49 protein-coding genes and 1 tRNA gene (2 of these 50 cut by a window edge) are annotated in these 57,671 nt (G+C 59.4%); 20 read left to right on the top strand and 30 right to left on the bottom strand.

Annotation, left to right across the window (positions count from 1 at the left end; translation table 11 throughout):
• Positions 1-1,141, bottom strand: the 5' portion of a protein-coding gene (locus HCI85_RS18185; protein WP_167146818.1) for a malate synthase G. It extends 1,037 nt beyond the left edge of the window; 1,141 of the gene's 2,178 nt are visible here — the first part of the coding sequence; its start codon is at positions 1,139-1,141; the stop codon falls past the left edge of the window.
• Between the two features lie 298 nt (positions 1,142-1,439).
• On the opposite strand from HCI85_RS18185, the gene HCI85_RS18190 reads away from it, so the two are divergent.
• Together HCI85_RS18190 and HCI85_RS18195 are read left to right on the top strand one after the other, a co-directional pair.
• Positions 1,440-1,886 (top strand): GNAT family N-acetyltransferase, encoded by a 447-nt coding sequence (locus tag HCI85_RS18190; protein WP_167146821.1) that lies wholly within the window; start codon positions 1,440-1,442, stop codon positions 1,884-1,886.
• Between the two features lie 21 nt (positions 1,887-1,907).
• Positions 1,908-2,426 (top strand): glycine cleavage system protein R, encoded by a 519-nt coding sequence (locus HCI85_RS18195; protein WP_090255057.1) that lies wholly within the window; start codon positions 1,908-1,910, stop codon positions 2,424-2,426.
• Positions 2,427-2,823: 397 nt separating this feature from the next.
• Here HCI85_RS18195 and rarD read toward each other — a convergent pair whose 3' ends face one another.
• The 3 genes from rarD to HCI85_RS18210 form a co-directional block, all read right to left on the bottom strand.
• Positions 2,824-3,717, bottom strand: a complete 894-nt coding sequence (gene rarD, locus HCI85_RS18200) for an EamA family transporter RarD (RefSeq protein WP_167146824.1) — start codon at positions 3,715-3,717, stop codon at positions 2,824-2,826.
• Between the two features lie 183 nt (positions 3,718-3,900).
• Positions 3,901-4,875 (bottom strand): serine/threonine protein kinase, encoded by a 975-nt coding sequence (locus HCI85_RS18205; RefSeq protein ID WP_160089528.1) that lies wholly within the window; start codon positions 4,873-4,875, stop codon positions 3,901-3,903.
• Between the two features lie 222 nt (positions 4,876-5,097).
• Positions 5,098-5,832: a ComF family protein gene (locus tag HCI85_RS18210; protein ID WP_167146827.1), complete on the bottom strand. Its 735-nt coding sequence runs from the start codon at positions 5,830-5,832 to the stop codon at positions 5,098-5,100.
• A gap of 80 nt (positions 5,833-5,912) precedes the next feature.
• Here HCI85_RS18210 and bioB point away from each other — a divergent pair, with 80 nt between their 5' ends.
• From bioB to HCI85_RS18265, 11 genes are all read left to right on the top strand, one after another.
• The gene (gene bioB, locus HCI85_RS18215) at positions 5,913-6,971 is read left to right on the top strand and encodes a biotin synthase BioB (RefSeq protein WP_167146831.1); all 1,059 of its coding nucleotides are present in this window, start codon (positions 5,913-5,915) and stop codon (positions 6,969-6,971) included.
• A gap of 107 nt (positions 6,972-7,078) precedes the next feature.
• Entirely contained in the window at positions 7,079-8,260 is a 1,182-nt protein-coding gene (bioF, locus tag HCI85_RS18220; RefSeq protein ID WP_167146834.1) for an 8-amino-7-oxononanoate synthase, read from the top strand.
• Positions 8,253-8,984, top strand: a complete 732-nt coding sequence (locus HCI85_RS18225; RefSeq protein WP_167146837.1) for an alpha/beta fold hydrolase — start codon at positions 8,253-8,255, stop codon at positions 8,982-8,984. The genes bioF and HCI85_RS18225 overlap by 8 nt, the downstream gene beginning before the upstream one ends.
• The gene (gene bioC / locus HCI85_RS18230; protein ID WP_167146839.1) at positions 8,977-9,783 is read left to right on the top strand and encodes a malonyl-ACP O-methyltransferase BioC; all 807 of its coding nucleotides are present in this window, start codon (positions 8,977-8,979) and stop codon (positions 9,781-9,783) included. Before HCI85_RS18225 ends, bioC begins: the two co-directional genes overlap by 8 nt.
• Positions 9,784-9,846: 63 nt before the next feature.
• A complete protein-coding gene (gene bioD, locus HCI85_RS18235) occupies positions 9,847-10,536 on the top strand; it encodes a dethiobiotin synthase (RefSeq protein WP_167146842.1) in 690 nt (229 codons plus the stop codon).
• Between the two features lie 96 nt (positions 10,537-10,632).
• Entirely contained in the window at positions 10,633-10,932 is a 300-nt protein-coding gene (locus HCI85_RS18240) for a hypothetical protein (RefSeq protein WP_167146845.1), read from the top strand.
• A 66-nt stretch (positions 10,933-10,998) separates the two neighbouring features.
• Complete coding sequence (locus tag HCI85_RS18245; protein ID WP_167146848.1) at positions 10,999-11,778, top strand: putative metalloprotease CJM1_0395 family protein; 780 nt, start codon at positions 10,999-11,001, stop codon at positions 11,776-11,778.
• 165 nt (positions 11,779-11,943) lie between these two features.
• Positions 11,944-13,749: a phenylacyl-CoA dehydrogenase gene (locus tag HCI85_RS18250; protein WP_090255079.1), complete on the top strand. Its 1,806-nt coding sequence runs from the start codon at positions 11,944-11,946 to the stop codon at positions 13,747-13,749.
• A 172-nt stretch (positions 13,750-13,921) separates the two neighbouring features.
• The gene (locus HCI85_RS18255; RefSeq protein ID WP_167146850.1) at positions 13,922-15,211 is read left to right on the top strand and encodes a GGDEF domain-containing protein; all 1,290 of its coding nucleotides are present in this window, start codon (positions 13,922-13,924) and stop codon (positions 15,209-15,211) included.
• Positions 15,212-15,321: 110 nt separating this feature from the next.
• Positions 15,322-17,118 (top strand): acyl-CoA dehydrogenase C-terminal domain-containing protein, encoded by a 1,797-nt coding sequence (locus tag HCI85_RS18260; RefSeq protein WP_167146853.1) that lies wholly within the window; start codon positions 15,322-15,324, stop codon positions 17,116-17,118.
• A gap of 171 nt (positions 17,119-17,289) precedes the next feature.
• Positions 17,290-19,068 carry an acyl-CoA dehydrogenase C-terminal domain-containing protein gene (locus tag HCI85_RS18265; RefSeq protein WP_167146856.1) on the top strand — a complete coding sequence of 593 codons (1,779 nt, stop codon included), beginning with the start codon at positions 17,290-17,292 and terminating at the stop codon, positions 19,066-19,068.
• Positions 19,069-19,152: 84 nt separating this feature from the next.
• Here HCI85_RS18265 and HCI85_RS18270 read toward each other — a convergent pair whose 3' ends face one another.
• The 4 genes from HCI85_RS18270 to HCI85_RS18285 all read right to left on the bottom strand — a co-directional run bounded on the left by HCI85_RS18270 (position 19,153) and on the right by HCI85_RS18285 (position 22,078).
• Positions 19,153-19,809, bottom strand: a complete 657-nt coding sequence (locus HCI85_RS18270) for an endonuclease I family protein (protein ID WP_090255085.1) — start codon at positions 19,807-19,809, stop codon at positions 19,153-19,155.
• Positions 19,810-20,176: 367 nt separating this feature from the next.
• Positions 20,177-20,584, bottom strand: a complete 408-nt coding sequence (locus HCI85_RS18275; RefSeq protein WP_167146859.1) for a PaaI family thioesterase — start codon at positions 20,582-20,584, stop codon at positions 20,177-20,179.
• A 28-nt stretch (positions 20,585-20,612) separates the two neighbouring features.
• Complete coding sequence (locus HCI85_RS18280) at positions 20,613-21,491, bottom strand: alpha/beta hydrolase family protein (protein ID WP_167146862.1); 879 nt, start codon at positions 21,489-21,491, stop codon at positions 20,613-20,615.
• Positions 21,488-22,078, bottom strand: coding sequence for a TetR/AcrR family transcriptional regulator (locus HCI85_RS18285; protein ID WP_167146865.1), 591 nt, complete (start codon positions 22,076-22,078; stop codon positions 21,488-21,490). Before HCI85_RS18285 ends, HCI85_RS18280 begins: the two co-directional genes overlap by 4 nt.
• 194 nt (positions 22,079-22,272) lie before the next feature.
• On the opposite strand from HCI85_RS18285, the gene HCI85_RS18290 reads away from it, so the two are divergent.
• From HCI85_RS18290 to HCI85_RS18300, 3 genes are all read left to right on the top strand, one after another.
• Complete coding sequence (locus tag HCI85_RS18290; RefSeq protein ID WP_090255095.1) at positions 22,273-22,869, top strand: LemA family protein; 597 nt, start codon at positions 22,273-22,275, stop codon at positions 22,867-22,869.
• 12 nt (positions 22,870-22,881) lie between these two features.
• Entirely contained in the window at positions 22,882-24,819 is a 1,938-nt protein-coding gene (locus HCI85_RS18295; protein ID WP_167146868.1) for a M48 family metallopeptidase, read from the top strand.
• A 177-nt stretch (positions 24,820-24,996) separates the two neighbouring features.
• Entirely contained in the window at positions 24,997-25,200 is a 204-nt protein-coding gene (locus HCI85_RS18300) for a hypothetical protein (RefSeq protein WP_160089496.1), read from the top strand.
• Here the strand turns inward: HCI85_RS18300 and HCI85_RS18305 are convergent.
• Positions 25,197-26,111, bottom strand: coding sequence for a LysR family transcriptional regulator (locus HCI85_RS18305; RefSeq protein WP_167146871.1), 915 nt, complete (start codon positions 26,109-26,111; stop codon positions 25,197-25,199). The genes HCI85_RS18300 and HCI85_RS18305 overlap by 4 nt on opposite strands.
• 113 nt (positions 26,112-26,224) lie before the next feature.
• Here HCI85_RS18305 and HCI85_RS18310 point away from each other — a divergent pair, with 113 nt between their 5' ends.
• Together HCI85_RS18310 and speB are read left to right on the top strand one after the other, a co-directional pair.
• Complete coding sequence (locus tag HCI85_RS18310) at positions 26,225-27,304, top strand: polyamine ABC transporter substrate-binding protein (protein ID WP_167146874.1); 1,080 nt, start codon at positions 26,225-26,227, stop codon at positions 27,302-27,304.
• 10 nt (positions 27,305-27,314) lie between these two features.
• On the top strand, positions 27,315-28,286 hold the full coding sequence (speB, locus tag HCI85_RS18315; RefSeq protein WP_167146877.1) for an agmatinase: 972 nt from the start codon (positions 27,315-27,317) through the stop codon (positions 28,284-28,286).
• Between the two features lie 145 nt (positions 28,287-28,431).
• Here speB and HCI85_RS18320 read toward each other — a convergent pair whose 3' ends face one another.
• From HCI85_RS18320 to tyrS, 4 genes are all read right to left on the bottom strand, one after another.
• Positions 28,432-29,991 carry an acyl CoA:acetate/3-ketoacid CoA transferase gene (locus HCI85_RS18320; protein WP_167146880.1) on the bottom strand — a complete coding sequence of 520 codons (1,560 nt, stop codon included), beginning with the start codon at positions 29,989-29,991 and terminating at the stop codon, positions 28,432-28,434.
• A gap of 72 nt (positions 29,992-30,063) precedes the next feature.
• Positions 30,064-31,449, bottom strand: a complete 1,386-nt coding sequence (locus HCI85_RS18325) for a GntP family permease (protein WP_167146883.1) — start codon at positions 31,447-31,449, stop codon at positions 30,064-30,066.
• A gap of 399 nt (positions 31,450-31,848) precedes the next feature.
• On the bottom strand, positions 31,849-33,309 hold the full coding sequence (locus HCI85_RS18330; RefSeq protein ID WP_167146886.1) for a sigma-54 interaction domain-containing protein: 1,461 nt from the start codon (positions 33,307-33,309) through the stop codon (positions 31,849-31,851).
• Positions 33,310-33,438: 129 nt separating this feature from the next.
• Positions 33,439-34,680 (bottom strand): tyrosine--tRNA ligase, encoded by a 1,242-nt coding sequence (gene tyrS / locus HCI85_RS18335; protein ID WP_167146889.1) that lies wholly within the window; start codon positions 34,678-34,680, stop codon positions 33,439-33,441.
• 295 nt (positions 34,681-34,975) lie between these two features.
• Here tyrS and HCI85_RS18340 point away from each other — a divergent pair, with 295 nt between their 5' ends.
• Both HCI85_RS18340 and HCI85_RS18345 read left to right on the top strand, forming a co-directional pair.
• Entirely contained in the window at positions 34,976-36,055 is a 1,080-nt protein-coding gene (locus tag HCI85_RS18340) for a GGDEF domain-containing protein (protein WP_167146893.1), read from the top strand.
• A 135-nt stretch (positions 36,056-36,190) separates the two neighbouring features.
• Positions 36,191-37,552, top strand: coding sequence for a putative bifunctional diguanylate cyclase/phosphodiesterase (locus HCI85_RS18345; RefSeq protein ID WP_167146896.1), 1,362 nt, complete (start codon positions 36,191-36,193; stop codon positions 37,550-37,552).
• 339 nt (positions 37,553-37,891) lie between these two features.
• Here the strand turns inward: HCI85_RS18345 and HCI85_RS18350 are convergent, their stop codons facing one another.
• The 17 genes from HCI85_RS18350 to HCI85_RS18430 all read right to left on the bottom strand — a co-directional run.
• Positions 37,892-38,803, bottom strand: a complete 912-nt coding sequence (locus HCI85_RS18350) for a restriction endonuclease (protein WP_167146899.1) — start codon at positions 38,801-38,803, stop codon at positions 37,892-37,894.
• A gap of 18 nt (positions 38,804-38,821) precedes the next feature.
• A complete protein-coding gene (locus HCI85_RS18355) occupies positions 38,822-39,442 on the bottom strand; it encodes a hypothetical protein (RefSeq protein WP_167146902.1) in 621 nt (206 codons plus the stop codon).
• On the bottom strand, positions 39,439-40,143 hold the full coding sequence (locus HCI85_RS18360) for an F-box protein (RefSeq protein ID WP_167146905.1): 705 nt from the start codon (positions 40,141-40,143) through the stop codon (positions 39,439-39,441). Before HCI85_RS18360 ends, HCI85_RS18355 begins: the two co-directional genes overlap by 4 nt.
• A 14-nt stretch (positions 40,144-40,157) precedes the next feature.
• Entirely contained in the window at positions 40,158-40,400 is a 243-nt protein-coding gene (locus HCI85_RS18365; protein ID WP_167146908.1) for a hypothetical protein, read from the bottom strand.
• Between the two features lies 1 nt (position 40,401).
• A complete protein-coding gene (locus HCI85_RS18370) occupies positions 40,402-40,641 on the bottom strand; it encodes a hypothetical protein (protein ID WP_167146911.1) in 240 nt (79 codons plus the stop codon).
• Between the two features lie 100 nt (positions 40,642-40,741).
• On the bottom strand, positions 40,742-41,596 hold the full coding sequence (locus HCI85_RS18375; protein WP_167146914.1) for a hypothetical protein: 855 nt from the start codon (positions 41,594-41,596) through the stop codon (positions 40,742-40,744).
• Complete coding sequence (locus HCI85_RS18380; protein WP_167146917.1) at positions 41,593-43,161, bottom strand: AAA family ATPase; 1,569 nt, start codon at positions 43,159-43,161, stop codon at positions 41,593-41,595. The genes HCI85_RS18375 and HCI85_RS18380 overlap by 4 nt, the downstream gene beginning before the upstream one ends.
• Positions 43,151-44,716, bottom strand: coding sequence for a restriction endonuclease subunit S (locus HCI85_RS18385; RefSeq protein ID WP_167146920.1), 1,566 nt, complete (start codon positions 44,714-44,716; stop codon positions 43,151-43,153). The genes HCI85_RS18380 and HCI85_RS18385 overlap by 11 nt, the downstream gene beginning before the upstream one ends.
• Entirely contained in the window at positions 44,713-46,269 is a 1,557-nt protein-coding gene (locus tag HCI85_RS18390) for a class I SAM-dependent DNA methyltransferase (RefSeq protein WP_167146923.1), read from the bottom strand. Before HCI85_RS18390 ends, HCI85_RS18385 begins: the two co-directional genes overlap by 4 nt.
• A gap of 132 nt (positions 46,270-46,401) precedes the next feature.
• A complete protein-coding gene (locus HCI85_RS18395; RefSeq protein ID WP_241693810.1) occupies positions 46,402-46,935 on the bottom strand; it encodes a hypothetical protein in 534 nt (177 codons plus the stop codon).
• Positions 46,932-48,119, bottom strand: a complete 1,188-nt coding sequence (locus tag HCI85_RS18400) for an AAA family ATPase (protein ID WP_167146926.1) — start codon at positions 48,117-48,119, stop codon at positions 46,932-46,934. Before HCI85_RS18400 ends, HCI85_RS18395 begins: the two co-directional genes overlap by 4 nt.
• A 195-nt stretch (positions 48,120-48,314) precedes the next feature.
• Positions 48,315-51,791, bottom strand: a complete 3,477-nt coding sequence (gene hsdR / locus HCI85_RS18405; RefSeq protein ID WP_167146929.1) for a type I restriction-modification system endonuclease — start codon at positions 51,789-51,791, stop codon at positions 48,315-48,317.
• Positions 51,792-53,166: 1,375 nt separating this feature from the next.
• Complete coding sequence (locus HCI85_RS18410; RefSeq protein WP_167146932.1) at positions 53,167-54,000, bottom strand: hypothetical protein; 834 nt, start codon at positions 53,998-54,000, stop codon at positions 53,167-53,169.
• Positions 53,997-54,221: a DNA-binding protein gene (locus HCI85_RS18415; protein ID WP_167146936.1), complete on the bottom strand. Its 225-nt coding sequence runs from the start codon at positions 54,219-54,221 to the stop codon at positions 53,997-53,999. The genes HCI85_RS18410 and HCI85_RS18415 overlap by 4 nt, the downstream gene beginning before the upstream one ends.
• Positions 54,222-54,583: 362 nt before the next feature.
• A complete protein-coding gene (locus HCI85_RS18420; protein WP_167146939.1) occupies positions 54,584-55,654 on the bottom strand; it encodes a site-specific integrase in 1,071 nt (356 codons plus the stop codon).
• Positions 55,655-55,781: 127 nt separating this feature from the next.
• Positions 55,782-55,858 (bottom strand) — tRNA-Ile (locus HCI85_RS18425).
• A 15-nt stretch (positions 55,859-55,873) separates the two neighbouring features.
• Positions 55,874-57,671, bottom strand: the final stretch of a protein-coding gene (locus HCI85_RS18430) for a bifunctional diguanylate cyclase/phosphodiesterase (RefSeq protein ID WP_167146942.1). It continues 1,937 nt past the right edge of the window; the window shows 1,798 of its 3,735 coding nt (coding positions 1,938-3,735); its start codon lies off the right edge, out of view; it ends in the stop codon at positions 55,874-55,876.

Below are 57,671 nucleotides of genomic sequence, written 5' to 3' on the forward strand. Positions count from 1 at the left end.
TGTTGCCATTCAGGTTGTGGATGGCGATCAGGCTGGTGAACAGCGCATCCTGGATGCCTTCCGGAATCTCGTTGCCCTGGGCATCGAGAATCGCCGGGTTGGTCATCAGGTGGCCAACGTTACGCACGAACAGCAGGCTACGACCGTGCAGGGTCAGCTCGCTACCGTCGGTCTTGGTGTAGACGCGATCCGGGTTCATGGTGCGGGTGAAGGTCTGGCCGCCTTTGACCACTTCTTCCGCCAGGTCGCCCTTCATCAGGCCGAGCCAGTTCTTGTAGATCACCACTTTGTCGTCGGCATCGACGGCCGCTACGGAGTCTTCGCAGTCCATGATGGTGGTCAGTGCAGCTTCCATCAGCACGTCTTTAACGCCAGCGGCGTCGGTCTGACCGACCGGGGTGTTGGCGTCGATCTGAATTTCAAAATGCAGGCCGTTGTGCTTGAGCAGGACGGCGACAGGCGCGTCGCTTGCGCCCTGGAAACCAACCAGTTGTGCGTCGTCACGCAGGCCGCTGTTGCTGCCGCCTTTGAGGCTGACAACCAGTTTGCCGGCTTCGATGCGGTAACCGGTGGAATCAACGTGGGAGCCAGCAGCCAGTGGCGCGGCTTCGTCGAGGAAGGCGCGGGCGAAGGCAATCACCTTGTCGCCACGAACCTTGTTGTAACCACGGCCTTTCTCGGCGCCGCCTTCTTCGCTGATCACGTCGGTGCCGTACAGTGCGTCGTACAGCGAGCCCCAGCGGGCGTTGGAGGCGTTCAGGGCGAAACGCGCATTCATCACCGGTACGACCAGCTGCGGGCCGGCCAGGCGGGCGATTTCTTCGTCGACGTTCTGCGTGGTGGCCTGGAAGTCAGCCGGCTCTGGCAGCAGGTAACCGATTTCCTCAAGGAAGGCTTTGTAGGCAGCGGCGTCATGGGCCTGGCCTGCGCGGGCCTGGTGCCAGCCGTCGATCTGCGCCTGAATCGCATCGCGTTTGGCGAGCAGCGCACGGTTTTTCGGGGCCAGGTCATTGATGACCGCTTCGGCACCCGCCCAGAACTTGTCGGCAGCGATGCCGGTACCGGGGATGGCTTCGTTATTCACGAAGTCGAACAGCACTTTGGCAACCTGCAGGCTGCCTACTTGAACGCGTTCAGTCATCACTTGCCTCACTCTGCTCAGCTCTACTCAATAGCCGCGTCGGACATGGGAAATACGTCATGTAGTCCGAGGCGCGGCATACTACATCAAGATCCGGGGAAAATCAGTGGGTGCGCGTCGCTCTGCGACCAAGAAGTGCTTTGCAGTCACTGTGTGTGGCGTATTGTCGCGGTTAACCTTTAATATTGTTTCATAAAAATTAAAAAACAGTACACAGTTTATTGCGCGTGTTTCTCGATCTACTGCTATAGACGCGCCTGCCTATACTGCTGCTCCACCGTTCTGGAGAGTGATCACCATGCATATACAGGCAGCCACTGCTGCAGATCTGGACGAGCTGGCCGAGCTGTTTGGCGCGTATCTGCGCTTTTATGAGGTGGCCAAACCTCAGTCGCAGGTGCGGGATTTTCTCGCCGCGCGCCTGCGCAACAAGGATTCGACCATTCTGCTGGCCCGTGATGCACACGGTGCGGCGCAAGGCTTCGTCCAGCTCTATGCCTTTTTCTCTTCGCTGGCATTACAGCCAGCATGGCTACTGAGTGACCTGTACGTCAGCGAGCAGGTGCGCCGTCAGGGTGTTGGCGAAGCGCTGATGAACGCCGCTCGCGCCCATGCCGAGGCCACAGGCGCATGCGGTTTGCAGTTGGAGACGGCAAAGAGCAATCTGCCAGGACAAGCCCTCTACGAACGCCTGGGTTATGTGCGTGATGAGGTGTTTTTTACCTATTGGCTGGCGCTCAAATAAGCCTCGTATAAGGAGTTGTTCATGGACCATCTGGTATTGACGGTTATTGCCCAGGATCAGCCGGGGCTGGTCGAGCGCATCGCCCAGTGCATCAGCGAGCACGGCGGTAACTGGCTGGAAAGCCGCATGTCGCGCATGGCCGGGCAGTTCGCCGGGATCCTGCGGGTGGATGTGCCGCTGGACGCGCATTCCGGCCTGGTCACAGCGCTGGAGGAATTGCAGGCCCATGGCATCCGTGTGCAGATCGCCGCAGGCGGCACCGAGCCGGTAACGGTTTGGCAGGCCATTCGCCTGGAGCTAGTGGGCAATGATCGTCCGGGCATCGTGCGCGATATCACCCGCCTGCTCAGCAGTCATGGGGTCAACCTGGAAAGCCTGAACACCGAAGTGGTGCCTGCGCCCATGAGCGGCGAGCTGCTGTTCCAGGCCCAGGCTGTGCTGGGCGTGCCGCAGAGTCTGAGCCTGGAGCAGTTGCAGACGCATCTGGAAACCCTGGCGGATGATCTGATGGTGGAGCTAAAGCTGCAGGTTGAAGACTAGCAGGCCGTTGAAACTACCTGCGTTGGCAATCCGGCGTTTAAAACAGGCTCGGAATGCTCATTTGCACCAGCAAACTCGCGTGCGAGCTCAGTCCGCTTCCTCGCCGCTTTGACCAGCCGGAGGCTGTTACTGGCTAGCGCCTTGTCTTGCCTGCCTCGCCTACGTTTCAACAGCCAGCTAGAGCCGCTGTTTATCCACGATCGATGTGGATAACTCTGTGCGTAGCATGAGGAGCCCCGGAGCACTGCCTAGTGCCCCGGGGCTTTTTGCTAAGTGCTTATTTTTTAAGCACTTAGCAACTGGTTGTGCACAAAGGCCGGGGATGCTTCTGTGGATAAGCCGGGGGCAACTGGCTGCAGACCAGCGGCCTCGGGCGTTACAGGGTGCTGGTTGTTTTTTAGTCAGCCTGGCGTTTGCGCAGGCTCAGCCAGGCATCCACGCTGTAGATCGCCAAGCCCGCCCAGATGCAGATAAAGGCCAGCAGTTTGCTCGGGTCGAAATGTTCCCCGAACAGGAAGATCGCCTGCAGCAGCACCAGGGTTGGCGCCAGGTACTGCAGAAAGCCCAAGGTGGTGTAGGGCAGATGGCGGGCGGCGGCGTTGAAACACACCAGCGGCACCAAGGTAATAGGCCCGGCGGCGATCAGCCACAGCGCTTCCGGGGTGCTCCAGAAATCGGCCTGGGTGCTCATCGCCGCAGGGTGCATAAGCAGCCAACCGAGCGCTAGTGGCAGCAGCAGCCAGGTTTCCACCACCAGGCCGGGCAGGGCAGCCACCGGCGCCTGCTTGCGAATCAGCCCGTAGAAACCGAAGGTCAGCGCCAGCACCAGGGATACCCAGGGAATGCTGCCGACCTGCCACAGCTGCTGCAGCACACCCAGCGTGGCCAGGGCCACGGCCAGCCACTGCAGGCGGCGCAGACGCTCGCCAAGAATCAGCATGCCCAGCAGCACGTTGACCAGCGGGTTGATGTAGTAGCCCAGGCTGGCTTCGAGCATGCGCTCGTTATTTACCGCCCACACATACACCAGCCAGTTGCTGGCGATCAGCACACCGCTCAAGGCCAGTACGGCAAAGCGTTTGGGATTATTGAGCAGCTCGCGTAGCCAGCCGGGGTGCTTCCACACCAGTAGCAACAGCGCGCCGAACAGCGCGGACCAGAGTGCGCGATGGACGATGATTTCCAGCGCAGGCACGCTCTGGATAGCTTTGAAATAGAGCGGGAACAGGCCCCAGATGATGTAGGCGGTCAGGCCGAGAATATACCCGCGGCGCGGGTTGGCGGTGGCCATGCAGGGTCCTTGCTTAGGCTGCTAACGAGAGGCTTGCGATTCTAGTCGGCGCGGCGCGGGCTTGTCTGGATGGCCAGGATTTTCTTCGGCGCCCTAGGCCACTTGGCTGTAACAAAGACGTTACGGCGACAGGGCTAACTGTAGTGGTCAGCCCGGTAACTCGGGTTGCGTCCGGGCTAGGCGTCAAAACAGCTTTAGCGGCTCTTCATCCAACGCCGACAGCTGCTCACGCAGGATCAGGATCTGATCGCCCCAGTAACGCTCGCTGCCAAACCAGGGGAAGCTCATGGGGAAGGCCGGGTCGTCCCAGCGGCGTGCCAGCCAGGCGCTGTAATGCATCAGGCGCAGGGTGCGCAGGCCTTCGATCAGCGGCAGTTCACGCGGGTTGAAATCGTGAAACTCCTGATAGCCGTCCATCAACTCCGACAGCTGGCCGAGGCGTTCGTGGCGGTCGCCAGCCAACATCATCCACAAATCCTGCACTGCGGGGCCCATACGGCAGTCGTCGAGGTCGACCATATGGAAGGTCTCGTCGCGGCACAGCAGATTGCCCGGGTGGCAGTCGCCATGCAGACGAATCGCCTGGACTGGGTGAGCGGCGAACAGCGTATCCAGACGCTTGAGCAGATCCCGCGCCACCGATTCGTAGGCCGGCAGCAGGCTGCGTGGAATAAAGTTGCCATCGAGCAGGGTGGCCAGCGATGCATGGCCGAAGTTGCTCACCTGCAAGGCCTCACGGTGGGCAAACGGCTTGAGTGAGCCGACCGCATGCAGGCGTCCAAGCAGTTGGCCGAGACGATACAGTTGGTCGAGGTTGCCAGGTTCCGGCGCCCGGCCGCCACGGCGCGGAAACAGGGCGAAGCGAAAGCCCTGGTAACTGAACAGGGTTTCGCCGTCGCGCACCAGGGGAGCTACAACCGGTACTTCGCATTCGGCCAGCTCGAAGGTAAAGCTGTGCTCTTCGCGAATGGCTTCATCGGTCCAGCGATCCGGACGGTAGAACTTGGCGATCAGCGGTGTCTCGTCCTCGATGCCCACTTGGTAGACGCGATTTTCATAGCTGTTCAGCGCCAGTACGCGGGCGTCGCTGAGGTAGCCGATGCTCTCCACGGCATCCAGCACCAGGTCGGGTGTGAGTGCGGCAAATGGATGGGACATGGGTAACTCCAGCAGGTGGGCCGCAAAGTGTACCGCTTTGAGCCTGTCCAAAGTCTGCTGCGCGTCGGCCCTGCTGCGTTAAAAACAGGCTCGGAATGCTCATTTACACCAGTAAACTCCGCTTCCTCGCCGTTTTGACCAGCCGGAGGCTGTTACTACGTAGCGCCTTGCATGGCTCTAGCTCGCGAGCCTTTGAACAGGCTCTTTCCTGCAACTCATTACTCAGTCGCCTGGCTTCGGTGTGCGCGCCAAGCAGTACACATCAACCCGAGCCGCGCCGGCCTTCTTTAACAGTCGCGCCAGGCTTTCGGCGGTGGCGCCGGTGGTCAGTACATCATCGACCAGCGCCACATGCAGGCCGCTGACTGCACTGTTCGGCGCCAAGGCGAAGGCTTTACGCAGGTTGCGTTTACGGGTGGCCGCATCCAGCTGCTGTTGCGCCGGTGTGTCGACCACCCTCTGCAGCCAGTGTGCCTGTTGCGGCAGTTGTAGGCTGGCGCTCAGCCATTCAGCGAGCAGGCCGGCCTGGTTGAAGCCCCGTTGGCGTTGGCGTTTATTGGCCAGGGGCACAGGCAGCAGCAGGTCAGGCCTAGGCAGTCCTTCATCGAAGGCATGTTGCAGGTGATGTGACAAAAGCTCACCGAGCAGACGTCCCAATGGCCACTTGGCCTGATGCTTGAACCGGGTGATCAGGCTGTCGATGGGGAAGGCGTAGCGCCAGGGCACTTCGACTTTGCTAAAACTCGGCGGCTTCTTCAGGCAGGCCCCGCATACCAGGCCTTGGCTGGGCAGCGGCAGAGCGCAGACCTGGCAATGCCCGCCAAGCCAGGGCAGCTCGGCTTCGCAGCTGGTGCAGATGGCCAGCGCAGCGTCTGCGGCTTCATCGCAGAGCAGACAGGTTTGCTTGTTTTTTAACCAGTTGTAAACCGGGTGTTGTGAGTCGGGTTGACAGCGCATACGCCTTCCATAACTATGCCGAACATCCGTGTCGCGTCCGCTGAATCTAGCAAGACGCCGCCAACAATAAGGAATTACCGATGAGCGCCACTACCGCCGCTAACCTGCGTCACGACTGGACTCTGAATGAGGTCAAGGCGCTGTTCGAGCAACCGTTCAACGACCTGCTGTTCCAGGCGCAGACCGTGCACCGCGCGCATTTTGACCCGAACCGTGTGCAGGTCTCGACCCTGCTGTCGATCAAGACCGGCGCCTGCCCAGAAGACTGCAAGTACTGCCCGCAATCTGGCCACTACAACACCGGCCTGGAAAAGGAAAAGCTGCTGGAAGTGCAGAAAGTGCTGGAGGCCGCCGCCGAGGCCAAGGCCATCGGTTCCACCCGTTTCTGCATGGGCGCGGCGTGGAAGCACCCGTCGGCCAAGGACATGCCCTACGTGCTGAAAATGGTCGAGGGCGTTAAAGCCCTGGGCCTGGAAACCTGCATGACCCTGGGCAAGCTGGATAAAGAGCAGACCCTGGCCCTGGCCGCTGCCGGCCTGGACTACTACAACCACAACCTGGACACCTCGCCGGAGTTCTACGGCAACATCATCACCACCCGCACTTACGCCGATCGCCTGGAAACCCTGGCCTACGTGCGTGATTCGGGGATGAAGATCTGCTCCGGTGGCATCCTCGGCATGGGCGAGTCGCTGGACGACCGCGCTGGCCTGTTGATTCAGCTGGCCAACCTGCCGGAGCACCCGGAGTCGGTGCCGATCAACATGCTGGTGAAAGTCAAAGGCACGCCGCTGGCCGATGAGCAGGATGTCGATCCGTTCGACTTTATCCGCATGCTCGCCGTCGCGCGGATCATGATGCCGCAGTCGCATGTGCGCCTGTCCGCCGGTCGCGAGGCGATGAATGAGCAGATGCAGGCCTTGGCATTCTTCGCCGGCGCCAACTCGATCTTCTACGGCGAAAAACTGCTGACCACTGCCAACCCGCAAGCCAACCAGGACATGCAATTGTTCGCCCGCCTCGGCATCAAGCCGGAAGAGCGTGAAGAGCATGCCGATGAAGTGCATCAGGCGGCCATTGAGCAGGCGCTGGTCGAACAGCGTGATTCCAAGTTGTTTTATAACGCCGCTTCGGCCTAAACCGCTGTTTATGCAGACGCCCGTTTGCGGCGGTTCGGCCTCTCGGTGATCGCCGCACATCGCTAATGGATCGGGTTTTAGCAAACGAGTTTCTGCCAGGTCTGCCTATGCCTTTCGATCTATCCGCTCGCCTCGCTGAGCGCCGCGCTGCCAACCTCTATCGCCAACGCCCGCTGCTGGAATCACCGCAGGGGCCGCTGGTGCAGGTCGATGGTCGGCAGCTGCTGGCCTTCTGTTCCAACGACTACCTCGGCCTGGCCAATCATCCGCAGGTCATCGAAGCCTGGCGCGCCGGCGCGGAGAAATGGGGTGTGGGCGGAGGTGCCTCGCATCTGGTGATCGGCCATAGCACCCCACATCACCAGCTCGAAGAAGCGCTGGCCGAGTTCACCGGACGCCCTCGCGCGCTGCTGTTTTCCACCGGCTATATGGCCAACCTCGGTGCGGTCACCGCGCTGGTCGGGCAGGGCGATAGCGTGCTGGAGGATCGCCTTAACCACGCGTCCCTGCTGGATGCCGGCCTGCTCAGCGGCGCGCGGTTTTCCCGTTACCTGCATAACGATGGCGTCAGTCTGGCCAATCGCCTGCGCAAGGTCATCGGCAATACCCTGATCGTCACCGACGGCGTATTCAGCATGGACGGCGATCTGGCTGATCTGCCTTCACTGTGCGCTGAAGCGCGCCGTGCCAATGCCTGGGTGATGGTCGATGATGCCCACGGTTTTGGTCCACTGGGCGCCACCGGCGGCGGCATTGTCGAGCACTTCGGCCTGGGCCTGGATGATGTGCAGGTGCTGGTCGGCACCCTGGGCAAGGCCTTCGGTACGGCCGGTGCCTTTGTCGCCGGCAGTGACGACCTGATCGAAGCCTTGGTGCAGTTCGCCCGCCCCTATATCTACACCACCAGCCAGCCGCCGGCGCTGGCTTGCGCCACCCTGCAAAGCCTGGAATTGCTGCGCAGCGAGCACTGGCGGCGTGAGCACCTGAACGCCCTGATCAAGCGCTTCCGTGAAGGCGCACAGACCATCGGTCTTGAGCTGATGGACAGTGCCACGCCGATTCAGCCGATTCTAATCGGCGACAGTGGCCGTGCGATGCAGCTGTCACAGATGCTGCGCGATCGGGGTCTGCTGGTGACGGCGATTCGTCCGCCTACCGTACCGGCCGGCAGTGCACGTTTGCGCGTCACGTTATCCGCTGCGCACAGTCTGGAACAGCTGGAGCTGCTGCTGGAGGCTTTGGCTGAATGCTGGCCGCTGCTGGCTGGCGAGACGGCCGAGCATGCGTGATCGACTGGTTTTGCTGCCCGGCTGGGGGTTGGGCACTGCGCCCTTGCAGCCGCTGGCCGAGGCCCTGCGCGGCCTCGATCCGCGCTTGCAGGTGCAGGTCGAGCCGCTGCCTTTATTGGTTTCTAGCGACCCCGTCGACTGGCTGGACGAGCTCGACGCCAACCTGCCAGAGGACGCCTGGCTTGGCGGCTGGTCCCTCGGCGGCATGCTTGCCGCTGAGCTGGCAGCGCGTCGGGGTGAACGTTGCAGCGGTCTGCTGACCCTGGCCAGTAACCTGCGTTTTGTCGCCGAGCCAAGCTGGTCTGCGGCTATGCCCGCCGAGACGTTTAAGGCTTTCCGTCAGGGCTGCGCTGCTGATGCGTCCACTACCCTGAAGCGTTTCTCCCTGCTTTGCGCCCAAGGCGCTGCGGATGCCCGTGGCCTGTCGCGGCAGTTGCTCGGCGCAGCTCCGAAACCGCAGTCCGCCATTCTGTTGGCCGGGCTGGATCTGCTTGCCAATCTGGATACGCGGACCTCGTTACAGACCTTTGCCGGCCCACAGTTGCATCTGTTCGCCGGCGCCGATGCACTGGTTCCTGCAAGCACCGCGCAAGCCTTGCTGGAGTTGTTACCAGATGTCGAAGTCGGCCTGATTGATAACGCCAGCCACGCCTTTGCCCTGGAGCGCCCGCATGAAATTGCGGCGGCGATTCAGGCCTTTCTGCACGAGGCCGGTGATGACTGATCTGGCCAATGATCCTCTCGGCGGCCTGCCGGACAAGCGCCAGGTGGCGGCATCCTTCTCCCGCGCGGCGGAAAGCTACGACAGCGTGGCGGCTCTGCAGCGCAACGTGGGTCAGCAGTTGCTGGCGCAGTTACCGGCAGCGATCAGCCCGGTGCGTTGGCTCGACCTGGGTTGTGGCACCGGTTATTTCAGTCGTGCGCTGGGCGAGCGTTTTCCGGCCAGCCAGGGCGTGGCTGTGGATATCGCCGAGGGCATGCTGCAGCACGCTCGGCCGCTGGGCGGCGCGCAGCAGTTTATTGCCGGCGATGCCGAGCGCCTGCCGTTGCGCGATGCGTCCTGCGACCTGCTGTTTTCCAGCCTGGCACTGCAATGGTGTGCGGATTTTTCCGCTGTGCTCAGTGAGGCCGCACGGGTGCTGCGCCCTGATGGTGTGCTGGCGTTTAGCAGCTTGTGTGTCGGCACCCTGCAGGAGCTGCGCGACAGCTGGCAAGCGGTGGATGGCTTTGTCCACGTCAACCGCTTCCGCCGTTTCGAGGATTACCAGCGGCTGTGCGCTGGTAGCGGTTTGACCTGTGTAAACCTGCAAACCACCCCGGAAACCCTGTACTACCCGGATGTACGCAGCCTGACCCATGAACTGAAAGCCCTGGGCGCGCACAACCTCAACCCCGGTCGGCCCGGCGGTTTGACTGGGCGGGCGCGCATGCTAGCGCTGCTTAACGCCTATGAGCAGTTCCGTCAGCCACAAGGCCTGCCAGCGACCTATCAGGTGGTTTACGGCGTATTGCGCAAGGGTTGAGATAAACCCCGCTTGCCCAGAGTTACTTCAGAACGTAGCCAATACCCCTCGTCAGAGATCGCTATGAGCCAAGCATTTTTCGTTACAGGCACCGACACCGAAATCGGCAAAACCACCATCGCCGCCGGGCTGCTGCACGCGGCACGAATGGCGGGGCTGTCGACTGCTGCGGCCAAACCGGTGGCATCCGGCTGCGTGCGCACAGTGGATGGCCTGCGCAACGACGACGCCCTGGCATTGCTCGGCGAATGCACCCTGGCGCTGCGCTATGAAGAGGTCAATCCGCTGGCCTTCGAGCCGGCGATTGCCCCGCATCTGGCGGCGCGCGAGGTGAGTGTATTGCTGGATGTTGCCGCGTTGCAGGGGCCGGTACAGGCAATTCTGGACAAGCATGCGGACTTTACTTTGGTCGAAGGGGCGGGCGGTTGGCGGGTGCCGTTGGCCGGTCAGGAAGCCCTGTCGGACCTGGCGATTGCTTTGCGGTTGCCGGTGATTCTAGTGGTCGGCGTGCGCCTGGGCTGCATCAATCAGGCGCTGCTCACTGCCGAGGCCATCCTGCGTGACGGCCTTCTGCTGGCGGGCTGGGTGGCCAATCTGGTCGATCCTCAAACCTCCCGGCTTGAGGACAATCTGGCCACCCTGGCCGAACGGCTACCAGCTCCCTGTCTGGGCTATGTTCCGCGCCTGGCCGAAGCCACGCCGGCTGCGGTTTCTGGCTATCTCAACCTCGATGTATTGCACCGCGCGCTATAAGCAGGCCAAGTGCCATAGCTTTTTGCTTGTACGTTTTTCGAGCAACTTCTGCTTCAATTGAAGCTGTTAGTGTTTTGCCATAGCGGGAGCTTGGACATGGAAATTTCAGGAAGCGCCTTCAACTCGGGCATCAGCACCATTCAGTCCGGCCAGCGCCGGGTCGATCAGGCTGCGGCGGATATCGCCAGCAATGCGCTGGGTCCGCAACCGCAGCCAAGCTCTGCGCCGCCGGCTAATCAGGTTAACCCTTCGCCGAGTTCGGCCGAGCAAACGCGCCCTGATCTGGCGGAAAGCCTGGTCGCTTTGCGCCAAGGTCAGAATGAGGCGGAAGCCGGCGCCAAGGTGGTCAAAACCGCTGACGAAGTGCTCGGTACCCTGATCGATACAACGGCCTGAGTCGCCCGCCCCGAGCGTTCTCATGCCTGGTAATGAGGCTGCAACTGCGGGGCGAGGAGTCATTGCATGCAGATTGGCGGCGCATCGTCTTATCCTGCGCCTGCAGCCACGTTACTGCCGGCTCGCCTTCTTGCGTCCAATATTTCCCCTGATGTATCCCCGGACATTACCCGCGCCGCTCAGTCGCCGGTAACCGCTGCCCAGCCACTGGCCGATGAGCAGTCGGCTTCGGCGCGTGAAGAAGCGGATAAACCTGCTGACGCCTCGACCAATCCCGAAAACGCGAAAAGCCGCGAAGGCGAGCCCAGCCCTCAGCAGCAGCGTCTTGAGCAACTGGAAATCGCCAAGCTGGTCAGCCGTGATCAGGAAGTGCGCACCCACGAGCAGGCGCATGCCGCCGTCGGTGGCCGCTATGCCGGCGCGCCGAGCTACACCTATGAGCGCGGCCCGGATGGCAAGCGCTACGCTGTGGGTGGTGAGGTCGGTATTGACACCAGCCCCATTCCGAACGACCCGGAAGCCACCCTGCGCAAGATGGAAGTTGTCATCCGTGCTGCACTGGCGCCCGCAGAGCCCTCTGCGCAGGATCGTCAGGTGGCCGCGCAAGCTCAGTTACAGATGGCCGAGGCCCGTGTCGAGCTGGCACAACAGCAGCGCAGTGAGGTTGAGGCCGCCCGTGAGGCGCGTGCCGAGCAACGCAACAAAGAGGAAGAGCCGCAGTCGGACGAGGAGGAGAAATCCACCGCGCCCGCCCAGCAGGATGTGCCACCACCACCTAGTCTTGATCTGTACAAGCAGCTCAGTGGGTTGCAGACGCCGGCCCCGATTGTCGATCTGGTGGCCTGAACGGCACGTGGGGTGCTTGACATTAAATAGGCATAAACGTATGTTTCAAACGCTTGTTTGATTAGCTCGGTTGCCAAGGGGCAGGCGAGCGCCGGGATTGCTCCCGAAACCGACCGAATAACCGGTCACCTACACACTAAGAATCCACCGCAGAGGTTAACCGCTATGCCTGATTACAAGGCCCCCTTGCGTGATATCCGTTTCGTACGCGACGAACTGCTCGGCTACGAAGCGCATTATCAGAGCCTGCCTGGCTGCCAGGACGCTACTCCGGACATGGTCGACGCCATCCTTGAAGAAGGCGCCAAGTTCTGTGAGCAAGTGCTGTCGCCACTGAATCGTGTAGGTGACACCGAAGGTTGCACCTGGTCCCCGGAAGGCGTGAAAACCCCTACCGGCTTCAAAGAAGCCTATCAGCAGTATGTTGAAGGCGGCTGGCCGAGCCTGGCGCACGACGCTGACCATGGCGGCCAAGGCCTGCCTGAGTCGCTGGGTCTGGTGCTGAGCGAAATGGTGGGTTCGTCCAACTGGTCGTGGGGCATGTACCCAGGCCTGTCGCACGGTGCGATGAACACCATTGCCGAACACGGCACCGATGATCAGAAGCACACCTACCTGACCAAGCTGGTTTCCGGCGAGTGGACCGGCACTATGTGCCTGACCGAGCCGCACTGCGGCACCGACCTGGGCATGCTGCGCACCAAGGCTGAGCCGCAAGCTGACGGCACCTACAAAGTGTCCGGCACCAAAATCTTCATCTCCGCTGGCGAACACGACATGGCCGATAACATCGTCCACATCGTTCTGGCCCGCCTGCCCGACGCGCCGCAAGGCACCAAAGGTATTTCGCTGTTCATCGTGCCGAAATTCTCGGTCAACGCTGACGGCTCTGTTGGCGCACGCAATGCCGTTTCCTGTGGCTCGATCGAGCACAAGATGGGTATCCACGGTAACGCCACCTGCGTGATGAACTTTGACGGCGCCACCGGCTTCCTGATCGGCCCAGCCAACAAGGGTCTGAACTGCATGTTCACCTTTATGAACACGGCTCGCCTGGGTACTGCTCTGCAAGGTCTGGCTCACGCTGAAATCGGTTTCCAGGGTGGTCTGAAGTACGCTCGCGAGCGTCTGCAGATGCGTTCGTTGACTGGCCCGAAAGCGCCGGACAAAGCCGCTGACCCGATCATCGTCCACCCGGACGTGCGTCGTATGCTGCTGACCATGAAAGCCTTCGCCGAAGGCAACCGTGCGATGGTGTACTTCACTGCTAAGCAAGTGGACATCGTCAAATACAGCAAAGACGAAGCCGAGAAGAAAGCCGCAGACGAACTGCTGGCCTTCCTGACGCCAATCGCCAAAGCCTTCATGACCGAAGTCGGCTTCGAAGCTGCTAACCATGGCATGCAGATTTACGGTGGCCACGGCTTTATCGCCGAGTGGGGCATGGAGCAGAACGTTCGCGACTGCCGTATCTCCATGATGTACGAAGGCACCACCGGTATTCAGGCCCTCGACCTGCTGGGTCGTAAGATTCTGATGACCCAAGGCGGCGCGCTGAAGAACTTCACCAAGATCGTGCACAAGTTCTGCCAGACCAACGAAGCTAACGATGCCATCAAAGGCCTCGTCGAGCCGTTGGCCAAGCTGAACAAAGAGTGGGGCGACATCACCATGAAAGTGGGCATGGCCGCTATGAAAGACCGTGAAGAAGTCGGTGCCGCTTCGGTGGACTACCTGATGTACTCCGGTTATGCCTGCCTGGCTTACTTCTGGGCCGACATGGCTCGTCTGGCTGCTGAGAAGATTGCTGCCGGTGCTGAAGACGAGGCGTTCTACAAAGCCAAGCTGCAGACCGCCAACTTCTACTTCGCCCGTATTCTGCCGCGTACCCGTATGCACGTAGAGGCGATGCTGTCTGGCGCCAACAACCTGATGGACATGGCCGAAGAGAACTTCGCCCTGGGCTACTAAGCCTTCGTCCTTTAGGTCGAAAAAACCGCTGCCCTTGGGTGGCGGTTTTTTTATGGGGCAAATAAAACGCGCCAGCTCGCTTGTCGATTTGTCGTTAGGTTCCGTGCGCAACGCGCGCGTTACAGGCAAACTGCGCGACGTTATCCACTTTTATCGCGGTGTGGAGCCTGTCTTGTCGCGTCTTGCTGCTGTGCGCTTCAGTCATTTTCTGCCGTCGCTGCTGCTGCTGCTTGGCGGTGTGCTGTTGGCGCGGTTGGCTGTGCTGAGCGAGTTCTTCACCTCGCTGTTCAACGTGCTGCCCACCCTCCTGCTGTTACTCGGTGGCGCCTTTTGCCTGGTGTATGGCCGCCAACGCGAAGTGTTTCTGTTGCTGACGCTTTACCTCGCTTACTTTCTGCTGGATACCCAGGTTGATCATTTTCGTGCCACTGGGCAGGTGCGCAGTGATGCGGCGCTGATCTTCCATCTGTGCAGCCTGTTGTTGCCGCTGCTCTACAGCCTCTACGCGGCCTGGCAGGAACGTACCCATCTGCTGCAGGACCTGATTGCCCGTGCAGCGGTTCTGCTGGCTGTCGGCGCGGTGGCGGTGGGCCTGGCGCAGCGCTTCCCCGATGCGCTGCTGCATTGGTTATCGCGGGTGCGCTGGCCGGCGTTGCAGGTGGAGTGGTTGACGCTGGTGCAGCTGGCTTATCCGGTGTTTATCCTCGGCCTGATCCTCCTGGCAGTGCAGTACCTGCGGGCGCCAAGGCCGTTGCATGCGGCCCAGCTGCTTGGCTTGTGCGGCGTGCTGTGGATGTTGCCGAACACCTTTATCCAGCCCAATGCGCTGAATGTGATGAGCAGTCAGGTCATGCTGATACTGGTGGCAGCCTTGGCTCACGAGGCCTATCAGATGGCCTTCCGTGACGAGCTTACGGGCCTGCCGGGACGCCGCGCCTTGAATGAGCGCTTGCAGCGCTTGGGCCGCAGTTATGTGATCGCCATGGCCGACGTCGATCACTTCAAGAAATTCAACGACACCCATGGTCACGATGTCGGTGATCAGGTGCTGCGCCTGGTCGCCGCTCAGCTACGCAAGATCGGGGGCGGAGGCAAGGCCTACCGCTATGGCGGCGAGGAATTCACCCTGGTGTTCCCCGGCAAGACGCTTGAAGAGTGCCTACCCCACCTTGAAGTCGTGCGCCAGGCCATTGAGACCTACCGCATTCAGTTGCGCGACAAACAGCAGCGCCCGCAGGACGACAAACAAGGGCGGGCTCGGCGGGCTGGCAGCGCGGCCAACCAGGTGTCGGTGACAGTCAGCATGGGCGTGGCTGAACGCGGGGTGGAACAGCGTAATCCGGATGAGGTGCTCAAGGCCGCTGATCAGGCGTTGTATAACGCCAAGGGCGCCGGGCGTAACTGTGTACGCAGTTACGGCCAGCGTCGTGGTGCGGTCAAGCTGGATAACGTGCGGGGTTAAACGCGCCGGCTAATGGCAGTGTATTCAGCATTTGCACGGTGATTGTTGGCGCGCCGCATGAGCCGTAGCGTAGTGCGCTAACCCACGCTCTAGCTGACGGAGAACCCAGCATGCCCGAGTACAAAGCCCCCCAGCGCGATATGCAGTTTCTGATCGACGAAGTTTTCGATTTTCACGCGAGCTATGCCGCGATGGGTGCCAGCGATGCCACCCCGGACATGGTCAGCGCCATTCTGGCCGAGGGCGCCAAATTCTGTGAGCAGGTGCTGGCGCCATTGAATCGCTCAGGCGATGAAGAAGAGTGCCAGATTAACAATGGCGTGGTGACCACGCCTGCGGGTTTCAAGGAAGCCTTTGCCCAGTATGTGGAGGGCGGCTGGAATGGACTCTCCGCTGATACGGCCTATGGTGGCCAAGGGTTACCGTCTTCATTGGGGTTAATCATCAGTGAGATGGTGGGTTCCAGTAACCTGTCCTGGGGCATGTACCCGGGCCTGACCCACGGCGCGATGTCGGCCATTCACGCCCATGGCACTGAAGCACAGAAACAGACTTACCTGAGCAAACTCACCGAAGGCCGTTGGACTGGCACCATGTGCCTGACTGAAGCCCACTGCGGCACCGACCTGGGGCTGATTAAAACCCGCGCCGTGCCTCAGGCCGATGGCAGCTATGCGGTGACCGGCAGCAAGATATTTATCTCGGCTGGCGAGCACGACATGAGCGAAAACATCGTGCACCTGGTCTTGGCCAAGCTGCCTGACGCGCCGGCGGGCACCAAAGGCATCTCGCTGTTTATCGTGCCCAAGTTCCTGCCCGATGCTGAAGGTCAGGCCGGGGCGCGCAATGGCGTCAGCTGCGGCTCGATCGAACACAAGATGGGCATCAAGGCGTCTGCCACCTGCGTGATGAACTTCGACAGCGCCACCGGTTACCTGATTGGCGAGGCCAACAAAGGCCTTAACTGCATGTTCACCATGATGAACCATGCGCGCCTTGGCACCGGTATGCAGGGGCTGTGTCTGGGTGAAACCAGCTTCCAGGGCGCGATCAAGTACGCGACTGATCGCCTGCAGATGCGTGCGCTGACCGGGCCGAAAGCCCCGGATAAGGCCGCCGACCCGATCATCGTGCACCCTGATGTGCGGCGCATGCTGCTGACCATGAAGGCGTTCAACGAAGGCAACCGTGCGCTGGCCTATTTCACCGCACAGCTGATCGATCAAGCCCACAGCGGTACCAGTGCCGAACAGCGTGAGGACGCCGAGAACCTGCTGGCCTTCCTGACTCCGATCTGCAAAGCCTTTATGACCGAAACCGGCCTGGAGGTGACCAACCATGGCATGCAGGTATTCGGTGGCCACGGGTTTATCCGCGAGTGGGGCATGGAGCAGCTGGTGCGCGACTGCCGCATTGCCCTGATCTACGAAGGCACTAACGGTATCCAGGCGCTCGACCTGCTGGGGCGCAAGGTGCTGAGTAGCCAGGGTAAGTTGCTGCGCGGGTTTACCAAAATCGTGCATAAATTCTGCGAAGCGCAGGCCGAGCATCCGCAGCTCAACGCCTATGTCGCTCAGCTGGCCACGCTGAATCAGCAGTGGGGCACACTGACTCAGAAAATTGGTATGGCGGCCATGAAGAACCCGGACGAAGTCGGGGCGGCGTCGATGGACTACCTGATGTACTCCGGCTACGTCATCCTGGCCTACTTCTGGTTGCGCATGGCGCTGGTCGCCGAGCAGCAGTTGGCGGCGGGCGCGAGTGATGCTGCGTTCTATCAGGCCAAGTTGGCCACCTGCGAGTTCTACTTCAAGCGCTTGTTGCCGCGTACCGCGACTCACCTGGCCGGTGCCGAAGCCGGCAGTGAATGCTTGATGCGTCTGCCCGCCGAGCATTTCGCGCTCTGACGGACGGTACGTGCATGTAAGGGCCCGCCACTTGGCGGGTTTTTACTGTGTGTGGCCGAATGAATGGGTTGTGACTGTTCAGTCTGTACGCGACGCTATGTGTCTAAAAAGTTGTTCGGTTAGACTTTCTGTACATCTGTATACCTGTTGCTTCGCTCGAGGATTTACCCCATGGCCGACTACAAAGCTCCCCTGCGCGATATGCGCTTCGTGCTCAATGAAGTGTTTGAAGTTTCCAAGCTGTGGGCCCAGTTGCCGGCCCTGGCTGAAGTGGTTGATGAAGACACGGCTGCGGCCATTCTCGAAGAAGCGGGCAAGGTCACCGGCGGCGTCATTGCTCCGTTGAACCGCAGCGGTGACGAAGAAGGCTGCTCCTGGGCCGATGGTGCGGTGAAAACCCCAGCCGGCTTCCCTGAGGCTTACCAGACCTACGCCGATGGCGGCTGGGTTGGTGTTGGTGGTGATCCGGTATTCGGCGGCATGGGCATGCCCAAGGTGATTTCGGCCCAGGTCGAGGAAATGGTCAACTCGGCCAACCTGTCCTTCGGCCTGTACCCGATGCTGACCGCCGGTGCTTGCCTGTCGATCAACGCCCACGCCAGCGAAGAGCTGAAAGAAAAATACCTGCCAAACATGTACTCCGGTGTTTGGGCGGGCTCAATGTGCCTGACCGAGCCGCATGCCGGCACCGACCTGGGCATCATCCGTACCAAGGCTGAGCCGCAAGCTGACGGCAGCTTCAAGATCAGCGGCACCAAGATTTTCATCACCGGCGGTGAGCACGACCTGACCGAAAACATCATCCACCTGGTGCTGGCCAAGCTGCCGGACGCACCAGCTGGCCCGAAAGGCATCTCGCTGTTCCTTGTGCCGAAAGTCATGGTCAATGACGACGGTTCGCTGGGTGAGAAAAACGCCCTGTCCTGCGGCTCGATCGAACACAAGATGGGCATCAAGGCTTCGGCCACCTGCGTGATGAACTTCGACGGCGCCACCGGCTGGATCGTCGATGCGCCGAACAAAGGCCTCGCCGCGATGTTCACCATGATGAACTACGAGCGCCTGGGCGTTGGCATTCAGGGCCTGTCCCTGGGTGAGCGCAGCTACCAGAACGCTGTGGAATACGCCCGCGACCGTATCCAGAGCCGTGCGCCGACCGGCCCGGTGGCTAAAGACAAAGCCGCTGATCCGATCATCGTGCATCCGGACGTGCGCCGCATGCTGCTGACCATGAAAGCGCTGAACGAAGGCGGTCGTGCCTTCTCCAGCTATGTGGCCATGCAGTTGGACACCGCCAAGTACAGCGAAGACGCCACCACCCGCAAGCGCGCCGAAGAATTAGTCGCTCTGCTGACACCCGTGGCCAAAGCCTTCCTCACCGATATGGCACTGGAAACCACCGTGCACGGCCAGCAGATCTTCGGCGGCCACGGCTTTATCCGCGAGTGGGGCCAAGAGCAGCTGATCCGCGACTGCCGCATCACTCAGATCTACGAAGGCACCAACGGCATTCAGGCGCTCGACCTGGTCGGCCGTAAAGTGGTCGGCAGCGGCGGTGCGTTCTACAAGCACTTCGCTGAAGAGATCAAAGCCTTCACTGACAGCGCCGATGCCTCGCTGGCCGAGTTCGTCAACCCGCTGAAAGACGCCATCGCCAACCTGGAACTGATGACCAGCGACCTGCTGGAGCGCGCCAAGGCCAACCCGAATGAAGTCGGCGCCGCCTCGGTCGAGTACCTGCAAGTGTTCGGTTACACCGCCTACGCCTACATGTGGGCGTTGATGGCCCGTACCGCACTGGCCAAGCAGGATGAGGACGAGTTCTACGTCAGCAAGCTGGGTACCGCGCGTTTCTTCTTCGCCCGCCTGCTGCCGCGTATCCACTCCCTGACCGCGTCGGTCAAAGCCGGTAGCGAGTCGCTGTACCTGCTGGATGCTGCGCAGTTCTAAGGCGTTCGGTATGACAAAAAAACCGGCCTAAGTGCCGGTTTTTTTGTGCCTGGGATCAGCGCTCAGCGGCTGTATGCGGGGCTCTCAGTTATTGATCAACTGCTCAACCAGTTCCGGATTGTCGATAAAGCGGTTACGCGTCCCTTGCAGGCTGGCAATCTTGTCGTTGCGCGCTTTTTCCTCGGCATCGGGTGGGTCCATCTGGTGCCACTTCTTGTACACCTGCACCTGACCAACAATCGGTAGGGCATATTCCACGTGCATATAGAAAATCGCCCGGGCCACATTGCCCTTGGCTTCATCGCGCGGCTCCACTAGCTGGAAGCTGGTTTTCATGTCGCAGCCGATGTCGTCGAACTTGCTCGGCACGCTGTCATCCAGTTCACCGAACTGCGCATTGCGCCGAACCAGTTCCACGCGGGTGAGTGCTGGGTAGAGGTTGTGCAGGTCTGAAGCCATGAAGACGTAACGCGGGTTCATGATTCCGCACTGACGGTCGGTGATGCAGCGCAGCGAGCTTTTCAGCTGTTTGCTGCTGTATATCGGGCTGGCTTTGAGTTGGCCGCTTTCTTCCGTGAAGGCTTTGCCGCAATACAGTGTGCTGCCCCCCTGGCCATACAGCTGACTCCAGAATAACTGCGTCGCGGCCTTGGGATCAGAAAGCTGGTTTTGCCCGTTGGCGGATGCCAGTGAGCTGAGGGTGGCTGTCAGGCAGCCGATGGCGAAAAGCAATGAGCGCATGTGTGGCCCCAGTGACCGCCGTTGACGGGGTCTGTTGTTTTTGTAAGACAAGATCGAGTCTAACAAGACCTGCGTCACAAAATAAAGCCGAGCGTTTGCTCGGTTTTATCCAGGAAGCGGCTGTGTAGGCTATGGCTTACACGGCGTGCTGCAGATCGCCACTATGCCGAGTTCCTCGCGCTGGCTAATCTGCTCACCGTGGACGTCGCGCAGGAAGCGCACTTTAGCAACAAGGATACGTGGGACAGCTGCCAGGACGGCAAGCAGATCAAGGATGTCAGCAAACAGTCTGCAAAGACCCCGCAATGCGGGGTTTTCTTTTTTATGGCGTTCGCCAAACCGCAGAACCCTTCTCGGCCTACCGAACCTATTGTGTGACCACGCTGAATACCGCGCTGGCACGGGCAATCCGCACTGACTCAACCACAACGTAGCAATTGGCAAACGCCAGGCTTTTGCCGACCTTTTGCACATCGGTTTCCAGGGTTATCCAGTCGCCGCGTTTGGCGATGCCGGCGTAGTCGATGGTCAGGCTGCTGGTGACGATCGGCGTGGGCGGTTCCTCGGCGAAGGCGCTGTTATAGCCCAGTGCTACGTCGGCCAGACTGCTGAGCACGCCGCCATGCACCAGACCGCGAGCGTTGCAGTGTTTCTCTTCGGCCCATAAACCAATCACCAGGCCCTTATCGGTACGCTGGTTGTATATGGGCCCCAGCAAATCGAGAAAGGGGCTGCTGCGAAACAATGGGGTAAAGCCCTCGGGAACCATGCTCATCAGCGATACCTTCTGTGTTGTGGGCTCGTCAGGCGGCGTGTCGCTGCGCCTGCAACGCGGCGAACCAGTCCAGTGTTTCATCCCACAGCACCTGCGCCGCAGGACGGAAGTAGCCCATATGGCCAATGGCACCGATGCTGGCGGCTGAATCGATGGTGCGCGCTTGATAGGGTGCGGCGCTGTAAGCCGCCATAAAGGCATCGCGCGAGGCGGGCGGGGCCCACAGGTCATCCAGGGCATTGGCGGCAATGATCGGCGTGCTGACCGTGGCAAAGCGCTCGGCCAGGCCCGGCATCTGCGGGTCCTCGAAGAAGTAGCGCGGGTAGCGGCACCAGCGCTTCCACTGGGTGTAGACCCCCAGCGGCAAATCCTCGCCCATGCCCAGGGTGCTCCAGGCCAGATAGCCTTTGTAACGGGTCATCAATGGGCCAATCAGGCGCCACATAGTCAGCACGCGCAGCTGCTCTGTCTTAGGCATCCAGCCGTGCCAGCCAGCACCGGTGCCGAAGGTGTAAAACCCCTGGACCTGATCATGGTTCGGCAGCAGGCCAAAGGCATGTCCGCCAAAGGAGTGGCCGACCATATACAGCGGTCGTTGTGGGTGGCGGTGTTGGTCGACAGCGGCCGCCAGATCGAGGTGCGCCCAGTCCAGATAATCCATGGCAAAGCCGCGCAGGTTGGCCGGTTTCGATTGACCGATGCCGCGATAATCGAGGGTCAGGGTGCTGTAACCGCGCTGCGCGGCATATTCGGCAAAGCGTCGGTAGAAACCCTGGGGCACGCCGGTGGCGCCGGCAATCACCAGCTGCGCGACCGGTTCCGGGGCGTGATACAGCGTGGCGGTCAGCGGGTAACCGTCGAGTGCTGGTAACTGCACCGTTTCGCTAAGAATGGCTGGGGTATTCATGGGCGGACTCCTCCCGGAAGCTGTTCGCGGGTCAGGTTGAACAGGGCAGTGGCGGCGCGTTTGAGCGGCTCGCTGCTGCCGGCCACGCGGGCTTGCAGCAGCCCGCCTTCATACAGCGCGACAAACAGCGCGGCGAGGTTATCGGCCTGTTCGCTGGGGTAACCGTAGGCGTGCAGTTGCTGGCTCAGTGCCTGGCGTACGGCGGTGAAGCTGCGCTGCAGAGCGGCGCGGATTTCTACATCCTCCGGGCCGCTTTCCAGCGCGATGGTGGCAAGTGGGCAGCCACGTTCAAACTGGCTGTTTTCCAGCTGCTGCAGTGCACCTTGTAACCAGTGGTGCATGGCCTTGAGCGGGTCGCTTCGTTGGCTGAAAAGCTGGGCAAACAGGCCGTCGATAGTGCGGCTGATGTGGTCAATCGCGGCCACTGCCAGCTCGCTTTTACCGCCGGGGAAGTGGTGGTAGAGGCTGCCCTTGGGCGCGCCGGCAATGTCCAAAAGCTCACTCAGGCCAACGCCATGCAGCCCCTTGCGTTGCAAGGCGTCGGCCATGGCGTGGATGAGCTTGTCGCGGGTCGAAATCTTTTTCATGGGCTAAATATATAGACCGGTCGGTCTACTTTGCCAAGGGTTTTCTGCCTCATAACCGGGCGATATGACGTGGCATCAGTTGGATTGGTCGCGTGCCTGCCCTGGGTGTGCGACCCGCGTGCAGCGGTGAGCAGTCGCTTCACCGCTTTTCCGCTACCATCTGCGTTCTTTCGCATGCTGATAAGGATTTCCCCATGTCCATTTCCACGCTGATTTTCCTGGCGGTTCTCGCGGCACTGATTTTTTACGTGATTGGTATCTACAACCAGTTGGTGACCCTGCGTAATCGCTTCCAGAACGCCTTTGCGCAGATCGAGGTGCAGCTCAAACGCCGTTATGACCTGATCCCCAATCTGGTGGAAACCGCCAAGGGTTATATGGCGCATGAGCGCGAGACGCTGGAGGCGGTGATTGCTGCGCGCAATAATGCCGTAACCGGGCTCAAGGCAGCGTCCGCGCAGCCGGGCAATGCGCAGAGCATGGCGCAGCTGGGCGGCGCGGAGGGGCTGCTGAACAGTGCGCTGGGGCGCTTGAACGTAACGCTGGAGGCCTACCCGGACCTCAAGGCATCGGCGAATATGCAGCAGCTCAGTGAAGAGTTGAGCAGCACCGAGAACAAGGTGGCCTTTGCCCGCCAGGCGTTCAACGATGCGGTGATGGCCTACAACACCTACAAGCAAGCATTCCCACCGGTGCTGCTGGCCGCCAGCTTTGGCCACGCCCAGGACGCCAGCCTGCTGGAGTTCGCCGACAGCGCGGCGATTCAGGAAGCGCCGAAGGTATCGTTCTAAGGACTCTCAGGGATGAATTTCTTCGAGCAACAGGATCGCGCTCGGCGTAACAGCGGCCGCCTGCTGGTCCTGATGATACTGGCAGTACTCAGTCTGATCGGCCTGACCAGCTTAGCGTTGGGTGTGGTCTGGCAGGTATTCGGCCCTGACCCGCAGTCTCTGGGCATGCTGGATGGACCGCGCACGTTACTGCCCAGCTGGGCACAGGTGGGGATGGTCGCCCTGGCCGTAATCGGTGTGGTGCTGCTGGGCAGCCTCTACAAGAGCTTGCAGCTCAGCCGTGGCGGTCAGGCGGTGGCCGAACGGCTGGGTGGGCGTTTGATCAACCTCGCGCCGCAGAGCCTGGAAGAACAGCGCCTGCTTAATGTGGTAGAGGAGATGGCTCTGGCCTCGGGCACCCCGGTGCCGCCGGTGTATGTGCTGGATGATGTGGGGATCAATGCCTTTGCCGCCGGCTTGACGCCGCAGGATGCGGTGATCGGGATTACCCGCGGGGCAATCAGCCTGCTCTCGCGTGAAGAGCTGCAGGGGGTGATTGCCCACGAGTTCAGCCATATTTTCCACGGCGATATGCGCCTCAACACACGCTTGGTCGCAGTGCTGCACGGCATTCTGCTGCTGGGGCTTATCGGTGGGTTTCTGCTGCGCAGCAGCTCCCGTGGCAGTTCGCGTTCCAGCCGCAACAATTCGGCGGCAGCGATCATCGCAGTGGGCGCTACTTTATGGTTGCTGGGCTATGCCGGGACGTTCTTCGGCAGCCTAATCAAGGCCGCCGTGAGCCGGCAACGCGAGTTTCTCGCCGATGCTTCGGCGGTGCAGTTCACCCGCAACCCGCAGAGCATTGCCGGAGCGCTACAGAAGATTGGTGGCAACCAGTACGGTTCGCAATTGCGCGCCGGACATGCGGCCGAGTTCAGCCATATGTACTTCGCCGCCGGTATCAGCCGCGCGCTGGAGGGCATGCTGGCGACCCATCCGCCACTGGATGAGCGGATTCGGCGTATTACGCCGGAGTGGGATGGCCGCTACCCGGATGTCTCGATCCTCAATCTGCTGCCTGCCGATGCCACGGTGCATCAACGTGCTGTGGCCCAGGGCTGGGACCAGGCTCTGACCGGCTTCAGCGCCGCCTCGGCCACGACGGCCATCGCCAGCATTGGCGAGCCACGTGCGGCCCACCTGCAGCAGGCGCATAAAGTACTGGATGAGTTGCACCCAGCGCTGCATCAGGCGGCGCACCACGGCAGCGGCGCACAGGCCTTACTTTATGGGTTGCTGCTGGCGTCTGCGGCGCCCTTACGTGACCAGCAACTGCAGATGCTCAAGCCACTGCTCAGCGCCGAGCTGATGGAGCATGTGCAGGCGCTGGAACAACCGCTGCGGCAGCTGCCAGGCAACCAGCGGCTGACCCTGCTGGACCTGGCCATGCCGGCGCTCAAGCAGCTGGGCGCCGAGCAGGCTGCTGGGTTGTGTGCGGTGATGGCGCGGCTGATTCGTGCCGATGGCCAGGTTGAGCTGCTGGAATGGACCTTGCTGCGCATCGTCGAGCGCAACTTGGCTCCCAGTCGGCGGCTCAGTGGGCATTTCCACCTGCTGGAAGTGTTGGATGACGCGCAGGTGTTGCTGTCGTTTCTGGCCCATGCCGGCACTGTTCCGACGGATCAGGCGCAAGCAGCGTTGGCAAAGGCGGCGAGCGAATTGCCATACACCGTGCTCAACCTGTTGCCGGCAACGCAGTGCGACCTGAAAGCCCTGGAGGCTGCGCTCAAACGGCTCAACCAGCTGCAGCCCTTACAGAAGCCGCGTCTGCTCAAGGCCATGGCGCGCTGTATCGAGCATGACGGGCGCATCGAGGTGGCCGAGGCCGAGTTGCTGCGTGCCGTGGCCGACCTGCTGGATTGCCCGATGCCGCCGCTGCTGCACACGACCACCGGGCCGCTGGCGGGTTGACGCCGACGGCTTCACGGTGGAGTCTGAACCGGCAGGCTCCGCGTGGTCATCAACCTGTCACGTCGGTCGCCGATGCTGAGGTCATAGCAACTAGATCTGCCCCTAGGCCGATTGGCCACTTGTTTACTGCCTCCTGACCTCAACCGTCACGCCGGGTTGTCCGGCAAGGAGTCTGTCATGCACCTGCTTCCCCTGACCCACGATCTCTTTGACCCACAGCTGCAACTGGAGGCCGAGCCGCAATCGGCTGATGCATCGCTCTGGCCGTGCCTCGGCGTACCGAGCATCCACCACGACATCAGTCAGACGATTGCTGCGATTGACCGCCTGAGTACGCAGTTGCAACAGGCGTCTGCACGTGAGCACGCGCCTAGGCATTAAGGGCAGGCGGGTGGGCTGACGCCGAATGCCCGCAGCAGGTCCTCGACAAACGCTCGCTGTGCATCGCCGGGGGGCTGGCCGCGGTGGCTGGTCAGGTGAAACTGCACATCAAAACCGAGGCTGTCAGCTTCGATTGCCCTCAGGCGCCCACGGACCTGCCAAGGCTCGGCAATATGTTCGGGCAGGTAGCCGATATGCCGCCCGGAGAGGATAAACGCCAGGGCACCATCAACCTGCTCGGTTTGCGCCGAGCTGGTGCTGCTCTGTAACGGTTCGTGCACCTGCACAAAGCGATAAGGGTGCTGGACCCGATCAGCCTGCTGTAGGTCTTCCAGGCGAATCTGCGGGCGATTGAACAGTGTGTGGCCGGCAGCGCAGAACAGCACCTGGCGCTCACGAAACAGCGGCTGATAATCGAGCGCGGTCTGGTTACCAGAGAAATAGCCAATCGCCACGTGTAGCTGGCCCTGCAGCAGGCGGCGTTCCAGCTCGGCCGGCATGGCGGTGAGCAGCTCGATCTGCACCGCCTGGTTGCGCCCGCGAAAGTGGCCAATGGCCTCGGCCACTTGCTCCAGCACACTGGCTGCCAGCCCTTCCGACAGGCCGATGCGCAGCTCGCCCAAGAGCTTGTCGGCCATGCCTTGGGCTTCACCCTTGAAAGTGTCGATGGCGCTGAACAGTTTGCGCGTGGCGCTGAGCACCTGTTCGCCCTTGGGCGTCAGGCGAAAGCCGCCCTTGCCGCGCTCGCACAGGCGAAAACCTAAGCGGGTTTCCAGCTTGGCCATCTGCGTGCTGATGGTCGATTGACCAATCCCCAGTTCGCCTTGGGCGGCACTAAAACCGCCGCACTCCACTACGGTGACGAACAGGCGCAGCAACTGCAGATCGAGGTCGCGTAACTGGCTGAGCATGACGGCACCTAACATTGATGAATGTCGATGCCAGAGTAGAACACTTCATATTTAAGCTAAGCAAACCGGCAGGCAAGCTGTGCCCAGCTCATCCCTTCACCGAGGTCATTCCCATGCGTCAGGCCCTTGTTCCGCTGCTGCTGTGTTGCGCCTTCGCCGCTCAGGCCGAAGAGAAAGCCCTGAACCTGTACAGCTGGTCCGCCTACCTACCGGAGCAAGCCCTGCAACGCTTCAAGGACGAAACCGGGATCACCGTCAAATACGACATCTTCGACAGTGCCGAAGCCCTGGACAGCAAACTGCTGACCGGCGGCAGCGGTTATGACGTGGTCTTCCCGGCCTCCAGCGGCTTGGCGCGGGCAATTCAGGCCAAAGCTTTGCAACCGCTGGATCGCACGCAACTGCCGCACCTGGAGAACCTCGATCCGGCGCTGCTGAGCAAGCTCGCCAGTGCCGACCCCGACAACCAGTACGGCCTGCCGTACACCTGGGGCACGGTCGGCGTGGGTTTCAACCGTCAGGCGCTTGAACAACGCCTGCCGGGTGTGCCGCTGAACAGCCTGGATCTGCTGTTCAAGCCCGAGTACGCCAGCAAGCTCAAGGACTGTGGCATCGCGGTGATCGACTCGCCGCAGGAAGTGATCAGTATCGTCCTCAACTACCTGGGTAAAGACCCTTACAGCAGCGAGCGCGCCGATCTCGATGCAGTAGCGCAGCTGCTCACCCAACTGCAACCGAACCTGCGTTACGTCGGTGCCGGCCGGCATATCAATGACCTGGCCAAGGGCGAAATCTGCCTGGCGCTGACTTACAACGGCGACGCCTATATGGCGGCGGCCAACGCTGTTGAGGCCAAGCAGCCGTTCGAGGTGCAGTACCGCATCCCGCGGGAAGGGACGCTGCTGTGGTTTGACACCATGGCCATCCCGGCCGATGCGCCGCACCCCAAGGCCGCCCACGCCTTTATCGATTACATGCTGCGCCCTGAGGCCATCGCCGAGCTGACCAACAGCGTTTTTTTCGCCAACGCCAACCAGGCCGCCACGGCGCTGGTCGACCCGGCGATCAGCAGCGATGCCGATATCTACCCCGATGACGCGGTGCGCGCACGGCTGTTTGCCGAGCAATTGATGCCGCTGCGCCAACAACGTGAGCGCACGCGCATCTGGACCACTTTCCGCAGTCAGTATTGAGGACAAGGCAATGGAAGCATTCAACGGCAACGACCTGGCCTTCACCCGCGACAGCCTCTACGGCACCTTCTCCGAGCCGACCTATGCGGGCGTCACCAGCTTTATGCGTCGGCGCTACAGCCGCGACCTGCAAGGCGTGGATCTGGTGGTCAGCGGCGTGCCGTTCGACACCGCCACCACCAACCGCCCCGGTACCCGCTTCGGCCCGCGAGCGATTCGCGCGGCATCGATCACCAGCGCCTGGGAGCGGCATTACCCCTGGGAGTTCGACCCCTTCGACCACCTGGCGGTGATCGACTACGGCGACTGCAATTTCGATCACGCCCTGCCGCACAAAATTCCGGCCGCCATCGAGGCGCACGCCGAGCATATCGTCCAGGCCGGTTGCGCCATGCTCACCCTGGGCGGCGACCACTTCATCAGCTACCCGCTGCTCAAGGCCCATGCGCGTAAACACGGCGCGCTGTCATTGGTGCACTTCGATGCGCACAGCGACACCTGGCCGGATCTCGACGACAGCGAGCAAGGCGTCAGCCACGGCACCATGTTCTATCACGCCGCTCGCGAAGGGCTGGTCGATCCATCGCGTTCGGTGCAGATCGGCCTGCGTACCACCAATGACGATGTGATGGGCTTTCAGGTGCTGGATGCACGCCAGGTGCACCGCAGCACGCCGGAGCAGATTGCCGCGCAGATCCGCGCGCGGGTCGGTGATAACCCGGTGTACCTGACCTTTGATATCGACTGCCTCGACCCGGCCTTTGCCCCCGGTACCGGCACGCCGGTGTGCGGTGGCCTGAGTACCCATCAGGCGCTGGAAATTCTCCGTGGCCTGCGCGGGATCAATCTGGTTGGCATGGATGTGGTGGAGGTTTCGCCGCCTTACGATCACGCGGAGGTCACCGCTCTGGCCGGGGCCACCGTGGCGATGGAATTGGTGTGTTTGTATGCTGCTCGGCATAAGTTGGGTGAGCGAGTGTAGGGTGGATAGCGCGGTTTATTTCCACCCTTGGTATTCGTCTCTGCCACCCACGGTGGAACGGTGAGGCGTGGTCCACACCTAAGGTGTACAGCAAAATCCGGGCAAAAAAACGGGCCCAGCGGGCCCGTAAACTCACACTCAAATGTTAATCAGCGTTCAGTTGCTCGCTCAGGCCGATCGGCGGCGGCAGAAACAGCCGCGCATCCATCAGCTGCGGCGTACGCACGATGGGGGTGAAGTCCATGCGGTCGAGGATGTCGCGCTGGATATCCACCCCCGGCGCCACTTCGATCAGCTCCAGGCCATCTAAGGTCAGGCGGAACACGCAGCGTTCGGTGACATACAGCACCGGCTGGCCGCGCTCGGCAGCCTGGTGACCGGCGAAGGTGCGGTGTTCCACCTCGGCGACGAACTTGCACAGCTCGCCGTCCTTGATGATGCGCAGCTGGCCATCCGCGATGCGGATATCCTGCGGCCCTGCGCTGAAGGTACCGAGGAACACCACCTGCTTGGCGTTCTGGCTGATATTGATAAAACCGCCCGCTCCGGCCAGGCGTGAGCCGAACTTGGACACGTTGAGGTTGCCCGCCGCATCGGCCTGAGCCAGGCCGAGAAACGCTATATCCAGACCGCCGCCGTCGTAAAAGTCGAACTGATAAGGTTGGTCGAGCAGCGCGCTGTGGTTGCTTGCCGCGCCAAAATCCAGCCCCGAGGCGGGGATGCCGCCGATAACGCCGGGTTCGGCGGTCAGGGTCAGGCGCTCGATCACGCCTTCCTCGGCCGCAACCCCGGCCACACCTTCGGGCATGCCGATGCCGAGGTTGACCACCGCACCGGCTTTCAGCTCCAGTGCCGCGCGGCGGGCGATCAGTTTGCGCACATCCAGCGGCATGGCTTTCAGGCTGTCCATCGGCACGCGGGTTTCGCCGGCGAAGGCCGGGTTGTAGGCGGTGGCAAAGGTCTGCTGATGATTGGCCGGCTCGGCCAGTACCACGCAGTCGACCAGAATCCCAGGGATCTTCACCTCGCGAGCATTTAACGAGCCGCGTTCGACAATGCGCTCAACTTGGGCGATCACCAGCCCGCCCGAGTTGCGCGCGGCCATGGCGATGGCCAGGCTCTCGATGGTCAGCGCCTCGCGCTCGAAGCTCAGGTTACCGTCGGCATCGCTGCTCGTGGCGCGCACCACCGCCACGTGAATGGGGAATGTCGGGTAGAACAGGTAGTCCTCGCCTTCGATGGGCATCAGTCGCACCAGCTCGGTGGTGGTGCGCGCATTGAGCTTGCCGCCGCCGTGGCGCGGGTCGACGTACGTGCCCAGGCCGACGCGCGACAGTTGCCCCGGCTTGCCGGCGGCGATGTCGCGAAACAGCTGGGAAATCACCCCCTGCGGCAGGTTGTAGGCTTCGATGCGGTTCTCCACCGCCAGCTTCTGCAGCCCCGGCACCAGGCCCCAGTGGCCGCCGATTACTCTGCGCACCAGGCCTTCATGGGCCAGGTGGTTAAGGCCGCGGCCCTTGCCGTCGCCTTGACCGGCGGCATACACCAGGGTCAGGTCGCGCGGTGCCTGTTCAGCGAGAAAGCGCTGCTCCAGGGCAATGGCGATCTGCTCGGCGAAACCGATGCCGACGAAGCCGCCCGTGGCCAGGTTGGCGTTGTCCGGGATACGCGCCACCGCAGCGGCGGCGGTCATGATCTTGCTCATAGCGGGTACTCGAAAGCGATTAAACAACATTGAGTACAGGCGGCATGGCGCCCAAGGGCGCCACCGGGCCCGTCAGAAACTGCCAAACAGCGTGCCTAGGGTGATGACGACCACCAGCGCCACCATCGGGAACGCCACGGTGTTAACGAAGATAAATTTGTATGACTCACGGTGCGTCAGCTTGCAGATCGCCAGCAGCGAGATCACCGCGCCGTTGTGCGGCAGGGTGTCCATGCAGCCAGAGGCCATGGCCGCGACGCGGTGCAGCAGTTCGGGGCTGATGCCGGCGGCATTGGCCATGGTCAGGTACTGCTCACCGAGGGTCTTCAGCGCAATCGACATGCCGCCGGACGCTGAGCCGGTGATGCCGGCGAGGATGTTCACCGCCACCGCTTCGGAGATCAGCGGGTTATCGGAGACGCCCAGCACCAGGTCGCGGATGATCACAAAGCCGGCCAGGGATGCGATCACCGTGCCGTAACCCACTTCGGCAGCGGTGTTGAGGATTGGCAGCATGGAGCCGAAGGCGCCGTCGTTGACGCTCTTCTTCAGGTCCATCCAGCGCTGCCAGTGCATGGCGATCAACAGCAGGATGGCCGCGCTGAGGGCGACGATGATCGACCAGATACCGATCAGCGATTTGGCATCTTGCAGGCCGCCGAATTCCGGCTTGGCCAGGTAGCTGGTATCGATGCTCGGCAGAATCTGCTTGGCCATCAGGAAGTTCAACACGATCACCACGAAGATCGGCAGCAGTGCCAGCCAGAAACCCGGGATCGCCCGGTTGTCCTCGGCGACCGGGTCATCACGGTGCGCGCCATAGCCTTCGCCCGCCGCCATCAGCTTGCGCGACTGTGCGGTGAGCCACCAGGTGCCGAGGCCGAACATGATCAGCCCGGCGATAACGCCGAGGCCCGGCGCAGCGAAGGCGTCGGTACCGAAAAACGGGTTGGGGATGGCGTTCTGAATCGCCGGGGTGCCGGGCAGCGCGGTCATGGTGAAGGTGAACGAGCCGAGGGCGATGGCGCCGGGGATCAGGCGCTTGGGAATGCCCGCTTCACGGAACAACGCCGCGCCAATCGGGTACACGGCAAACGCCACCACGAACAGCGACACGCCGCCGTAGGTGAGGATTCCGCACGCCAGTACGATGGCCAGGATCGCCCGCTCGCTGCCGACTTTCGCGACGATGCCCTGGGCGATGGCGCGGGCTGAGCCCGAGTCATCCATCAACTTGCCGAACAGCGCGCCCAGCAGAAACAGTGGGAAGAACTGAATCACGTAGCCGCCCATGGCCTTCATAAACACTTGGGTGTAGGTGGGCAGCAGCAGGTGGATGTCACCGGCAAACAGCAAGGCCAGCAACGCGAGCAGGGGGGCGAGGATCAGCACGTTGATGCCGCGGTAGGCGAGGTACATCAACAATGCGAGGGAAATCAGAATACCGAGGGTACCCATGGCTGGTTCCTTTTGTTGTTGTTTTAAGCACCGCTCTATGGCGACGCTGATGAGCTTGCTCGTTAAGTCAGGCAGCGAGGCAAAGCGTTGAGCAGACTAGAGCGAAAGCTGTGCCAGACGGGGCTACGACTTTGGTCTAGGTGGGTGAAAGGCTTGTGGTTGAGGGGTTGCGTGGGTTTAAGGCAATTTGGCGGGGTTGTCGGGGGAGCAGGGTGTGTCTGTTTTATTGGAATTAGTCCAGATAACTGGATGGTTGAATTGGCTTTAAGTCCAGAACTTTGGACTTGCACACGTGTAGGAGCGGGCCATGCCCGCGATCTCTGGCGGGTTCAAAAGCATCGCGGGCATGGCCCGCTCCTATAGGGAGTTGCGTTCGCGTTAGGCGGGCGCGCGACTGGCTTAGTCGTGTTTACCCAAACCATGCAGCGCCAGCTTGGCATACAGCCCAGCGCGGGAAATACCCAGGCGTTGCGCAGCCTGTTGGCGGTTGCCGGCTGTGGCCTGAAGGGCGTCGATCAGCGCCTGGCGTTCGGCCTGTGCCAGTTGCTCCGCCAATGTTTGCGTCACGGTGGTCGCTGGCTGCGGTGCCGGGGTGTGCGCCGCGGGCGTCACCGGATCAACCAGCAGCGCCCGCACGACTTGCGCATTCAGGTGCCCGTCGACATCCAGTTGGGCGCGTTCCAGCAGGTTGCGCAGCTCGCGCACATTGCCGCGCCAGGGTTGTGCGCTCAGTAGGGCGAGGGCGTCATCGCTGACTTCCAGCGGGGCCTGCGTCGAGCGGTTGGCAATATCGTCGAGCAGATGCTCCAGCAACGCCGGAATATCCTCGCGGCGCTCACGCAGCGGCGGTACACGCAGGGCCAGTACGTTGAGGCGGTAGTAGAGGTCGTCGCGGAACTGCCCGGCGGCGACTTTGGCCTCTAAATCAATGTGCGTGGCAGCGATCACTCGCACATTCAACGGTTTGACCTGATTGGAGCCGAGCGGCTCGACCTCCTGCTCCTGCAAGACGCGCAGCAGCTTGGCCTGCAACGGCAGCGGTAGGTCGCCGATTTCATCGAGAAACAGTGTGCCGCCGTTGGCCACCTCGAACTTACCGATACGCGCCTTGCGATCCGCACCGGTAAAGGCGCCGGGCGCGGTGCCGAACAGCTCGGCCTCGACCAGGGTTTCCGGAATGGCCGCGACGTTGACCGCGACAAACGGCCCATTGGCCCGTGGCGACAGGTTGTGGATGCCCTGGGCCAGCAGCTCCTTGCCGGTGCCGGTTTCGCCGCGCAGCAGCACTGTGGCGTCCAACTGCGCGGCGCGGCGGGCCTGACGTTTGACTTCGCTGGCTGCGCTGCTGGCGCCGATAAACCCAGCAATGGTGTAACGCGCGCGGCGCGCCTTGGCCAATTCGTGCTGGGTGGCGAGCAGCTGGCTCTGCAGGGTATTGAATTTGGCCATCAGCGGCTTGAGGTGACGGGCGCGGTCGAACAGCACAAAGCCCAGCGCGCCGACCAGGGTGCCGTCCTCATCGCGCAACGGAATACGGGTGACCACAAAGTGTTCGCTGCCGAAGGCCATCAGGTCGAGCATGCTTGGCTGGCCGCTTTCCACCACCTCTCGCAAGCGGCTGGCTGGCAGCACGTCTTCGATCTCTTTGCCGAGCACGCTGCGCGGGTCGCTAATGCCAACCTTTTCGGCGTACTTATCGTTGATCCAGACAATCCGCGCCTGCCGATTGACCGCGATGGTGCCCTCGCATTGCGCGTTCAGGTGGTCGAACAACAGCGGCATGGCCACGGCGCGGAAGCGCTCGGGCGAAACACCAATGATCAGGCCGTGTTGGTCGAGGTCGTCGCGGGCAATGGCCATGGGCGCAGTACATCCAGAATCAGGTGCGGCCGATTATGGGTGGCGCTGCGCGCAGGGGGCAACCGGAGGCGCTATGTACGTCGCCGGTAAGTGTCGAGTGCCATGTGCACGATCAGCCGCAGCTCTGCGTCACCGCGCCTGCAGCAGGTAATGACGCTTCTTGCCCAGGCTTAGCCGGCGGCCCAGCTGCCAGGCTTGCAACGGCTGGTCCGGGTTGCTCAGGCGTTCGCCATTCAACAGCAGACCGCCGCCGCTCGCCAGGCGGCGTACTGCGCTGCGTGAGGGCTGCAAGTTATGGCGCAGCAGCAGGTCGGTGAGGCTGAGACCGCCTGCCAGATCCTCCGCGCTAACGCTGAGTTGCGGCAGCTCGGCGTCCGTTTCCTGCGCCGTGAACAGCGCCAGGGCGGTGGCTGCGGCGTCGCGTGCGGCCTGCTCGCCATGGGCCAGGGCGGTGGCGGAGTTGGCCAGGATGATTTTCGCCTGGTTCAGCTCGGCGCCTTCGAGAGCGCTCAAGCGCGCCACCTCATCCAGCGGCAGTTCGCTAAACAGGGCGAGAAAGCGCCCCACGTCAGCGTCATCGCAATTGCGCCAGAACTGCCAGAAGTCGTACGGCGAGAGCTTGTCGCCATTCAGCCACACCGCGCCGCTGGCGGATTTGCCCATCTTACGCCCGTCACGGGTGGTCAGCAGCGGCATGGTCAGGCCGAACAGCGGCTGGCAGCGCTGGCGCCGGCCCAGTTCCACGCCATTGATGATATTGGCCCACTGGTCGGCACCACCCAGTTGCAGGGTGCAATTGTGCCGACGCGCCAGTTCAGTGAAGTCGTGGGCCTGCAGCAGGGTGTAGCCGAACTCCTGAAAGCTCAGCGAATGTTCACGCTCCAGGCGGTTGCGCACGGCGTCGAAGGTCAGCAGGCGGTTGATGGAAAAGTGCCGGCCGACTTGATCGAGAAACTGCAGGTAGCCGATACCGTCCAGCCAGTCGGCGTTGTCCACCACCAGGCCGTCGCTGGGGCCATCGCCCAGCTGGATGTAGCGGGCAAAGCAGCCGGTAATCCCGGCGATGTTGTGCTGAATCTGTGCTTCCGTCAGCACCGGCCGGCTGCTGTCGCGAAAGCTCGGGTCGCCGATGCGTGTGGTGGCACCGCCAATCAGCAGGATCGGTTTGTGCCCGGCGCGCTGCAGGTGGCGCATCAGCATCAAGGCTTGCAAATGGCCGACGTGCAGGCTGTCCGCCGTGGCATCGAAACCGAGGTAAAAGGTGATCGGGCCCTGGCTGAGCGCCAGGCGCAGGCCATCGAGGTCGGTGCTCTGGTGGATAAAGCCACGAGCAGCGAGCTGGTCGAGCAGATCAAGGGTGTTACTGGGCATAAGTGTCTCCTGGTTAAGGCAAAAGCCTGAGGAGACTGGAGTGGGGGTGTGCTATCCGGGCCGCCTCAGGCGGATCGGACATGCAACAACGCATCTACCGCCTGGTAAGAGGGGGCAGGGCGTAATAAAACGCGGAAATTGGGCAAATGTGCGTGTGCATAGGGCGGCACTTTAAGGGCTTTGGCGGGCAAGTCAACCGCACGTGATCGGCGGTTCGCACGCTGCCTATCTGGTCAAGGCCCAGGCAGTTGAGGCACAGTGAGCCATCAAACCGCCATCCATGCAGTGCCGGGCCATGTTTTTTCGACCGCGAACCAAACCGGGCAGTGACAGCAACGCCGCCGTCGACGACTTGCAGGACGTCGGTCAGCGTTCGTTGATCCGTATGATCTTTGCCAGTACCGGGTTGACCCTCGGAGTGTTCTGCGCACTGCAATTTATGGCCGGTAACTACCTGTTCGCCAGTTTCGAGTTGGTCGCCACCGCAACGTTACTGTGGGGCGCCTGGCGGATTGTCCGGGTGCGCAACCTATTGCCCTGGATCTACCTTTACCTGGTGCCGACCTTCAGCTTTCTGCTGTACATCATCGTTATCCCCAACGCCTCGAAAACCGCCTTTGTCTGGGTCTACAGCATTCCTGTGCTGTCCTACCTGCTACTCGGGCTCAAGCGCGGCAGCTTGCTGTCACTGCCTTTTGTGATCGGCGCTTGCCTGCTGTACCTGTACACCTACCCGGTTCAGCGCGATGCCGAAAGCCTGATCGACCTGGGTAACGCCGTGTTTTGCGGTGTGATGATTCTGGTCTTCGTCTACCTCTACGAAGCCCGTCGCGCCACTGCCTATCAAAAGTTGCAGCATATGGCGCGCACCGATGCGCTGACCGGTGTGGCCAGCCGTGGCAGCTTCCAACAAAGCCTGGAGCAGAGCATCCGCGAGGCGAAACGCAGCCAGGCCAAGCTGGTGCTGGTGGTATTGGATATCGACTATTTCAAGGCGGTGAATGACCAGTACGGCCACGATGCTGGCGATCAAGCGCTGCGGCACATCTGCAACAGCCTCAGCCATCGGCTGCGGTCCACCGATACGCTGGGTCGCCTGGGGGGTGAAGAGTTTGGGCTGCTGCTGCGCAACACCGATGGCCGCGGCGCCGAACCCTTGGTGGAAAACCTGCGTGCGCAACTGTGTAGCCAACCAATGCGTTATGGCGGCCAGGACATTCCCTTGTCCGCCACCTTCGGCCTTGCCGAGTGGCCCGCCGATGGCAGTAGCGCCGAGCAGCTTTACCGCTGCGCCGACCAGCGCCTGTATCGCGGTAAAGAGCAGGGCCGTAACTGCGTGGTTGGTCGGCACAGTGCCGAGCATGCCGGCGAGTAACGTCGCTGCATGGTAATCGGTCATAGCGCCTCTGTTACGCCGTCTACACTCAGATCGGCCCATCGATAAATCGCTGCGTCGGCATGCCCGCGGGCGACTTCCTTGGCGAAGTAACGGGTCAAACAGGGACTTTTAATGACCGTTCTGTCTGCCTTTCTCAAGCAGGTGATCAAACTCTGGTACTCACCCGATCTAGCCTTGATCGGGCAGCGCCGCGAGCGCCGCATGCGTATGCTTGCCAGCCTGGTCTTGCTGCTGGTGGGCAGCTTCTGGGGCATCTTCTTCAGCCTGCGTGGGCAGTGGGGAGTTGCCTTGATGGACCTGGTGATGATCCTTTGCGGCATGGGTGTGTTTACCCTGACTCTGCGCAACCAGGTGCGCCAGGCCAATATGTTGCTGTTCGGCGTGATCATTTTGGTGATCGTTGGCACCACCCTGTTGATGGACCCGCACACCGCCGCCGCGCCGCGCGCCACGCATCTGTACCTGCTGCCGATTGCCGTCGCTGCGCTGATGGCTTTTCGCGATGAGCCGATCTGGTTGCGCTATGGCGTTGCCTTGCTCTGCCTGAGTTTGTTTACCGCCCTGGCCTCTTCATCCTGGAGCCCGACAACGGCTTATCACCTCCCGGATGAGGTGCGGATCAGCGGCTCCTGGGTGCAGGGCATTGCCGCCATGCTGATGCTGTTTGTGCTGTTGCACATTCTGCAAAGCGATACCGTTGAACGCTCGATGCTCGACAGCGACCTCGACGTAGCACTGCGCGAGCAGCAGTTTGTGCTGCACTACCAGCCTCAGCTCGACAGCACTGGCAAGGTCATTGGCGCCGAAGTGTTGATCCGCTGGCAACACCCCGTGCGCGGCTTGCTCGGCCCCGGCGAGTTTATTGACCATGCAGAAAAGACCGGGATGATCATCCCCATCGGCCAATGGGTGCTGGAGCAGGCCGTTCGCCAGCTGCGCTGTTGGAAGGACGACCTACGCTACGCCGACATCGGTTTGGCGGTGAATATCAGCCAGAAGCAGTTTCGCCAAAGCAACTTTGTGGCGGACATGCTGCGGCTGATCGACGAGCACGCCATCGACGCCCGCCGCCTCGACTTGGAACTGACCGAAACCCTGATCGTGCAGGACATCGACGACCTGCTGCGGAAAATGAACGCTCTGGTCGAGCGCGGCGTGCGCTTCTCCCTGGACGACTTCGGCACCGGTTTCTCGTCCCTCAGCCACCTCAAACGCTTGCCCCTCAACACCCTGAAAATCGACCGCTCATTCGTCTGCGACCTGCTCACCGATACCAGCAGCCAAACCATCGTGCGCACCGTTATCGCCCTGGCACAAAGCATGGGCATGAACGTGATTGCCGAAGGTGTAGAAACCGACGCGCAGCAGCAGTTTTTGCTAAGTAACGGCTGCATGCAGTTTCAGGGCTACCTGTTCAGCAAACCGCTGCCCTTGCAAGCGTTTACTGCGTTTGTGGAGAGGCAAAATGGTTGAAGAGTAGATATGAAGTCGATACAGGTAGAAGCGCAAAAGCCGCGCAATGCGCGGCTTTTTATATGGTGGGCCCACACGGACTCGAACCGTGGACCAAAGGATTATGAGTTGCCTAGAAACGCTGCAAGCCCAGTGAAATCGGGCGTAGCTTAGCGCAGGTACAGTGAGCTGAAAGTAGCGTCGTAGAGCGGGTTAAGCGTAATTGAGCGGAATCTGTGAAAGCTGGGCACTGTACCGCCAGTGTACTGTTTCTGTACCGCAGATCGGCCAACTGAATAGCCTCTGTTTTTCTAGACACTCCCATCGATAGTCAATGGAAAGTGATACCGGGTAAATGGGTTAGTCCTCAATGAAGTAGTCGTTGTCCAGCTCCTTCACTTCGTAAACTTGCTTCACGCTGCAGCCCAGGCTGTTTTCGACCATCAGTCGTGCTAGTTCCACGCCGTCGATCAGCACCACTTTGATATCCAGGCCCATGGCCGCATCGCGGGCGCCAGCGGAGAATTCCGAGGTAGTGATGAACACGCCTTTACGGGCACGCTGGCGGGTGAGGGCGCCGATGAACTTGTCGATCTCCGGGCGATGCACGGTGTTAGTCCAGCGTTTGGCTTGCAGGTAGATCACGTCCAAGCCCAGCTTGTCTTCCTTGATGATGCCGTCAATGCCGTCATCGTTGGTCTGCTGGGTGGCGCGTCCGGCCTCCTTGTGTGAGCCGCCGTAACCCATGGCAATCATCAGATCCACTACTAGTTGCTCGAAGAAGTTGGGCGTTGCGGCGCGCACCTGGACCAACAAGTCATCCGCCAGCGACTTGATCAGGGCCTGATGTGCTTGGGTCAATTGCTCGTCGGGAGTGATGTCTTCATCGATGCTGACTGGCAGCGCTTCGCTGTCAGCGCTGCTGGGCCGGGCCGTATGGAATTCGGCGAACTCCGGGTAGCGTTTCAGCCAGCTTACTGTGATTCGCTCCGGGCCAGTGCTCAGGGCTTCCAGGCCACGCGGGGTGATCTGCACCTGGCCTTTGGTCGGGATGTTCAGCAGCCCGGCCTTGTTCAGGTAAGTACGTGCCCAGCCCACACGGTTATTGATTACTGTCTGGCGGCCGGAAGGCAGGCGCTCATGGCGCTCTGCCTCGCTGAGCTGGAACTCATCAGCAATGCGCTCGCGCAGTGCGCTCAGGCTCAGAGGCGTGCCGTCGGCGACGGCGTTAAGCACCGGGCGCATAACGGACTGGAAATCGGGAATGGCCATAGTCGCCCCTACGTTTGCTCAGACGCCAACAGGTGTATTCAGCTTCTGGCTGGCGCGTGCGCACCAGTCGTCCATGGCTGTTTCGACTGTGTCGCGATCTGACAGCTGTTCGAGGTTAATCGATTTGGCGTAGCAGCGGTAACCAGGAACGTCGGTGTCATTTACTTCGTCGTCCTTTGGGTAGTCCATGTAGTCCCAGACTTTTCCGTACCAGTTGCATGGCTTTGCCATGGGTTTTTCACAGACCACGACTGACAACACCAGAATACTCCGGCTCTGCTCGGCATGCAGGCCGTTGAACTTGCCGGAGTACTTATCGAAATCTGTATCACTGCGCACCCATGCACCGAACATCAAGTCGCCGGGCATGTGATTGTCCCAAGGGGCGTCCTGGCCTTGGTTCTTCAACCAGATCGCCGACAGATCGTAGAAGGGCAGGTAGCGAAGGCCGCTGTTATCACGCTTATCCAGCCCTTCCAGCCCCTGCGGCAGTGGATAAAGGTACTTGTGGTAATAGTCTTTCGCACCCAGCCGATCACGGATAAAACCCAGCAGCTCGAACATGCGTTGCTGGTAGTCGGCGAGCAGGCGATAGGCTTTGCGTACATCCAGCAGGGCGTTTTGCAGGTTGGTGCTCATTTGCGGCTCCATGCGGTGAAAGCGCTGGGGTGGACGTCAATCCCTTGTGGCTGCAGGCCTGCCAGCCAGCGCATCGGATGGGTTCTCAGGCCATGCCAGGCATAGCATTTGGCGATGTCATCAAGCAGACGCTGTAGGCCCGCTGGTGAATCCGGATCGACCTGGCTTTCCAGCGCCTGATACAGCTGTTGCCAACTGCGGCATACCAGCGAGAAGCGTGTTGCGCTGCCCGCTGGTAGACGGCCAAGTACCTCACTGAGCAGCAGCTGACGTCCGGCTTCGCTCGTATCCTCCAGGCCTCCCAGCGTCAGGAGAATGCAGTTATCGCCCAGGTACTTCCCATGCCAACCGGCGAGCAACTCACTGGCCAGTTGCCTGGCGCTCTGCTGGCGTACATGGTCATGCCGTTTGGCCTCGATCAGCACACAGCGCTGTGCATCCTGCAGCAGCACATCGGGCTCGACGCGGGTGCCATCCTGCAGGCGCCACTTCGGCCAGTACTCGATAGCCTGCAACGGGCCGAAGGGCTCTCCGAGCAGCTCTGACAGCACCGAAGTCAGCAGATCATCAGGCAGATAGGCCAGGCGTTCGAAGACGCTGGCGGTCAGCACATCCTCGGCACCCTCCGCCAGCTCCAGCGCGGCCTGCTGATTCTGCAGGCCGGTACCGCGTTTCTTCCCTGAAAAAACTGCATTGAGCATAACGACTCCTTCGCTCAGAACGACGTCTTGCGCCCGCGCTTGGCCTTGGGTGCGGCGGCGCGTTGGACTTTGATGCGCGCCAGTAGCACGCTGGTCGGTTCGTCGTTGGGGCTATTCAAACCGTTCTCTTCAGGCAGCCTTTGCCCTGATAGCCATTGATTAAACTCGCCTGGCGACTTGTAGCTGAATATAAGCTCATTGGCCGCGTAGGAGGTGCCGCCGAGCCATTCTCGTTCGAGTACGAAAAACTTGGCCACATCAGTTGATGTGCTCCTGTGTGAATACATTTTTCAACTCGTCTGCATCGGAGAGTTGGAAGGGTAATAGCTGCAGATTTTTCGGAAACAGTCGGCTGATCGGCGTGCGCCTGATGCCATGGGTCTCGAAAACCAGCAGGAATCGCTCAGATTGTTGGCGTACTGGATTGGCGCGGTTTTGCAGCCAGGCAAACAGTTTTGAGGTCGGGCCGAGTAGGCTTTTTAAGATTTTGCACGACATCCATGGGCGTTCCTTGCTTAGTGTTCCTTATACTAGAGCGGCTGCCACAATTCAGACTGAGTCACCCTGAACTTGCTAGATACTTCCCGATTATTATTTCTTAGTCTTCTTCCGCGAGAGGAGCTAGTTCGTCGGCCATAACTAGTCTATGCAGGCGATTTGCCCTGAGGCAGCATCGTGCAACTGAAGAAAACTCGCTTGAAGCTTTAGACATGCTAATCAATTCAGATGTGAGTTCTTTCAGTGTCTCTTGTTCTTCAGGAGTTCTTTGGCCCTTCGCCTTCTTCGCGATTCGATTGTATTTAACAACTAATTTTATGCACGCGCGCCAAGTTTTTCGTCGAGCGCCGTCGAGGTGACTCTGACTCAGGCCTAGGTACTTGATGGCTAAGCTAACTCGCTCTTTATCGGTTTGGTCCAAATCTGGGTCTGGTTCAACTGTTCCATTGTCTTTGAAAACCAGCAGGTAAGGTTCTTGGGGGTCGACGGGGTCAAGCAAGACTGGTGACTCTTTGCTGACGTCACGTGAAGTAAGGCGAGCCCTAACCGTTGGATCTAATAAAGGAAACCAATCACCTTTACCCACAGTATCGTCCGCATATTCCTGATTCTGCGTGTTGCACAGCGCACCTGCTAGACGATAGTTCTCTAAGTCAAATGCTAACCAAGAATAGCCCTCATCAAAGGTCTTCATGGCTTGTTTTGCACGACCATGTGGTCGGTAATGGTCAACTTGATAGCGTGAAACTCGCTCTCTAGCCTCCGAGTACCAACACTTACCATGGGACATTGTGCGTAAATATTCGCGGACTGCTGCCCATTTATTTTTATTGTCAGATATATATTTCTTCCTGGCCTCTGGGTCAGCTATGGCATCTAGTTCCGCGCTTGCGGTTGCTAAATCGGTCTTGATCTCATCTGGAATAATGCCCCAGTCGCAGTGAACGTAAATCATGGGGTTTTCAACAGCTGTTCAATGATTTCACGGGTAGTCTCGTCACGTTGCTTCAACTCATCAGGAGTCAACGGCATCGCATCGGCTAGCTCCACGTTATCGAGTTTTCGCAGGTACTCGCGATAAAGCTCGTCTCTCTCTTCATACATGAAACCCATCTGGCGCAGCTGATAGTTGATCTGCTCAAGGTTTTGCGTCTCTTCAACCGTCGGCTTCGCAATGCTTGCTAGCTTATTTCGTTGGTCAATTAGTAGCTGAGTTGGCGTATCCAGAGTGGAGGGCAAGCCGAATATATCGGTGAGCACACCAGCAACACCTAGGCCTTTCGGGTCAACGAAAGGCCGATCTACAGCAATGGCGCCGGAAATATCTGTGTGCATGACGCGCACCTCGTCACGAGTCAGGCCCGAGATAGTCAACGGATTGTGTGAAGTCAGAATGATGTGACATTGGTCGGCTTCGGCAGCAATACCCGTCCAGTCCTCAATTAATTTCAGATAACTGTGCTGCCAATGCGGATTGAGGTGGGTATCGGGCTCGTCGAGTAGGAACAGCGCTCGCTTGCCGCGTGACACGCGAATCAATCCCAAGACCATCAGCAGTTGTCGCTCGCCGTCCGATAAGTCAGCAAAGCCAACATCGCCACTTTCATCGTTGCTGCGCTTTACCCAGACCAGCATTTCACGGATCAGATCAGAAATATCCATTGCTTCTAGCGCATAGAACATTTCGCTCTCGTTTTTAAAGGTACTGGCTACGCTCTGTAACTTAGTTAGGGATGGCAGAAAGTTAGCGTACTGCGACTCACTCTGCTGCTTATCGCGGTAGTCATCAATGGCATTCCCTGTGAGAGGCATGGGGTGGAATGCCTGCTCTTTGAACGCGCGTGCTGTTCGGCCAGCGGGGCCGGCCGCACCCCAAAAGTTTTCGGGTAGTCTTTCAGCAGGTTTCTTACTGCGTGCGAACCAAGGTTCACGAAAAAGGGCAAGCAAAGAGTGAAAGCCAGTGATGCCTAGCTTGCTAGAGAGCTCTTGGGTCAGCGTCTCATCAGGAAAGGCGAATAAGGCCATTAAAGCCAAAATGCCGTGGATAGGTCGGCAATAGAAGAGTCGACGTTCAGCCTGCGCCTGCGCGACAAGGTTGTCATCGTCCTCAAGTTTAATAGCGTCGTAATATCTCCGTTGGTGGGTGTCGAATAGTGATTCCAATCGCCGACTACCGCCGGAGTAGTAGCCAAAGACTAAGTCTGGAAACCACTCACTTTTGCGCCTTTCGAATACCGTGCGCTTGACCTCCTTCCCGTCAACACGGATTGGCGGCTCACCTTCTATGTTGCTTAAACATACGAGGACCTTGTCTATTCGATACTCGACTCGATACTGAAAGCGCGGCTCCTGTCGCCGTAAATCTACCCACCGAAAAACATGCGTAATAGCTTCGATGAGATTGGACTTTCCTGCACCGTTCTGGCCTATCAATACGGTGGTTAGATTGCGCTCGTCGAAGTCTACCTCTAATTGCTTCAGGTTCTTGAACCCATTGATGTAGACCCGGTCAAGCCTCATTGTTAGCCTCCAGCGTCTCACCTAGATCAACTACTAGTCCTTGAGCCACTTCCCAGGCCAGTTGTTTGTAGAAGTCCGTTACCGGAAGGTCGGCTACTTTAAATAAGACTTCAGATGTGGCTTTTGAGCCCAAACGGCGGAGATGCTCAGCGAGGTAGGGTTTACCTAATACATCCTCATCTTGGCGGTTCTTGCTCATGGAGTTGTTCTTCTTGCTGGGACGGGTTGATTGGGGCGCCCGCGGCTTGCGGGACTTTTGCGGTTTATTGAGTTTCGCTGTTGTAATACGTTCTAGCAGTTTGCTAGCCGGTTCGTCGTTGGGGTCTTGGGGCACCAGTTCGCCGCAGAAGGCTTTGGCCAAGATGCTTTGGGTCAGGTGGTCAACCCGATTTTTGGCCGATGCAACTTTTGCTTCCAGTTGATCGACGAAGGCGAAGAGTTGTTCTACGCGGCGAACGATTTCGGTTTGTTCTTCTGGAGGCGGAACAAAAACAGGTATTTCGTTCATGTTTTTCTGATTCAGCTTTGGTTGGGCTGACCCGCTAACCCAAGGGGTGATATCCAGAGTGTTTAGGTAAAACGCCAAGTAAGAATTCGAGTGTCCAGTTGGGCTGGCAATAACGTGGGCGTGATTGTTCACCCAGATTTTCCCTTGGGCTATGAAGGCAATAGGCTTTGCGCGAGTGAGAAGATTTGCACCATCCTCGCCAACCAGTACGAATTCTCCCTCATGGGTATATCCGTCGATGCTGTCGATCTGGCCTGTTGCACCAAAATAGGGGTGCTCGCCTTTTAGGGATTCACGTTCTTTGGCTGAAATAGGCCTGCGAGCGCCGTCATAGTTGATGGCGTAGCGCCCCATAGGAACTACAGACCAGCCAACAGGTAAGTTGGAATCGTCGTACTGTGATCCCCTATCTGAGTTTGCCTTTCGCCATTCCTCCGTCAACCGCCCGGAAACCGCCGCGGCGAGGACGGATTGGCGGAAGCGTTTGAGCAGGGCGGGGATGGCGTCGATGCGAGCTTTGAGGGTGTCGACCTGGGCCAGCAGTTCATCGAGTTTTTGGGCGATGCGGGTTTGTTCGGCGAGGGGTGCAATCGGGGCTGGCATTGCCCCAAGTGCCTTTAGATAAATTCCTTTCTGCGCAGTCCCTTTGGCATTTTCCAAGAAGAAAGTTTGCGCTATGGGTGAATCTAATAAGTAGCGAAGATAGTTTGAGTTAATAGTTTCTGGCTTGAGAACGGCAACGCTTCGCTGCAACGTGAACTCGTTGTGTAACTCAGGAACGACAGCGGTACGGCCTAAGGCCCCAACAATTGTTAGCAGCACATCCCCAGCAGAGATGTTGGTTCTCTTGTTCTCGACTTCAAAGTCTTCGTCACTGAGTAGACGCAACTCATCAAAATGTATTTTGCCGTTTTGAATATTCTTGGCGCTTAGCATCGGCTTGCCACTTGCTTGGCCAGCAGGCGGGTTATGAGAGCCATCGACGATTCGATAGCAAACATCTGCAAGCGCTACCATTTGCCAAGTTTCCGGAATATTCCAGCTCACGACTTGTACTCCACGTCAGCCTCTTCAACCACCGCCAACCCCATCACCTCCGCCATCAGCTGCTTCTGCGCCGCCACTTCATCCCCAGCCCCCAGCGCTTTCATCAGCTCTTCCAGCTCATGCAGGGCTTCGGTGAGTTCAGCCATGGCCTCACCGGCCAGCACTTCCGGTGCCGGTAGGTCGGCGGCATCCAGGCTGCCGGCATCCTTTAGCCAGCTGATATCCAACGAGTCGCCACGCTCACGGATCTGTTCGCGAGTAAACACACGGAAGCGGCTGAACTCGCCGATGCCTTCGACGTTTTCGGCGCGCGGGCTGTTGCCGTTTGGGTCATCGCCGTACGCGTTTTCAAAGGGCTTGAGGTGCTGCGCACCAAAGGGCGTGCGCTTACCGAAGCTGGGCATATTGCTGCGCAGGTCATAGACCCAAAGGCGCTGGGTGCAGCCCTGTTCCTGACGCGGGTTGGACTGGGTGCCTTTCTGGAAGAACAGCACATTGGTCTTGACGCCCTGGGCGTAGAAGATGCCGGTGGGCAGGCGCAGGAGAGTGTGCAGGTTGCATTTGTCCAGCAGGTCGCGGCGCACCTCGGTGCCGACACCGGCCTCGAACAGCACGTTGTCCGGCAGCACCACGGCGGCGCGGCCACCGGGCTTGAGGCCTCGGTAAATGTGCTGGAGGAAGGCCAGCTGCTTGTTGCTGGTCTTGTAGGTGAGGTCGTCGCGGGTCGGGCCGCCGCCGCCTTTGGCGGTGCCGAAGGGCGGGTTGGAGAGAATCATGTCGACCTTGGGCAGGTTGGCCCCGCTTTGGCCGAGGGCGTTGCCCAGGTGCACCACGCCTTCTGCGTCGCCTTCCATGCCGTGCAGCAGGGTGTTCATCAGCGCCAGACGGCGGGTGCCGGGCACCAGTTCGATGCCGACAAAGGCGCGGTTGCGCTGAAAGGCCTGGGCCTTGGCGTCGAGGTCGTAATGGTCGTCGGTGTGGCGCTTGATATAGGCGTCGGCGGCAATCAGAAAGCCTGCGGTGCCGGCGGCCGGGTCTTGGATAGTTTCTCCGGGCTGTGGCTTGAGGCAGTTGATGATGCTGTCGATCAGCGGGCGCGGGGTGAAGTACTGGCCAGCACCGGATTTGGTTTCGCTGGCGTTCTTTTCCAGCAGGCCTTCGTAGAGATCACCGAGGCCATCCTGGCGGGCGCTGAACCAGTCGATGCCGTCAAGGCTTTTGATCAACTGTTCCAGGTGGCGCGGTTCTTTCAGGCGCGTTTGCGCGTCGGAGTAGATGGCTGCAATCAGCGGATCTTCGTTCTTGCCCAGGTCGAGCAGCATCTGCCGGTAGTGATCGAGCAGATTGAGGCCGGATCTACCCGCCAGATCCGGCCAGCGCGCGCCCTCGGGCAGCTTGTGGGCGAAGCTGTCGTTGTTCTGCACCTGCTCGTATTCCATCTTGATAAACAGCAGGAGCACCAGTTCGGTGACGTAGTCGCTGTAGTTGATGCCGTCGTCGCGCAGTACGTCGCAGAGGTTCCAGAGCTTCTGGACGATATCGGAGTTGGTCATGGGGCTTCCTACCAGAAATAAAAAACCCGCACGATTTGTGCGTAGCTGCCGGAGCAGTCAGAGGCATGGCGGGTATGTGGTTGCCGAGGGTAGTGGCCAAGGCGGGGCTTTTCAAGGATGGCCATGCGCGCCTTAGTTACCAGCGGGCGGCTGTAATGCTGTGCGTACCTGATTGACGGCGGCATTTCGTCCGGTATCCAGTATCTGCCGGGTGAAGAGCGTTGCGTAGGCGGAGGCGTCAGTGTGACTGCCATCCAGGCGAGGATGCAGGCGAGCCTTGAGCTGTTGGCTACTCTCGTGTTGGCCTACAGCCTCCCCCAGCGTATCGAGCAAGGCACCCTCAAGGCACTGTGGCTGCCAAAGAATGATTTGATAGCCCTCTTTGGCGGCGCGTCTGTAGTCAGCTTCGTCGGGTGGCAGGTCGGCATCCAGCAGGAACAGGCGTCGGTCATAGTCCTTGCCCTGGTATTTGCGAATGGCATGGGTGATGACGTTGCCTGGGGAGCCGCCATCGCCCGCTTCAACCTTGACGCTGATGCCGCTATCGCGTGGGCAGTAGAGCTGTTTCATATGGGTTACGAAGGCACGGTCATCTGCACCTTCACCCACCACTAGCAAGGTGCTGCGCAGAAGGTTGCGCTGTCCCTTGCGCACTGCTCGCTTCATAGATCCGGCACTCCACCGAGGGCGCCCGCCATGTATTTGGCATAAAGGTTGTCGTCGGCTCGTAGGCCCTGAACTTCGTCCAGGCGCCAGGCTTCGGAGCACTGGTCACGCTTCTCGCAGAGGTAGACCTGATGCTTCTGCAGATGGTTGAGCAGCTCCGGTGTGTGGCAGGTGAAGATCAGTTGGGCCTGATGCGGATTGCTGTGTTCGAAACGAAACCAGTCGAGAATTCGTGGCATCAGGTGCGGGTGCAGGTCGTTGTCGATTTCATCGATAACGGCGATACCGCCAAACTCCAGAGCGTGTAGGACTTTTCCCAGCAGAACGAAAGCGGACTGTGTGCCGCTGGATTCGTCGAAGAAGTTCAGCTCGAACTCGTGACCAGCGTTGTTGCGGTGCAGACCGAAGGGCTCGTGCAGCGTACTTGCGCTGCCATCTTCACGGGTAATTACGCGCTGGCGAATGGCGATATCGCTCAGACCAAGGTCAAACTCGCGCATGGCCTCCACCATACGCACTTTGAGCTGGGGCACCTGCTCATAATCCCTCGCTGCGACAAACACCTCGCCATGCTGGAAGTGGCGCCGACCCATGGCGTTAACGTTGCTGGTCACCCGCTCGAAATAATCGATGAAGGGTTGCGCTTCGCGGATGTCGTAGCTGTGTGCAGCGGCCAGCAGCGACGCGTTGGCACGAATGCTTTCGGCCTGGGCCTTGGGGAAGGGAAAGCCTTTTTGTTTGAAGCTGAAGCCTTCGCCATTTCGCTCACGACGGAACAGGTAACTGAACTGGCTGCTGGTTCGTTGTAGCAGAACTTCTCGGAGCACCAGCCCTGACTGAAGGGCGAGCTGGTAGCGATGTTCAACGCCGGCTAGCAGGAAGTCGACTTCAATGCGTGTCTCTTCAGCGGCGTGCAGGCGATGGGGGCGGTAAAAAATCGCGCTGTCTGGGTCGTTATCCAGAAACGAATCACAGACAAACCAACTGAGAAATGCCAGCGGCTTGATGAGCTGTGTCTTGCCTGAGCCATTGGCCCCGACCACCGCTATGACTTTGTTCAGGCGGTTGCCATCGGCTAGATCGATATCGAAGCCGGAGGGCGTGGGTTTCTTGCCGAGGGTAAAGTCGACTTCGGTTTCGCCAACAAAGCTGTAGAAGTTCGAGATACGGATGGATTTGATCATATTCTTTAACTTCTAACGAAATTTTGTCGATTCTTGTCTTTTATGCGGGCTAACGCAAGGTGTTATTTGCCGTCTTTTCATGTTTGAGGGATGGCGTTCGGCTCGACGGTTTGTTAGCGACTGTCCTCTGTCCTAGGACAGAGGACAGAGGACAGAGGACAGTCAAAGTGGCACCCACTGGGTTGTTATCGGTGCTTAACTCGCTGCCGACCACAGGTTGTCATTCAACGCTTCCAATACCCGTTCCAGGTTGCCGCCCAGGTTGCGATCCAGGGCTTTGAGACCGCCGTCGTTACGGAAGGCATCGTTGACCTGCTGCGGGTCGATGACCACTTCATGTACCAGTTGCTTGGCCAGGCGATCCAGCCATTTGCGTTGCACGGGCGTCCAGGGTTGCTGGGCGAAGATGGCTTGCATGGCCTTGGCCACGCGTTGGTCGAAGGGCAGCAGGGCTTCGCCGATGGCCGCCTGGCGAATGTAGCCAATGATGCTGGCGGCGATTTCCTGGTTGGTTTGGTTGCGCCAGGCGCTTTTCAGGCTGGCTTCGCTGAAGCCATGCTGGTCGAGCAGCAGGCGGACTTCGCGCAGTTGCTCGCGGGTCAGATCCTTGGGGCGGTTGACCACCACGCCAAGGGCGGCGGACTGGTTGAGTTGGTTGCGAATAAAGTCGTTGAAGCTTTCCAGGTAGTCGGCTGGTTTCTGGTTTTGCCCGTAGTTCTGTTCACGCACCAGCAGTTCATCGCTGTGGGTGGAAATAACCGGGTAGTTCTCCGAGCCGAGCAGGGCGCTGACGGCGGCGAGCTGGTTGATCAGCTGGCTGTGCTGGCGAACGAAGTTGGCCGCTTGCTGCGGGCCAAGGTCGTGCAGGTGTTTATGTAATTGGGCCGGCTCAACGCCCCACACGTCCTGCAGCTCATCGAGCTTTTGCTTCAGCGTGGGTTTGTCCTCGGCCTTGTGCTGGGCCTTGCGCAGGATACGCATCACGCGCTGGCTCAGTTGATCGAGCACGTCATGGGCGTGACTGCTGTCGTCCTGGCTGCCGGGTGCGTCATGGCTGGCGCCGCTGGTTAGTTCGCTGACCAGTTGCTCCAGGCTGATGTTGGGGTTCTTCACCAGGGGCTTCATGGTGTCGACCGCTTCCAGGCTAGCGTAAAGATCGACGGGATCGTAGATGCGGAATACGGTCTTGCCGATGTCGTCGCAGCGGCGGGTGGCGCGGCCTTTCATCTGCTCGTAGAGGATGCGCGAGCGCACCCGACGCATAAACACCAGGTTGCAGATTTTCGGTACGTCGATGCCGGTGGTGAGCAGGTCGACGGTGATTGCGATATTGGGGGTGGGTTCGTTCTTGTAGCGGCGAATCAGCGTTTCAACCTTGTCGCTCTGGCCGGTGATGATTTCCACGGCGGCCTGGTTGTACTGCTCGCCGTAGGCTTCTTTGAAGGCGTCGTCGAGCAGGTTTTTGACCCGCTCGGCATGGGCCTGATTGACGCAGAAGATCATGGTCTTCTCTTCGCCAAACGGGTCCAGCTCTTTGGCTAACTCGTCGCAGATGACTTTGTCAAAGGCCGGGGTGATCACGCGGCGGTTGAACGACTCGATGTTGAAGGTGAGTTCATCGTCCAATTCGGCTATATCCACTTCGCCGGTCTGGGTATTGATGACGCTGACCGATTCGCCTTTCTCGAAATGTATACCGTGCTTGCTGAGCTGGGTTTCGTAGCGGATTGGCGGTTCGTGATCCACCAGCCGGTCATCGGCCACGGCTTCGCGGTAGCTGTAGGTGAATACCGGTTTGCCGAAGATTTCACTGGTGTGCTTGGCCGGGGTGGCGGTGAGGCCAATACGGCAGGCGTCGAAGTGGTCGAGCACGCGGCGGTATTGCGAGAGGTACTGGCTGTGATCGCGCACGGCCAACTCACCTTCGGTCATTTCCTGGTCGAGGGTGTAACCGCGGTGGGCTTCGTCGACGATGATGCAGTCAAATTCGCCTACGGGCGGCGGGTTATCCGAGCGGAAGATGCGGCTGACCATGGCTTGCACGGTCGCGACCTGGACGCGGGTTTCCGCCTCGGCGGCCATGTCGCCCAACTCTTTGATGTCGTAGATCTGCGCCAGGGTCTGGTTTTGCTCCAGCGTGGTGTCGTTGAAGGCATCGAGCGCCTGCTGGCCCAGGGAGCTGCGGTCGACCAGGAACAGAACGCGTTTGAAGCGTTCAGCTTTCAAAAAGCGGTATATCAAGCCAATTGCTGTGCGGGTTTTACCGGTGCCGGTGGCCATGGCCAGTAGGCAATCACGCTGATTGTTGGCCAAGGCCTGTTCCACGGCTTGAATGGCCTTGACTTGGTAGTCGTGTAGTTTGAGGTAGGTGAAGCTTTCGGTCTTGAGCTTGGCCTCGGCGTCTGCCTGGCTGCGCTTGAGCAGGTCGAGCAGGGCGTCCGGTTTGTGGAAGTCCTGCAGCGGACGGCGTGTGTTGGCCGGGCTGCGCAGGTCACGGAACCAGGTGCCGGACTGTTCGGCGAGCTGCTTGATAAAGGGGCGGCCGTTGCAGGCAAAGGCAAAGGGCACGCGGAAGTGACCGCCTTGGCCATCGTTCCAGGGCTGAGTTTGACCCGCCAGCAGCCAGGGCTGCTGATGCTCGGGCGTCAAGTTGAACTCACGGGCATAGCGCTCGGCCTGGGGGATGCGGTCGGCGATATTGATGCGCTTACGCTTGGCTTCAACGATGGCGATGGGCGTAAGACCGGCGAACAGTACGTAGTCGGCGCAGGCTTTGGGGCTGCTGGTGGGCCACTCGGCGATGGCCTTGTTCTTGCCCTTTTCCGGGCGCGCTCCCTTGCCGTAGGTAAGGTCGAGGGAGTCGGCTTCCCAGCCTGCATCGATCAACTGCTGGTCAATCAAGATGCGGGTCAGGTCTTCGGATAGGTCGAAGCTGCTGCTGGCCTGCTGAGTCAGTTTGGCGACCTGTTGGCTGGCTTGTGGCTGGGCTGCCAGTTGCTGCTGCAGAGCTATGAGGCTTTGCTCGTGCTCACTGCGCAGCTTTTGCAATGCGGCTTCGTGTTCGGCTGCTAGCTGCTTATTGCTGCGTGATTCGGCATACATCTGCTCGGCAAGCACGGCGTATTCTTCGGCTTCCTGCTTGAGCAGGTCAGCCAACTTCTGGTTGCTCTCCAGTTGCTGGCTGGACTCGCTGAGCTGCGTCTTGAGCTGTTCGATCTGACTTTGCAGATCGCGCAGCGGAGCGCTGGGGTCTGCGGGGGTAACGAAGGGGCCAGGTTTGAACGCATGAGCATTCTTGCCGAACGACTGGTGATACCAGATGGCCAGAGCACGGGCGACCTTCAGCCCATCCATGGCCTCACGGTGCTGGGTGCGGAACTCATGAGTGGCCTTGTTGCCCTCGACGCGCAGGGTATGAAACAGGCTGCGGATGTTCTGATCCAGCTGGATCTCGCGGCTGAGCTTGTAGAGCAGGTCGGACTGCGTTGTGGTGGCATCGAACTCGATACCGGCACGGCTGGCCAAGTCTTGAGCCAGCGCCTCGCCGAGTTGGCGCAGTTTGATCAGTGTGGTGTTGGGATCGCTAGCGAAGACCTGCTCGGCTGTGCTCGCAAGCTGCAGGAAAACGGGGTCGTGCTCCTGGAGAAAGGCGAAATTACTGCTGGCTGCCATGGTCGATCCTTCGGTTGCGTTCCACTCATTACGCCAAACGGGCTCGATTACGCGTAAGTGACAGCAGCTTAACGAAGGTGAGCCGAGTTTGGCCATGGCATTGGGCCACTCAGTGGCTCAATGTGTCTCGGTTAATCCAGGGGGGCGGGCAGCAGGCTTGCGTCGTGGCAAAGCCTGACTTTCGAGTGTGAACTCAGGAGGGTGCTGATACGTTGATGCGCGGATGTTCTGCGATTGCACGATCTACAGTGCCAAAATGGACTGGGCACAATTGCTTGTCCTCAATCTGTATCTACTTTGTCTTTAGTCCGTCTGCACTATGTCTGCATTCCGTCTGCATTGTGTATGTAGTGCGTGCCCCGTCTGTACCTTGGCGTTGTTGACAGCATTCAATCGGGCAAGCCGATTGGAGAAACGAGACCCTCTGACAGTTATTCCCTTAAATTTCCTGTGTTTTGGCGATGGAAATCAGTCCTTAAATCGCAGCACTTAGGCGATACACCATACGCACCTATAAGGTGCTGATAAGTTATTGATTAAATTGAAATTTCATCTTTTTTTGAAAAGCCGGCTGTAGTCTCATGCGACTACAACATGCCCTGGAGGCCCCATATATGCTGGGGCGATTGTAGTCCCATGAGACTACAGCTCACTTTTTAACCGCTGGGCTTCGATTGAAGCTAACGCGCTTTGCTTGTTGGCCTGTTCCCCGTCCTGCGGCTTCGCCCCTGGACAAGGAGCAGCCTACTGGTCAGGACCAATGCAACTGACTTGTCAGTTGGGTGCAATTACGCACGTTTACTGCGGGTGGTTTGGCAAGCATGCAGGCCGTTATTGAGTGGTCTCAGTACGTTGTCCACAAGTCAGATGGTTAAAAAGTGAGCTGTGGCCTCATTAGGCCACAATCGCCCCAGTATTTACGCGGCCTCCAGGGCATGTTGTAGCCGCATGAGGCCACATTGTGACTTTGGATATAATACTAAATATCAATTTAATCAGTAACTTAGCTGCACCTGGTAGGTGCGTATGGTGTATGGCCTAAATACAGGCTTTTAAGGGCAGCAAAATACCGTCAAAACACCACGGACTTAAGGGGAAAACTGTCGGAGGGTCTCGTTTCTCCAATCGGCTTGTCCGATTGTGGGAAGCCCTCACTGACTAGATACAAACTGCAGACGGAATGCAGACAGAGTACAGACAGAGTAAAGACAGAGTACAGACAGCAAATTGTCTGAAGCCTATTAGTGACTGCCTGCTTGGGGCTGAGTCAGGTGACCGCAGTGTTGTAAGGCGCTGTTGTAGGGGTTGTGTTGCAGCGGTACTTTCTTTCGAGTGTCTGAACTAGCGGGTAGAGCACCTTCGCTTCCCTGCTTGACTAGTTCTTAGCATTTGCAACCAGTGCTTTTAGCTGGCTTCTTGCAATTGCTGCCGCTGCTTTCGGTGGTGTGGCAGTTGGCACAAAATCTCCCCGTTGGTGGCTTTGGATCAGTCCATGAAAATACTGCAGTGGCGACTGTGTGATGTGGCCTGGGCGGCTCATTGCTTTAGCAAGTTCAGCTAGTAGGAAGCTAGCATCCTGCTCCGTAACATCCTTCAGCATTACGCCGATACGTTGATAGTCGCCTGTGGATAACCCTTTGGGGAGGCTCGAGAGGGCCGTAGTAGGGTTATAGTTATAGTTATAGTTATAGTTAACCCGCCCCCTATCGATAGTAGATGCATAGGGTATAGATACCCTATCGATAGGGTCTGCCTCAGGTCGTGTTAGTGGGTCAAAGGTGCTGGTTATGAGCTCTCTGAGTTCGCTGTTTTCTGGAAAGCGCTGAATAAGATCTTCGATATACAGTTCGCGCCAGTGTTCAGGAAGCTCGCGTATCTGATTAAAGGTTTTTTGTCGAAGCGTTGGTCCGAGTGCCATTCGTGGGTAGTTGTGATCCCACCAGATATGAACCCAGATGTAGCTGTGGTTAGAGTCGTACTGAATAAATCCAGAGTCTTGCAGGCGATGCAATATTGGTAGGAATTGAGACTCAGTATCCCAGCCCATTTCTGATGCTGCGATGCGAGGTACAATTTGATAGGCGCCAATTATATTGCTGAATGGACATGTTAATAGGTAAGTGAGCGTCGCTCGGTCTTCCTGGGTTCTCCCTGCCATTTTAGCTGAGCGCCAGAACGCGGAGTCATTGATCGTCCGCTGGCGGCTCATGGTCTTGCCTCATCTATTAGGCGTGCGATTTCCTCTGTTTTGAAGTAAACGCGCCGTCCAATTTTTAGCCGGGTGCTGTTAAGTTTCTTAGCCAGATCAGAGTTGCCTGAAAGAGTAATCCTTAGTCCGTCCTTGCTTCTATGAAGGATAGTTGCTACTTGTTCAATTGATAAAAGAGGCGAGCCCTCGAATTTTTCAAGTAATAACTGCTCTGTACTCATTTGGGGCTCCTAAAGCTCGTTCAGATTAAGTTATTTATCTGGCGCTTATATACGCTTGGTGAAGATGGCTTTAGGTTATTTTGTGTTGTATTCGTTAGTCAATTTAATGGGTGTAATGCATTTGATTACTACCGTTTACTAATTGCGTGTTTGTACGGTTTTTTCTGTGCATTTAAAGTCTGTTTTTTTCTTGATTTATTCTAAGTTGTTGATTTTTAATAAAATCACATATGAAATATCTTGTTACGAATGGTGTTGTATTTTTTTGCTCGCGCTTATTTTGTATTGCGCAATACAAAACATAATTTCGTATGTTTCCGCTCTATGTCGGAGCGCTGAATTCATGTCGAGGCTTGCATAATTCATGTGTTATGCAATTTAGAAATCATGTCTAATTTCGATACGAGATCTTCAGCCCTCAAGTGCGTGTAGCGCTTGAGCATCTGCATCGACTTGTGCCCGCTAATGGCGGACACCTCCTGGTCAGATAGGCCGCCCTCTACCAGCCGGCTTACCGCCTCATGGCGCAGATCATGAAAGCGCAGATCAGGCATACCGAGCTTGGTCTTCAGTAAGCCCCAGGTTTTGGTGAAAGCGTAGGGGCTGCGCTTGCCGCTTTTGCCTGGTTCACCAAAGAACACCAACTCGCAGTCAATCGGGCGTATAGGGTTGTTCAGCGCTGCCTGGAAGGTCTCTGTTGCCAGTCTGCTAAGTGGGACGGTGCGTGCGCTATCGTTTTTTGTGTCAGAGAGGCGCACCACGCGTTTTTTCAGGTCTATCTGATGTCTATGCAGGGATGTGATCTCTGATGAGCGCATGCCGGTTTCTAGGGCGATGCGAACAATCCAGCCGAGCATTGGGTTGCTGTGATTGTTTACGGCTGCTAGCAGGCGGCGCTCCTCTTCTGCGGACAAGCGCCGGTCTCGGCCTCCGCCGGGGCTTGGTTTGCGGATGTTCCGTACCGGGTTGAAGCTCAATCCTAGGCCCCATTCCTGGATTGCCACGGTGAACAAGTGACTGAGCAGAGCCAGTTCTAGGCGCACGGTATTGTTACTCGTAGTCTTGCCTCTGCTAGTGATTGAGGCCAGGCGCTTGTCGCGGTAGCTGGCGATAATCTCAGCCGAAAGGGCCGCCATGGAGTATTTGCCCAGGTGGCTAATCAGCTGTAAGGCCTTGGTGGCTTCGGCGCGCTGGGTGGTTGGCTTTTTGGTGGGGCTGATTTCGCTGAGATAGCGTTTCAGCGCCATTTCCAAGGTCATGCGCTCGGAGCCGCTGCGCTGGATGTAAACCCCTCTAACCATCTCGTCTTCGATGCGGCGAGCCCAGTCTTTGGCATCGCGACTAGTGCGGAAGGTTTTGGTAGTCGTGGGCCAGCCGGTTTTCCGTACCAGGGCTTTATAGTTGCCTGCATCCGTCTTGACGATGGTGGCCATTTTTTCCTACTCCAAAAGCGTCCCGCTGTACCGGCACTGTACTGAATTTGTACCTTTGGACTATAGGACTGGTCTAGCTGTTTTTATTGCGGGCATGAAAAAGCCGCGCAGTGCGCGGCTTTGGAGTTGGTGGGCCCACACGGACTCGAACCGTGGACCAAAGGATTATGAGTCCTCTGCTCTAACCAACTGAGCTATGGGCCCTCAGAGGCGGGCGGATTATACCGGTGCCTTCTCGGCAGCGCCAACCGAATGGCGCGGGGTGAGGAAGTTTTGTGCGAAGGCGTCCGCATGGATCGCGCGGCTTACAACGAAACCTTGGATTTGCTCGCACCCTTCGGCAGCGAGGAACAGTTCCTGGGCTTTGGTTTCCACCCCTTCGGCGATCACAGTCAGTTGCATGCTACGGCCCAGCGCCATGATGGCGCGCACAATGGCAACGTCATTGCTGTCGTTGGGCAGGCCGCGCACGAAGGATTGGTCGATTTTCAGGGTGTCGACCGGCAAGCGCTTTAGGTAGCTGAGCGAGGAGTAGCCGGTGCCGAAGTCGTCGATGGCCAGCTGGATGCCCAAGCTTTTCAGCTGATGCAGCAGGTTCAGCGCTTCTTCGGCTTGGTTCATGATGAAGCTTTCGGTGATTTCCAGTTGCAGCAGTTCGGGGGCCAGGTTGTGGTCTTCCAGCAGGCTAGAGATGCGTGTCAGCAGGTGTGGTTGGCGCAGTTGAACGCCAGTCAGGTTGACCGACAGCGGGCCGAACGGTGCGTGATGTTGTTGCCATTGCTGCATTTGCCAGCAGGCCCGGCGCAGTACCCAGTCACCGAGGGCGATGATCAGACCGGTTTCTTCGGCCAGGGGTATAAAGCGGTCCGGCGGGATCTCACCAAAGATCGGGTGATGCCAGCGCAGCAAGGCTTCGGCGCCGATCAGGCGGTTGGTACTCAGGCTACGTTTAGGCTGGTAGTAAAGCTGCAGTTGTTCCAGTTCGATGGCGCGGCGTAATTCGCGCTCAAGGGCCATGCGTTCGGTGGCCTGGAAGGTCAGGTCGCGGGTGTAGCGCTCCACGCGGTTGCGGCCGCGCGCCTTGGAGCGGTACATGGCGGCGTCGGCATTTTTCACCAGGGTGGCGACATCTTCTCCGTCGTCGGGGTAGCGGCTAATCCCAATACTGGCGCTGATAAACAGCTCCTGTTCGTCGAACCGGAAGGGCAGGCTGAAGCACTCGAGTAGCTTGTGCGCGACCCGCTCGGCGTCCTCTGCGTGCTGCAGGCCCGGCAGCAGGATGATGAATTCATCACCGCCCAGGCGAGCCACCGTATCGATATCACGCAGGTGGGTTTTCAAGCGTTCGGCAATGCTCCTGAGCAGTTGGTCGCCGACCGGGTGGCCAAGGCTGTCGTTGATGTTTTTGAAGCGGTCGAGGTCAATAAACAGTACTGCGCCCATGCGTTTTTCGACGCGGGCATCTTCAAGGGCGGTGCGCAGGCGAGCTTCGAACAGCATTCGGTTGGGCAGGTCGGTCAGCGGGTCATGGTGGGCCTGGTGGTCGAGGCTGGCCTGGGCATGTTTGAGTGAACTGATGTCGGCGAAGACGCCGACAAAGTGGGTGATGTGCTCATTGCTGTCGCGTACCGCGCTGATGGTCAGCCACTCGGGGAAGAGCTCACCATTCTTGCGTTTATTCCAGATTTCACCCTGCCAATGCCCAGAGGCGCTGAGGTTGTGCCACATGGCAGCGTAAAAGGCGCTGTCATGGTTGCCGGATGCGAGTAGGCGCGGCGACTGGCCGAGGGCTTCTGCTTCGCTGTAACCAGTGATGGTGGTGAAGGCGCGGTTGACTGCCGTGATGCGTTGTTGCAGGTCGGTGATCATCACGCCTTCGGCCGTGCTTTCGAAAACCGTAGCGGCCTGCTTGAGGTTTTCCTGCATCTGCTCGCGCTCGGTGATGTCGCGCGCGATGGTCAGCATGCAGGTATCGCCTTCTATGGGAATCGGCTGAACCGACATCTCGCAAGTGCGC

The sequence above is a fragment of the Pseudomonas sp. OTU750018 genome, assembly GCF_011636575.1.
Classification (GTDB): domain Bacteria; phylum Pseudomonadota; class Gammaproteobacteria; order Pseudomonadales; family Pseudomonadaceae; genus Aquipseudomonas; species Aquipseudomonas peli.

What these genes read in the sequence shown, in the direction of transcription:
- HCI85_RS18420 (WP_167146939.1), bottom strand. Translation starts at nt 55,654, where the DNA reads ATGGCCACCATCGTCAAGACGGATGCAGGCAACTATAAAGCCCTGGTA.
- HCI85_RS18340 (WP_167146893.1), top strand. Translation starts at nt 34,976, where the DNA reads ATGTTTTTTCGACCGCGAACCAAACCGGGCAGTGACAGCAACGCCGCC.
- bioF (WP_167146834.1), top strand. Translation starts at nt 7,079, where the DNA reads ATGCCTTTCGATCTATCCGCTCGCCTCGCTGAGCGCCGCGCTGCCAAC.
- HCI85_RS18350 (WP_167146899.1), bottom strand. Translation starts at nt 38,803, where the DNA reads ATGGCCATTCCCGATTTCCAGTCCGTTATGCGCCCGGTGCTTAACGCC.
- HCI85_RS18390 (WP_167146923.1), bottom strand. Translation starts at nt 46,269, where the DNA reads ATGACCAACTCCGATATCGTCCAGAAGCTCTGGAACCTCTGCGACGTA.
- HCI85_RS18360 (WP_167146905.1), bottom strand. Translation starts at nt 40,143, where the DNA reads ATGCTCAATGCAGTTTTTTCAGGGAAGAAACGCGGTACCGGCCTGCAG.
- HCI85_RS18370 (WP_167146911.1), bottom strand. Translation starts at nt 40,641, where the DNA reads ATGTCGTGCAAAATCTTAAAAAGCCTACTCGGCCCGACCTCAAAACTG.
- HCI85_RS18245 (WP_167146848.1), top strand. Translation starts at nt 10,999, where the DNA reads ATGCAGATTGGCGGCGCATCGTCTTATCCTGCGCCTGCAGCCACGTTA.
- HCI85_RS18330 (WP_167146886.1), bottom strand. Translation starts at nt 33,309, where the DNA reads ATGGCCATTGCCCGCGACGACCTCGACCAACACGGCCTGATCATTGGT.
- tyrS (WP_167146889.1), bottom strand. Translation starts at nt 34,680, where the DNA reads ATGCCCAGTAACACCCTTGATCTGCTCGACCAGCTCGCTGCTCGTGGC.
- HCI85_RS18290 (WP_090255095.1), top strand. Translation starts at nt 22,273, where the DNA reads ATGTCCATTTCCACGCTGATTTTCCTGGCGGTTCTCGCGGCACTGATT.
- HCI85_RS18300 (WP_160089496.1), top strand. Translation starts at nt 24,997, where the DNA reads ATGCACCTGCTTCCCCTGACCCACGATCTCTTTGACCCACAGCTGCAA.
- HCI85_RS18280 (WP_167146862.1), bottom strand. Translation starts at nt 21,491, where the DNA reads ATGAATACCCCAGCCATTCTTAGCGAAACGGTGCAGTTACCAGCACTC.
- HCI85_RS18345 (WP_167146896.1), top strand. Translation starts at nt 36,191, where the DNA reads ATGACCGTTCTGTCTGCCTTTCTCAAGCAGGTGATCAAACTCTGGTAC.
- speB (WP_167146877.1), top strand. Translation starts at nt 27,315, where the DNA reads ATGGAAGCATTCAACGGCAACGACCTGGCCTTCACCCGCGACAGCCTC.
- HCI85_RS18240 (WP_167146845.1), top strand. Translation starts at nt 10,633, where the DNA reads ATGGAAATTTCAGGAAGCGCCTTCAACTCGGGCATCAGCACCATTCAG.
- HCI85_RS18265 (WP_167146856.1), top strand. Translation starts at nt 17,290, where the DNA reads ATGGCCGACTACAAAGCTCCCCTGCGCGATATGCGCTTCGTGCTCAAT.
- bioB (WP_167146831.1), top strand. Translation starts at nt 5,913, where the DNA reads ATGAGCGCCACTACCGCCGCTAACCTGCGTCACGACTGGACTCTGAAT.
- HCI85_RS18415 (WP_167146936.1), bottom strand. Translation starts at nt 54,221, where the DNA reads ATGAGTACAGAGCAGTTATTACTTGAAAAATTCGAGGGCTCGCCTCTT.
- HCI85_RS18190 (WP_167146821.1), top strand. Translation starts at nt 1,440, where the DNA reads ATGCATATACAGGCAGCCACTGCTGCAGATCTGGACGAGCTGGCCGAG.
- hsdR (WP_167146929.1), bottom strand. Translation starts at nt 51,791, where the DNA reads ATGGCAGCCAGCAGTAATTTCGCCTTTCTCCAGGAGCACGACCCCGTT.
- rarD (WP_167146824.1), bottom strand. Translation starts at nt 3,717, where the DNA reads ATGGCCACCGCCAACCCGCGCCGCGGGTATATTCTCGGCCTGACCGCC.
- HCI85_RS18410 (WP_167146932.1), bottom strand. Translation starts at nt 54,000, where the DNA reads ATGAGCCGCCAGCGGACGATCAATGACTCCGCGTTCTGGCGCTCAGCT.
- HCI85_RS18270 (WP_090255085.1), bottom strand. Translation starts at nt 19,809, where the DNA reads ATGCGCTCATTGCTTTTCGCCATCGGCTGCCTGACAGCCACCCTCAGC.
- HCI85_RS18400 (WP_167146926.1), bottom strand. Translation starts at nt 48,119, where the DNA reads ATGATCAAATCCATCCGTATCTCGAACTTCTACAGCTTTGTTGGCGAA.
- HCI85_RS18325 (WP_167146883.1), bottom strand. Translation starts at nt 31,449, where the DNA reads ATGGGTACCCTCGGTATTCTGATTTCCCTCGCATTGTTGATGTACCTC.
- HCI85_RS18195 (WP_090255057.1), top strand. Translation starts at nt 1,908, where the DNA reads ATGGACCATCTGGTATTGACGGTTATTGCCCAGGATCAGCCGGGGCTG.
- HCI85_RS18375 (WP_167146914.1), bottom strand. Translation starts at nt 41,596, where the DNA reads ATGATTTACGTTCACTGCGACTGGGGCATTATTCCAGATGAGATCAAG.
- HCI85_RS18205 (WP_160089528.1), bottom strand. Translation starts at nt 4,875, where the DNA reads ATGTCCCATCCATTTGCCGCACTCACACCCGACCTGGTGCTGGATGCC.
- HCI85_RS18260 (WP_167146853.1), top strand. Translation starts at nt 15,322, where the DNA reads ATGCCCGAGTACAAAGCCCCCCAGCGCGATATGCAGTTTCTGATCGAC.
- bioC (WP_167146839.1), top strand. Translation starts at nt 8,977, where the DNA reads ATGACTGATCTGGCCAATGATCCTCTCGGCGGCCTGCCGGACAAGCGC.
- HCI85_RS18355 (WP_167146902.1), bottom strand. Translation starts at nt 39,442, where the DNA reads ATGAGCACCAACCTGCAAAACGCCCTGCTGGATGTACGCAAAGCCTAT.
- bioD (WP_167146842.1), top strand. Translation starts at nt 9,847, where the DNA reads ATGAGCCAAGCATTTTTCGTTACAGGCACCGACACCGAAATCGGCAAA.
- HCI85_RS18250 (WP_090255079.1), top strand. Translation starts at nt 11,944, where the DNA reads ATGCCTGATTACAAGGCCCCCTTGCGTGATATCCGTTTCGTACGCGAC.
- HCI85_RS18310 (WP_167146874.1), top strand. Translation starts at nt 26,225, where the DNA reads ATGCGTCAGGCCCTTGTTCCGCTGCTGCTGTGTTGCGCCTTCGCCGCT.
- HCI85_RS18275 (WP_167146859.1), bottom strand. Translation starts at nt 20,584, where the DNA reads ATGAGCATGGTTCCCGAGGGCTTTACCCCATTGTTTCGCAGCAGCCCC.
- HCI85_RS18305 (WP_167146871.1), bottom strand. Translation starts at nt 26,111, where the DNA reads ATGCTCAGCCAGTTACGCGACCTCGATCTGCAGTTGCTGCGCCTGTTC.
- HCI85_RS18225 (WP_167146837.1), top strand. Translation starts at nt 8,253, where the DNA reads ATGCGTGATCGACTGGTTTTGCTGCCCGGCTGGGGGTTGGGCACTGCG.
- HCI85_RS18210 (WP_167146827.1), bottom strand. Translation starts at nt 5,832, where the DNA reads ATGCGCTGTCAACCCGACTCACAACACCCGGTTTACAACTGGTTAAAA.
- HCI85_RS18320 (WP_167146880.1), bottom strand. Translation starts at nt 29,991, where the DNA reads ATGAGCAAGATCATGACCGCCGCCGCTGCGGTGGCGCGTATCCCGGAC.
- HCI85_RS18395 (WP_241693810.1), bottom strand. Translation starts at nt 46,935, where the DNA reads ATGAAGCGAGCAGTGCGCAAGGGACAGCGCAACCTTCTGCGCAGCACC.
- HCI85_RS18295 (WP_167146868.1), top strand. Translation starts at nt 22,882, where the DNA reads ATGAATTTCTTCGAGCAACAGGATCGCGCTCGGCGTAACAGCGGCCGC.
- HCI85_RS18285 (WP_167146865.1), bottom strand. Translation starts at nt 22,078, where the DNA reads ATGAAAAAGATTTCGACCCGCGACAAGCTCATCCACGCCATGGCCGAC.
- HCI85_RS18380 (WP_167146917.1), bottom strand. Translation starts at nt 43,161, where the DNA reads ATGAGGCTTGACCGGGTCTACATCAATGGGTTCAAGAACCTGAAGCAA.